The organism is Pseudomonas sp. NPDC086566, assembly GCF_050280885.1.
Taxonomy (GTDB): Bacteria; Pseudomonadota; Gammaproteobacteria; order Pseudomonadales; family Pseudomonadaceae; genus Aquipseudomonas; species Aquipseudomonas vlassakiae.
The window spans coordinates 1-57,671 of record NZ_JBNNWD010000010.1; the positions used below are offsets into that span (position 1 = coordinate 1).

Here is a 57,671-nt window from a genome sequence, read left to right on the forward strand (position 1 = left end):
AAACACTTGGCTCGCTGCGATCTCTCGTAGCGGGAGGCGAATAATACAGCGTTTAAAACCGCTGTCAACCTTCATCTCAACCGCTATCGATCATTCGATCGAAGCCCTTTCAGCACCTGCCGAATCGTCTAACTCATTGAAACTCAAGGAGTTTGTCGTTCCGATGTCGCTGGAAGTGGGGCGCATTATAAGGGGATTCGAAACCCCGTCAACCTTTTCTTTCAAAAAGATTTCAGAGCGCCCTTCCCTGCCTCCGGAAAATCCTCGGAAGCATCCTTGAAACCGTGGGAACCCGCATAAGCATCAGCACAGCGCCAATGCACGCATAGATAGCCCACTCCCTCAGGTCCGACCGAACGATCCACAGGAAATGCAGCAACCCCAGTCCAAGCACCCCATATACTAGCTTGTGCAGCTTCTTCCAACGCGCCCCTAGTCGCCGTTGGCTATACCGATTCGAGGTACCCGCCAGCACCAGCAAGCCGAGAAAACCGAGCGAGCCAACAATAATGTACGGCCGCTTGCGCAACTCGACTGCCAACTGCCCCCAATCCAACCCAAGGATAAAGAACAGATACGCCAGGATGTGCAGCACAATATAGGCAAACACCCACAACCCCAACTGACGGCGCACCACGATCCAACCCGGCCACCCCGTCAGTTTCTGCAACGGCGTCATCCCCAAGGTGATCAGCAAAAAAGTCAACGCCCCAAGCCCCAGACGATCCATGATGATCTTCCCGGGGTCCGGCCCCAACAGGCTCATTGCCGCCTCGTACAACCACAGCGCGGGAAATACGCACCCTACAATGAAGATAGCCAGGCGAAACCAGGGATAGCGCATCAATAGTTCTTCCGCAAATCGAGCCCGGCATACAGCGACGCCACCTCATCGGCGTAGCCATTGAACATCTGTGTCTCTCGCACGTTGGGGCTGAACAAACCGCTGGGCAAGCGTCGCTCGCGCGCCTGAGTCCAGCGCGGATGGTCAACGGTGGGATTCACATTGGCATAGAAGCCGTATTCATCGGGTGCCAGCCCCTGCCAGGTAGTCCCAGGCTGCTCGGCCACCAAGCTGATTCGCACGATCGACTTTATGCTTTTGAAGCCGTACTTCCAGGGCACCACAAGGCGTAACGGTGCACCGTTCTGGTTGGGCAGCTCCCGGCCATACATCCCCACGGCCAGAATCGCCAGCGGATGCATCGCTTCATCCAGGCGCAAGCCTTCTCTATAAGGCCAGTCGATCAAGGCAAAGCCTGAACGCTGCCCAGGCATATGCTGCGGGTCATTCAGCGTCTCGAAACGGACATAGCGCGCCTTCGAAGTCGGTTCGACCTGTTTGAGCACCTGCGCCAAGGGAAACCCCAGCCAGGGAATGACCATCGACCACGCTTCCACACAGCGCAGCCGGTAGATGCGTTCTTCAAGTTGATAGGGTTTTACGAAGTCTTCCAGCGCATAGCGGCCCGGCTTGCCCACCTCACCATCCACCACCACCGACCAGGGCTCGGTCTTCAGGCTGTCGCCATTGGCGGCCGGGTCACCCTTGTCCGGCCCGAACTCATAGAAGTTGTTGTAGTGGGTGGCGTCCTTGAACGGCGTGATCGCCTCATCCTTGACCGTCACTGCCTGCCAACGTGCGGCAGCGAGCTTTTCGGTAAACCAGCCAGGCGCGGCGCCAGGCGCCACATCGGCATAGCGCGACATATCAGCCGCGCTCACCCCGCCGGGTAACGCGCCCAGGGCCACGCCGGCCAGTGAGCCACCCAGCAGGGTACGACGGGAAAGGTAGATACCTTCAGGAGTGATCTCCGCTGCCTTGCAGTCGGAAGACCTGGGAAGCTTGATGAGCATGGTCGGCTCCACAGCACTGGATTACGGATGTACCAGTAAGACTATGGAGCCGGAGGGTTATTCCAGCATTAACGCATCATGAAACTTTGCGCCGACGACCGCGCAGCAGGAACTGGATCGGTCCCGATGCGGCATAAGCGAGGAAGATCAGCAACAGGATGCGCGGAGGGTCGCTGAACACCACGGCAAACACCAGCACCACCGCAAGGATTGCCACGAACGGCACGCGCCCCTTGAGGTCCAGCTCCTTGAAGCTGTTGTACTTGATGTTGCTGACCATCAGCATGCCTGCAGCGGCTACCAGCAATGCCACCAGGAACGACAGCTTGGAGCCCTGAATGCCGTAGTCGCTGAATGCCCAGACGGTACCGGCGACCACACCGGCAGCGGCCGGACTGGCCAGGCCGATGAAGTAGCGCTTGTCGGCAGTGCCAACCTGGGTATTGAAACGCGCCAGACGCAACGCCGCACCCGCGACATAGATGAAGGCGACCATCCAGCCGACCTTGCCCATGTCACCCAACGCCCAGCCGAAGGCCAGCAGGGCTGGGGCCACACCGAAGGCGACCATGTCCGATAGCGAGTCGTACTCGGCACCGAAGGCGCTCTGGGTATTGGTCATGCGCGCCACACGACCATCGAGGCCGTCGAGCACCATGGCCACGAAAATCGCAATGGCGGCAAAGGCGAAATACTTGCTCGCCTCGCGTGGATCGCCAGCGCTCTGGGCACTCATCGAGCTGATGATGGAATAGAAACCGGCAAACAGGTTGGCGGTGGTAAACAGGTTGGGCAGCAGATAGATGCCGCGATGGCGCACCTTGCGCCCTTCGGCGTCATGCCCTTCTTCAACGTGCTCATCGACAGGTAGCAGGCTTTCGGCGTCGGAGGGCTTGTTCGGCTCTTCGGGACGTTCGCTCATGGAGGGTACCTTGCAACAGGATGGAAAATGTTCGACACGGGCCCGCAAAACAGGTTCTGACGGCGAGCCACTGGTCTGCTTTATACCAGAAGCTGACTGCCAGAACGAAAAAACGCGGCCGAAGCCGCGTTTTTCATCTTTCGATAAGACTCAGTTCTTGGTCTTGTCGACGATTTTGTTAGCCGAAATCCAAGGCATCATCGAACGCAGCTGCTCGCCGATGATCTCGATGCCGTGAGCGGCGTTGTTGCGGCGCTTGGCGGTCATCGATGGGTAGTTGGTAGCACCTTCGGAGATGAACATCTTCGCGTACTCACCGTCCTGGATGCGCTTCAGAGCGTTACGCATGGCCTTGCGGGATTCTTCGTTGATGACTTCCGGACCGGTGACGTACTCACCGTACTCGGCGTTGTTGGAGATAGAGTAGTTCATGTTGGCGATGCCGCCTTCGTACATGAGGTCAACGATCAGCTTCAGCTCGTGCAAGCACTCGAAGTAGGCCATTTCTGGCGCATAGCCTGCTTCAACCAGGGTTTCGAAGCCGGCTTTGACCAGCTCGACGGTACCACCGCACAGAACAGCCTGCTCACCGAACAGGTCGGTTTCAGTCTCGTCCTTGAAGGTGGTTTCGATGATACCGGTACGGCCGCCGCCTACGCCCGAAGCGTACGACAGGGCGACGTTCTTGGCGTTGCCGGAGGCATCCTGGTAAATGGCGATCAGGTCAGGGATACCGCCGCCTTTGACGAACTCGGAACGCACGGTGTGGCCCGGTGCCTTTGGCGCGATCATGATCACGTCGAGGTCGGCACGTGGAACAACCTGGTTGTAGTGGATGGCGAAGCCGTGGGAGAAGGCCAGGGTAGCGCCCTTCTTGATGTTCGGCTCGATTTCCTGCTTGTACAGCTGGCCCTGGAACTCGTCCGGGGTCAGGATCATGACCAGGTCGGCAGCAGCGACGGCGGAGGCAACGTCGGTCACTTTCAGGCCATGGGCTTCAGCCTTGGCGACGGTGGCCGAACCTTTACGCAGACCGATGGTGACATCTACACCGGAGTCCTTCAGGTTGCACGCCTGAGCGTGGCCCTGGGAACCGTAACCGATGATGGCGACTTTCTTACCCTGGATGATGGAAAGGTCGCAGTCTTTATCGTAGAAAACTTTCATGAAAATACCCCTGGTTATATCTCGGCCCCTGCGGAGCCATCGCTAATTTTTGAATTTAGATGCTGAGCACTTTGTCGCCACGGGCGATGCCGGTAACGCCACTGCGCACGGTTTCGAGAATCGATGCGGTGCCGATCGCCTGGATGAAGCTGTCCAGCTTGTCGCTGGTGCCGCTCAGCTGCACGGTGTACACACTGGCGGTCACATCGACGATCTGGCCACGGAAAATGTCCGTGGTGCGCTTGATCTCGGCGCGCTGGGCACCAGTGGCCTTGACCTTGACCAGCATCAGTTCACGCTCGATGTGAGCGCTTTCCGACAGGTCGACAAGTTTTACCACTTCGACCAGCTTGTTCAGGTTCTTGGTGATCTGTTCGATCACTTCGTCATGGCCAACGGTGGTCAGCGTCAGACGCGACAGGGTCGGGTCTTCGGTCGGCGCCACGGTCAGGCTTTCAATGTTGTAGTTGCGCTGGGAGAACAGGCCGACCACACGGGACAGAGCACCGGGTTCGTTTTCCAGCAGCAGGGAAATGATGTGCCGCATATCAGGTACGCTCCGTCTTGCTCAGCCACATGTCACGCATCGAGCCATCCTTGATCTGCATCGGATAGACGTGCTCGCTACGGTCGACCGCGATGTCGATGAACACCAGGCGGTCCTTCATCGCAAACGCTTCTTCCAGCTTCGGCTTGAGGTCCTTCAGGCTGGTGATGCGGATACCCACATGGCCATAGGCCTCGGCCAGCTTGATGAAGTCCGGCAGCGACTCGACATACGAGTGCGAATGACGACCGTTGTAGGCCATGTCCTGCCATTGGCGGACCATGCCCAACACACCGTTGTTCAGGTTGACGATCTTCACCGGCAGGCCGTACTGCATGCAGGTGGACAGCTCCTGGATGTTCATCTGGATGCTGCCTTCGCCAGTCACGCAGGCAACGTCCTGATCCGGGAAGTTGAGCTTCACGCCCATCGCCGCCGGGAAGCCAAAGCCCATGGTGCCCAGGCCACCGGAGTTGATCCAGCGGTTCGGCTTGTTGAAGCGGTAGTACTGCGCCGCGAACATCTGGTGCTGGCCAACGTCCGAGGTGACGAAAGCATCGCCGTGGGTCACTTCGCACAGGGTCTCGATGACTTTTTGCGGTTTGATGACGTTGCCGTCGCCCTTGTCATAAGGGAACAGCTCGCCGTTGCCACGCCATTCTTCGATCTGCTTCCACCAGGCATCCAGCGCCACCTTGTCAGGCTGCTCGCCGATTTCCTTGAGGATGCCGAGCATTTCGCTGAGCACGCTGTCGACCGGACCAACGATCGGCACGTCGGCTTTGATCATCTTGGAGATCGACGCCGGGTCGATGTCGACATGGATGATCTTGGCATTCGGGCAGAACTTGGCCGGGCCATTGACCACGCGGTCGTCGAAACGCGCGCCGACAGCAAAGATCACGTCGGCATGGTGCATGGCCATGTTGGCAGTGAAGCTGCCGTGCATGCCGAGCATGCCGAGGAACTGACGATCGGTACCCGGGAAGCCACCCAACCCCATCAGGGTGTTGGTGACCGGCAGATTCAGTGACTTGGCGATTTCGGTCAGGGCTTCGGAGCCACCGCCGAGGATCACGCCGCCACCGGCATAGACGATCGGGCGCTTGGCAGCCAGGAGCATTTCGGCAGCCTTGCGGATCTGCCCGGAATGACCGCGCACGGCCGGGCTGTAAGAGCGCAGCTTGACCTTCTTCGGATAGACGTACTCGAACTTCTCGGCCGGGTTGGTCATATCTTTTGGAATGTCGACCACGACCGGGCCTGGGCGACCGGATTGCGCCAGGTAGAAGGCTTTCTTGAGTACTTCAGGGATCTCGGTCGGGTTCTTGATCATGAAGCTGTGCTTCACGATCGGCCGCGAGATACCGATCATGTCGGTTTCCTGGAAGGCATCGGTACCTACCATGGTGCTAGGCACCTGGCCGGACAGGATGACCATCGGAATCGAATCCATGTAGGCGGTGGCAATGCCGGTAATGGCATTGGTCGCGCCCGGACCGGAGGTCACCAGCACCACACCGGCCTTGCCGGTGGCGCGGGCGTAGCCGTCCGCCATATGGGTTGCCGCCTGCTCGTGACGAACCAGGATGTGTTCCACTTCCGGCTCTTTGAACAGCGCGTCATAAACATGAAGGAGAGCACCACCAGGGTACCCGTAGATGTGCTTAACGCCTTCGTCACGCAAGAAGCGGACGACCATTTCAGCGCCAGATAAAAGCTCCACGTTGTTCACCTCTAAAACGCCAGAATACCGCCCTCACTGGGCGGGTCTTAATAGGTTTACTGCCAAGCAGAGCATGAGCGAACGTTCAGCACTGACTGAGCAAGTATTGGGAGGACCCCAGAGTGTTGCGGGGTTTTCCCACCCAGCGCGAGGTAACGCGTTGCGGGGTGTTACAGGCGGCGCGGGTGTGCGCCTCATGATCTGCTTAGCGGGTCTGCTTCTGGCAGTCCCTCTACAGCGGAATCTGGATTCTTGTGATTTGGCGCCTACAAGTCAAGAAAAATTATTGCCAATTTTTCCCGAAGATGAATTCGTTCCACCACTAAAAACCGAGTCAGCAGCAGGAAAAATAACATTTTCATAAAAAAGGGCCACAATCTGCGGCCCTTGAAGGAAAAACTGAAGAAATCAGGCGGAAGGAGCGATCAATTGGTCGAATGCTGCCAACAGGCGGCGCAGCTCGCGACTTTCTTCCGGACGATCGGTGAACACGGTTTCCGCCATCACCAGGATGCTCGAGGCATTGGGCAGCGGGTGGCCGAGTTCGATGATGATCTTCATGCGCGGCAGGAAGATCCACTGCAACCACTGCTCGAAGCTGAGCGTATCGACCGCGAAAGGGACAGTGCTGGCCAGCGCGTCGTCGCTCGGCGGCTCATCATCCCACCAGCCTTGCACCTGAAGCTCACGCTCGATGAGCAGCAGGTGGTCGGCGATATCGAGAATGCGTTGCTCGATCATCACGAGTTGACCCGCGCTTTCTGCCGCGCCAAGGCGGCACCGGCGCTGTCACCCTGCTTTTCACGGGCCTGGGCGATGGTGTTCCACAACTCGGCCTGCAGGTCGGGGCGACCATTGGCGTAGGTCAATGCACGGCGGGCCAGTTGCTCGGCCTGTGGCGCGTCGCCTTGCGACAGGCGCACCTGGGCCAGGCGGAACAGCACCTGAGGCTCACGCGGGGCGATGCGCTGGGCGCGCTCCAGGCTCGAGGCAGCACCGTTGTAGTCACCGCTGCCCTGCTGCGACTGGGCAGTGGTCAGCAGCGCCAGGACCGGGCCATCGAGCTGTTCATCGGCCGAGAGACCACCGGAAGCGGCACTGCTGCGCGGGATGCCGGTCGGCGCGCTGGATGCGGCCGGCGTGCTGTTCATCGAGGCGATATCGAAGGGTTCGTCAGCGATCGGGTTAGGGTTTGTCGTGATCGGCGCCGAAGTCACCGGCCCTGGCGTGATAGGGCCAGTACTGATCGGCGCCGCGCTGCTGCCCGCCGGGAAGGTCTGGATGCCTGCGGCCCCCGCGCCTTGCGGAATCATCACGGTCACGCCGGAGTCCTCTGGCAGCGACTGTGCCTGCGCCGTGCCAGTGCTCATGCCCGCCGAACGGTGGGCCTGGACGCGCTCACTATTGGACACCCGGGTGCTCGAGTCCACTACCGGAATGTTGCCTCGCGGCACGCTGGAGCAACCCTGAAGCACTACCAGCGCCGTCACGGCAGGAAACAGCCACTTTTTCAATTCACACCTCATCAATGCTGCGTTGGGCTCAGTTCATCCAGCCCTTGACCCAGTCCATGACCGACTCTACGGGATTCTGCTCACCGCCGCAGGTCGCTCCGGCGGGCGGTTCACTGCCGCGAATATACGGCATCTGCACGGCGCCCGGACAGCTTCTGTCGGAACCATGGCCGCTGTACGGATCGATCCACGCCTGCACCACGTTGTCTGGCTGTGGCATGTCCAATGGCAGCGGGTCGGCCTTCTTCATGAAGCTGGTCCACACCTGCAGGGCGCCGGTGGCACCGGTAAATGGCGTCTTGCCGTTATCGTCACGGCCCATCCACACCACTGCCAGCAGGTCCTGGCTGAAACCGGAGAACCAGCTGTCGCGCGAATCGTTACTGGTGCCGGTCTTGCCCGCCAGGGTCAGCGAACTTGGCAGCACGTTGTAGACCGAGCGGCCAGTACCCTCACGCATCACCCGCTGCATGGCGTTCTGTACCAGGTAGATAGCACCTGGGTCGAAGGTCTGCTGGATCTGGAACGGGTAGCGCTTGAGCGGCTCGCCCTCCGCCGTGAGCACGCTGCGGATGCCGCGCATCGGCGTGTTGAAGCCACCGTTGGCGATGGTCTGGTACATCGTCGCGACTTGCATTGGCGACATGCCGCCAGCGCCCAGCAACATCGCCGGGAAGGCTGGCCAGTCGACATTGACGCCCAGGCGGCCAATGGTCTTGATCACATTCGGCACGCCGACTTCCAGGCCGAGCTTGGCGGTCGACAGGTTAAGCGAGTTGGCCAGGCCCTGGTACAGATAGATCGTACCGTGCGAGCGCCGGTCATAGTTTTGCGGGCGCCATACCTGGCCGTCGGCACCTTTGACCGAAAACGGTTCGTCCTGCACCCAGCTGGTCAGGGTGTACTTGCTTGGCTGCTCCAGCGCGGTCAGGTAGACCGCCGGCTTGACCAGCGAACCGATCGGCCGCACCGCGTCGATGGCACGGTTGAAGCCTGCAAAGCCGGACTGGCGGCTGCCGATCAGGGCCTGCACTTCACCGGTTTCCGGGTTGGTCACGACCATCGCCGACTCCACCTCATCGGCACCTTTGCGCCCCGCCAGGCGCTTGAAGGTTTCAGCCATGGAGGTTTCGGCCTTCATCTGCAAAATCGGGTCGAAACTGGTGAAGATGCGCAGGCCTTCCTCGGTCAGGTCTTCGTCACGGTAGTCCTGGCGCAGTTGGCGCTTGACCAGGTCGAGGAAGGCCGGGAACGAGCTGTCGGCAAGGCTGCCACGCTTGGTTACGCCCAACGGCATCTTCTTCGCCGCATCGACTTCCGCCTGGCTGGCCACGCCCTGCTCGGCCACCAGATCGAGGACCAGGTTACGCCGCGCCAGCGCACGGTCAGGGTAACGCCGCGGGTTGTAATAGGACGGCCCCTTGACCATGCCCACCAGCAAGGCAATCTGGTGCAGTTTCAGCTCCGACAGCGGCTGGCTGAAGAAGAATTGGCTGGCCAGGCCGAAGCCATGCACGGCGCGCTGGCCATCCTGGCCGACGAATACTTCGTTGAGATAGGCCTCGAGGATCTCGCGCTTGTCGTAATGCATCTCGAGCAGTACGGCCATCATCGCTTCAGTCAGCTTACGGGTGAGGCTACGCTCGCTGGTCAGGTAGAAGTTCTTCACCAGCTGCTGGGTCAGGGTACTGCCGCCCTGGCGCATCGAACCGGCCGAGGTGTTGACCCACATGGCCCGGGCGATGGACTTGGGCGACACGCCGAAGTGGCTGTAGAAGTCCCGGTCCTCGGTGGCTACCAAGGTTTCGAGCAGGTATGGCGGCACCTGATCGATCTTGATCAGGATGCGGTCTTCGAGGTTCTTCGGGTAGATACCGCCGATCATCAGCGGCTCCAGGCGTACCACGTCGAGTTTCTTGCCGTTGGCGCCGGCGAGGTCTGCCACATAGTCGCCGGAGAAGCGCACCCGCACGAACTGCGCAGGCTCCATGCCCTCGTAGAACTGGAAGCCACGGGTGTTGAGGTCGACGGTATTGCCGTTGACCGCCGCCGCGCCCGGGCCGTTGGCCGCGCTTTCACGCCGGTAGCCAAGGGCATCGAGCTCGGTGAGGAAGTCGTTCTTGCTCAGTTTCTGACCGCTGAACAGCTCCAGCGGCCGGGCATACACCTTGGCCGGGATGGTCCAGCGCTTGCCGGAGAACTTCTCCTGAACGATGGCATCAAGGTAAACCGCGAAGCCGGCAACGATCACCAGGCCGACCAGGCTGAGCTTCAAGGCCCAGCCCAGCCAGGCGCGCGAGCGGCCGGTCGGGCGTTTCTGAGGGGTACGGGGATTTCGGGTTCGAGTCATGGCGGCGGATTATACGCACTTTATAAAGGGTAGGCAGGCGCCCTCTGGCGGTAGGCAGGGACGGCACCATTGACCATAATGGCGCTTTCGAATTCCCTGTCCCCGGAAGGATTTCCCGTGAGCCAAGCCTTGATCAACGCGTTGCAGAACCCTGCCCTGTACCCTCACCCAGTGGACGGGTTCCAGCTCATCGAGACGCACATCTCCTGGGTCCTGCTCACCGGCGAGTACGCTTACAAGGTCAAGAAGCCGATGAACTTCGGCTTCCTCGACTTCACCAGCCTGGACCAACGCCAGCACTTCTGTAATGAAGAGTTGCGCCTGAACCAGCGCCTGACCGATGGCCTGTACCTTGAAGTCCTGCCAATCACCGGCAGTGCCGAAGCGCCGCAAATCGGTGGTGAAGGTCAAGCGATCGAATATGTATTGAAGATGCGACAGTTCCCCCAGGGCCAGATGCTCAACACCCTGCAGGCCAATGGCGAGCTGAATACCAGCCACATCGACCAGATGGCCCGGCAGATTGCCGAATTCCACCTGCAGGCACCGAGAGTGTCGCCGGAGCATCCGCTGGGCACCCCGGAAAGCGTGATGGCTCCGGTCGAGCAGAACTTCGAGCAGATCCGCCCGTTCCTCAGCGACAAGGCCGACCTGCAGCAACTCGATAACCTGCAGGCCTGGGCGCAAGACAGCTTCAAGCGCCTGCACGGCCTGCTTGAAGCACGCAAGGCCAATGGCTTCATCCGCGAATGCCACGGTGACATTCACCTGGGTAACGCCACCCTGATCGACGGCAAGGTGGTGATCTTCGACTGCATCGAGTTCAACGAGCCGTTCCGCCTGACCGACGTCTACGCCGACATCGGCTTCCTGGCCATGGACCTGGAAGACCGTGGCCTCAAGTGCCTGGCCCGCCGCTTCATCAGCCAGTACCTGGAGCTGACCGGCGACTATGCCGGCCTGGAACTGCTGAACTTCTACAAGGCTTACCGCGCGCTGGTACGGGCCAAGGTCGCCCTGTTCAGCCTGTCGGCCGATGCCGACGCCGTGCAGCGCGCCACGACCCTGCGCACCTACCGCAACTACGCCAACCTGGCAGAAAGCTACAGCGCCATCCCTTCTCGCCTGCTTGCTATCACCCATGGCGTGTCGGCTGTGGGCAAGAGCCACGTAGCCATGCGTCTGGTCGAGGCGCTGGGCGCGGTTCGCGTGCGTTCGGATGTGGAGCGCAAGCGCCTGTTCGGCGAACAGCAGGCGCAGAACGCCGGCCAACTCGCTACCGGGATCTATGACCAGGATGCCAGCGTGGCCACCTACCAGCGCCTGCACGCGCTGGCGGCAACGATCCTGCGTGCCGGTTTCCCGGTGGTGCTCGATGCCACCTACCTGAAGGCTGAACAGCGCCAGGCCGCAGCAGCAGTGGCCAACGAGACTGGCGTGCCGTTCCTGATCCTCGACTGCCATGCCCCGGAAGCGGTGATCGCCAGCTGGCTGGAACAGCGCCAGGCCGAGAACAGCGACCCGTCGGATGCCACGCTTGAAGTGGTCAAGGCTCAGCAGGCCAGCCGTGAGCCACTGGATGCCCAGGAGCTGGTAAACAGCACCCGCATCGATACCCAGGAAGCCAGCGGTATGGACCAGGTGATCGACCAGATTCGCCAGCGTCTGCCGGGCCTGTAAGTTCGCCGTTCTTCTGTAGCGGCCTCTTCGCGGGCGTGCCCGCGAAGGGGTCGGTAAAGGCCGCCACTGTCAGCTCGTCGTCCCCGATGGCAAAAGGCCGCGCATTTTCCAACCCCCGCTACACTCCTCTCTGACCTGCTCGCGATTTATCCCCTAGACCCGTTCAGCCATCGCAAGGAGGCTCGATGAACGATGAATTGCAGCACCTGAAGAATCTTGGCAAGACCTCTGCGCAGTGGTTGCATGCGGCTGGTATCCACAGCGCCTCGGACTTGCGCCGGCTTGGCGCGGTGGGCGCCTATCAGGCCGTTAAAACGCGAGGCTTCAGGGCGTCGAAGGTGCTGTTGTACGCCATTGAAGGTGCATTGCTGGACATGCACTGGAACGATTTGCCAGCCGAACGCAAGGAAGCGCTCAACCAGCAACTCGATGCGAAATGCCCTATCGGCAAAAAAATCTGAAAAAAACGTTAGAAGGGTGTTGACGCTGAAATGAGAATCGTTATGATTATCACAACTGGTCGCGAGACTGGTTGGATAAGCTAAGAGCCCCTGGTTCGGACTCTCAGATTATCTCCTCATCAGGCTAATCACGGTTATTGACCCGGCATTTTGCCGGGTCTTTTTTTGCCAGCAGGTTTGCCCCGACCAGATGGGTACTGGCTAGTGGCGCAACTGCGCGCAGTAGTCCTGCTCTGGCATCGCCGCCGTGTACCAGACATAGTCGGCCGTCCCGCTTTCGACCTGCTCGCCCACTTCGGCCAGCAGCACCACTTTGCTCTCGCCCGTGGCGCCCAGATCGGCGAGGTGCAGAGGCACCCCCAAGTCCTTGCGCGCATGGTACGAACCGGCCAACAGCAACGCCGGCTGCGGCGCCGCCAGCAGCCGTTCGGCCATATGCCGATCCCGCTGTTGTTGCACAGCCAGCATCGCTGGTAGCTGGCTTTCCGGTAGCAGGCCACAATGCCCCTGCCTGACCTGTTCGAGCAGTGCCGCCCGTACCCCAGGTGCAGTGGACCGGGTTCCCGACAGAACCGCAGGGTGTCGATAGGCCTGGCGCATCTCGCTGGGGGACAAGTTGGCCGCCAACAGCGGCACAGGGTGTTGCAAGGCCTCTCGCACAATAGGGCCGTACGATTGCCAGTCCCAGCCATCGTCCCAAGCCAGGGCCTTGGGCAGGTCCTGGGGCAGTTGCGCTCGCCCGGCAAGCGCATCGACGCCGGCCTGCTGCTCGGGTTGCAGCATTTCCAGCAACAGGCTGCCCTGCGCCCGGCGCACCTGCAGCGCGTGCATCAACCACAGCTCCAGGGCGTGATGATCCGGGTTGTCATGCTTCTCGCCGATCAACACCCGTGGCGCATCGGCCAGGCCCTCAACCAGCTGTTCGGGGCTGATCACCTGCCCACTGGCCAGATCGTGGATCTGCCCCAGCTCGGCGTTATCCCGCCCTTCGCTGCTCTGCCAGGCCGGCAACGGCGGCAGGTTGGCCTGACAGCCACCCAGTGCCAGGCACAGCAGCGTACCGCACAGCAAAGGATGACCCATGGGCAGTGCCTCCTAGCGGGTAATGATCAGCGGGTGGCCCCGTTCCGGGTGCGCCTGCACCAGCACGTCGATGCCGAACACGGCCTTGAGTGACGCAGGCGTCAGCACCTCCCGGGGGTTGGCCAGTGCATGGCAGCGGCCGCTTTCGAGGAGCAGGATACGATCACAGTAGCGCGCAGCCAGGTTGAGGTCATGCAGGATCACCAGCACTGCTGCACCACGGTCGGCAAAGCTGCGTACAGCTTCCAGCGTCGTATGCTGGTGCAGAGGATCGAGCATGGAGGTCGGTTCGTCGAGCAACAGCGTGGCCCCCTGTTCACCCGGCCAGAGCTGAGCCAGCACCCGTGCCAGGTGCACGCGTTGACGCTCCCCCCCGGACAGCGCCAGGTAACTGCGCTCAACCAGATGCCAGGCGTCTGCGGCACGCAACGCTGCCTCGACAATCTCCCGGTCACGCTGCCGACCACTGCGGTGGGGCAGCCGCCCCATGCCGACTACCTCCTCGACACGGAAAGCGAAGCCCAGTCTGGATACCTGGGGCAGCACCGCCAGTCGCTGTGCCCGATCCTGACCCGGCCATTGAGCCAGGGCTTTACCCTGCAGGGTCACCTGCCCGCGGCTTGGCGTGAGCTCGCCGCACAATGCCCCCAGCAGGCTGCTCTTACCCGCGCCATTAGGTCCCAGCACGCCCAGCACCTGCCCAGGCTCCAGCTGCAGATTGATGTCATGCAGCACTTCATTGCTGCCTCGGCGCAGATGCAGGTTTTGCACTTCGAGCATCAATTACGCCCTCGAACCAGCAAAAACAGGAAGAACGGGGCACCGATGAATGCGGTCACGATACCAATGGGCAATTCAGCCGGGGCCAACGCCAAGCGCGCCACCAGGTCGGCAAACAAGAGCAAGGTCCCACCGGCCAACAGCGAGGCTGGCAACAATACCCTATGGTCGGGGCCAGCCAGCAACCGCACCAGATGTGGCACCACCAGCCCAACGAAGCCGATCAGACCCGCTGCGGCAACTGCAGCGCCAACCCCTAAAGCAGTACAGAACACCAGCTCGCGCTTGAGCCGCTCCACTTCGATGCCCAGATGCCGCGCCTCCGATTCACCGAGCAATAATGCATTGAGTGCCTGAGCCCGGCGCGGCAGCCAGAGCGCCACCCCCGCAGTGATCAGCAACAAAGGCCAGAGCCGCTCGTAACTGGCGCCATTGAGGCTGCCCAGATTCCAGAAGGTCAGCGTGCGCAGCGTGGCGTCATCGGCCAGGTAGGTAAACAGCCCCACCGCCGAGCCGCCCAGCGCTGTCAGCGCAATGCCGGCCAGCAGCATCGTGGCAACGTTGGTCTGCCCCTCACGCCGTCCCAATCGGTACACCAGCGCCGTGACGCCCAGCCCGCCGATGAAAGCGCAGGCCGAAAGCAGGTACGGGGCAAACCCTTCCGGGACCCCACCTAACCAGCTGCCGCCGACAATCGCCACCGCCGCCCCCAGCGCCGCGCCACTGGCGACACCGACCAGGCCGGGGTCAGCCAACGGGTTGCGGAACAGGCCCTGCATGGCCACTCCGGAAAGTGCCAGCACAGCGCCCGCTGCCAACCCCAGCAGCGTACGGGGCATGCGAATCTGGCCAAGGATCATGTCTGCCTGTTCCAGGCCGTCAGCGGCAATTGGCAGCCCGAGCAAACGCAGGCCGGCGCGCAAGGTATCCCCTAACGGCAGGCTGACCGGCCCAAGGGCCAGCGACAGCCAGATGGCCAGCAGACACAATAATGTCAGGCAAACAAAAAGCGTTCGCGGCTGGATGCGTTGTTTCATTGGGCAGCGCTTGGCGGGTAGAACGCAGTCGCCAGTTCCTGCAAGGCGGTTGGCAGGCGCGGGCCAAGGCCACCCACCAGCAATGTCGGGTCGAGCGACACCAGGCGCTTGTCGCGCACAGCTCGGGAAGCGGCCAGCGCCGGATTTTCCTTGAGCAGCGCCTGCAACGCCTGCTCGCCGCTCAACGCACGATCAGAGAACACCACAACATCCGGGTCGAGCGCCGCCAGCGCCTCGTTGGAGAAGTTCTTGTAGCCTTGGTGCACGGCCAGGTTGCGCGCCCCCGCCTGGCGCAGCACCCAGTCACCCGCGGTGCCCTGCCCGGCAATCAGCGGCTTGGCGCCAGCATGCCCAACCAGCAGCAATACACCAGGTGCCTTGTGATTTTGCTGAGCCTGCCTGACCTGCAATTGCAGCGCTTCGAGTTGCTGGTGGTAGCTCGCCGCCAACTGTGCGGCTTTCTCCTCAGCGCCCAGCAAGGCCCCCAGATGCCTGAGGTTCTCGTCCACGGTAGCCAGATCAGCCTGGCTGGAGAACAACTCGACCCGTACCCCCGCTTTGCGCACCTGGGCCAGCACAGGCGGCGGCCCCATTTCTTCGGTGCCCACCAGCACATCCGGGCGCAGGCTGAGAATGCCCTCGGCCGACAACTGCCGCTGATAACCGACACTGGGCAAGGCCTTCAGCGATGCGGGGTGCTGGCTGGTGGTATCGACGCCCACCAGACGTGGCTCGCCACCCAGTTCACTGATCCACTCGCTCAACGCCCCGCCCGCGCTGACCCAGCGCTGCGGCATTTCGGCGGCCAAGGCCTGGGTGCAAGCAATGAAAACTACGCACAGGGCGAGCAAGCCAGCGGGACGGCGCATCATCGGATTCCTTCTGAAGGCGGGCCGTACGCCTTGTGGCGGGCGGCGGAACTGCGCACCATATACGGCTGACGCAGCAAATGCGGTAAATTTGATAATTATTCGCATTGAGGCGTCAAGCCATCACTTTGTTTCACGAGCCTTCCCTGCAATGCATTTTCTTTGTCCTTCCGAGGCCCTGGCCGAGGGCCACAGCCGCGCCTTCAGCGTAGACGGCATCGACCTGTTCGGCGTGCGCCGTCAAGGCCAGGTCTACCTGTACCGCAACCGCTGCCCTCACCGCGGCATCCCGCTGAACTGGGCACAACATGCCTTTCTCGACGACAGTGCCTGCCTGATCCACTGTGCCCATCATGGCGCGCTGTTTCTGATGGAGAGTGGTGAATGCGTGGCAGGCCCCTGCGAAGGCGAAATGCTGCAGGCCCTGGACTGCCATGAGGACAGCCAGGGCATATGGCTCAGGGGCTCAGCAGCACCGGCAGCGGGCGGTCGATGACGATTTGCTCGCTGTCCAGGCGAACGCCGTAGGCCAGCACCTCGACCCCGTCCGCCACTGCAGCGCGCAAGGCGTCGGCATAAGCGAAGTCGATCTCATGGGCAGGGCGCACCGCCTCGACGCCGGTAAGGTTCACGCAGTACAGCTGCACCGCACGAATGCCCTGGCGGGCCAGGGCCCCCAGCTCGCGCAGGTGCTTGGCGCCACGCTGGGTCACGGCATCCGGGAACGCCGCCACGGCGGTATCCGGGTAACCCAGGGTCACGCTCTTGACCTCGACATAGGCCGGCCCGTCGGCAAATTCCAGGCGAAAATCCACCCGGCTGCGTTCTTCGCCGTAAGCGACCTCACGTTTCAGCGCGGTAAACCCGGCCAGCTCGTGGATCATTCCGGCACGCAGCGCCTCCTCGACCAGCGCATTGGCGCGCCCGGTGTTGATGCAAGCCAGGCGGCCCTGGGGCGTTTCGCTGATTTCCCAGGTGCCTGGCAGTTTGCGCTTGGGGTCGTTGGAGCGGCTGAACCACACCTGCCCGCCTTCGCGCATGCAATTGAGCATGGAACCGGTGTTCGGGCAGTGGATGGTCAGTTGCTCGCCACTGGCCAATTCGATGTCGGCCAGGAAGCGCTTGTAGCGACGCAGCAGGCGCCCTTGTTCAAGTGGAGGAAAGAACACCATTCAGCCTTGCCAGCTCCGCAGCCCGCGGGCGATGCGCTCGACCGCCTGTTCCAGGCGTGGCAGGCCCTGGGTATAGGCAAACCGCACATGGTGGCCGGCCAAATGGCGACCGAAGTCCAGGCCAGGGGTGAAAGCCAGATGCTCGGTTTCGAGGAAGTGCTGACAGAACGCAAAGGCATCGCCACCGAACGCGCTGATATCGGCATACAGGTAGAACGCGCCCTGCGGCTCGACGGCAATGCGGAAGCCCAGTTCACGCAGGGCCGGCAACAGGTAGTCGCGGCGACGGGCGAATTCGGCGCGACGCGCTTCGAAAATCGCCAGTGTTTCCGGCTGGAAACAGGCCAACGCTGCATGCTGGGCCATGCTCGGTGCACTGATGTAGAGGTTCTGCGCCAGCTTCTCCAGATCGGCCACGGCATTGGGCGGGGCCACCAGCCAGCCGAGCCGCCAGCCGGTCATGCCGAAATACTTGGAAAAACTATTAAGGACAAACGCCGAATCATCCACTTCCAGCACGCTCGGCGCGTCCATGCCGTAGGTCAGGCCGTGGTAGATCTCGTCCACCACGAGATGACCATGGCGCTCACGGGTGGCCTTGGACAGGCTGGCCAGCTCGTCGCGGCCCAGCACGGTGCCCGTCGGGTTGGCTGGCGAGGCGACCAGGGCGCCGACGCTGTCCTTGTCCCAGTAACGCTCGACCAGGTCGGCGGTCAGCTGGTAGTTGACCTCTGGCCCGACTGGCACCAGCTGCGCGCCGCCTTCGACCAGGCGCAGGAAGTGCCGGTTGCACGGGTAACCCGGGTCAGCCAGCAGCCAGTGCTTGCCGGGGTCGACCAACAGGCTGCTGGCCAGCAGCAGCGCCCCGGAGCCGCCCGGCGTGACGAGAATCCGCTCGGGGTCGATCTGCAGACCATAACGTTGGCCATAGAAACCGGCGATGGCTTCGCGCAGCGCTGGCAGGCCACGGGCGGCGGTATAGCGGGTATGCCCGGCGGCCAACGCGGCCTGGCCGGCAGCGACGATCGGTGCGGCGGTGGTGAAGTCCGGCTCGCCGATTTCAAGGTGGATCACGTCATGGCCTGCTGCTTGCAGCTCGTTGGCCCGCGCCAGCAACGCCATGACGTGGAAGGGTTCGATGGCGCGGCTGCGCGCACTGTAGGGGTGGGCCATGACCTTCTCTCAATTGGGTCTAAACTGTGGATTCTACCTTTGCAACGCACCGAACGTGCGCCGCGCGCTGCGGTCAACACCTAGGATCGGGCGGGCTAGCGCAACCCCCGATCTATCTGGTAAGTTCGGCGGCTCGCAGTCGCAGGGCCGGCGGGTGCCGGAGATGGAGCAGCCTGCGCATTGGATCAGATGAGTGAGAGGCGGTCTATTCATGTCCACCGTAGAAAAGCAAAAAACCGGTCAGACCATGTACGGTGTCGCGCCCTATCAAGAGGGCACGGGCGAAGATTACATGGACGACCGCATGAGGGATCACTTCACCAAGCTGCTCAATGCTTGGAAAAGCGAGCTCATGCAGAGTGTCGACCGCACCGTAGACCACATGAAGGACGAAGCTGCGAACTTCCCCGACCCGGCCGACCGCGCCAGCCAGGAAGAAGAATTTGCCCTGGAGCTGCGTAACCGCGACCGCGAGCGCAAGCTGATCAAGAAGATCGACAAGACCTTGCAGAAGATCCAGGACGAAGAATACGGCTGGTGCGAATCGTGTGGCATCGAGATCGGCCTGCGCCGCCTGGAAGCCCGCCCTACCGCGGACCTGTGCTTCGACTGCAAGGAAATCGCGGAGAAAAAGGAAAAGACCGTCGGCAAAGGCTGACACTTCTCCCATCCGAACGGGGCGCATCATGCGCCCCGTTTCATTTATATGCCCGGCAATGCCATGAAAGACTCCCGTTACATCGGACGCTTCGCCCCCACCCCAAGCGGCTTCCTGCACTTCGGCTCGCTGGTCGCCGCTCTTGCCTCCTGGCTTGACGCCCGCGCGGCGGGTGGTCGCTGGCTGCTACGCATGGAAGACACCGACCCGCCCCGGGAAATGCCCGGGGCCCGCGACGCGATCCTGCAGACCCTCGAACGCTATGGCCTGGAATGGGATGGCCAAGTGGTTTATCAAAGCCAGCGTCACGAAGCCTATGCCGCCGTGGTCGACCGCCTGTTCAGCATGGGCCTGGCCTACGCCTGCACCTGCTCGCGCAAGCAGCTGGAGGGGCACAACGGCATTTACCCCGGCTATTGCCGCAACGCGGGGCATGCCCGTGAAGGCGCGGCGATCCGACTGCGGGTCCCCGAACTGATCTACCGCTTCAGCGACCGGGTGCAAGGCGAATTCCAGCAGCACCTTGGCCGCGAGGTGGGCGACTTCATCATCCAGCGACGCGATGGGCTCTATGCCTACCAATTGGCGGTGGTGCTGGACGATGCCTGGCAAGGCATCACCGATATCGTGCGCGGGGCCGACCTGCTCGACAACACGCCGCGCCAACTGTACCTGCAGGAGTTGCTGGGGTTTTCGCAACCGCGCTATCTGCACATTCCACTGATCGTGCAGCCTGACGGGCACAAGCTGGGCAAGTCCTATCGTTCGCCGCCGCTGCAGGCGGAGCAGGCGACACCTCTGCTGCTGCGCGCGTTGCGGGCGCTGGGACAGGACACCGATGCCGAACTGCTGCTGGCAACACCCGCCGAAGTGCTGGCGGTAGCACGCGAGCAGTGGCGACCAGAAGCCATTGCCCGGCAGTTGACGGTGCCAGAGGCTGATTTGCACTGAAGCAGGCATGGCCTCTTCGCGGGTTCACCCGCGAAAAGGACAGCACAGGCAGATACCGCTCAAATTCAAAAGCGTAATAAATTCAAACTCTTGGCGAACCCTATGGATTACCGCTAGCATCGCCACAGTCAATTGCGCCAATAATAACTCCAAGCCCGCAGCGCCCAACCATCGAGGCCAGCATGTACATCTATCGTTTGGTCCTGCTTCTGGTCGTGGGGATCTACCTGTTCTCCCCGGCCATCATGGACTGGTGGATCGAACCGACCGGTGCCTGGTACCGCCCCTACCTGCTCTGGCTGATCCTGATCGTCGTCACCTTCATCCTGCAGAGCCAACGAGATGCCGATGAGCTTTAGCCTGACCCAGATGATCCTGATCAGCGCCGCGTACCTTCTGGTGCTGTTCGGCGTGGCCTGGATCAGCGAGCGCGGGCTGATCCCGCGCTCCATCATTCGCCACCCGCTGACCTACATCCTGTCGCTGGGCGTCTACGCCAGTGCCTGGGCCTTCTATGGTTCGGTGGGCCTGGCCTATCAATATGGCTACGGCTTCCTCGCCTGTTACCTGGGGGTGTCCGGTGCGTTCCTGCTGGCCCCGGTGCTGCTCTACCCGATCCTCAAGATCACCCGCACCTACCAGTTGTCGTCATTGGCCGACCTGCTGGCGTTCCGTTTTCGCAGCACCTGGGCCGGCGCGCTGACCACCCTCATCATGCTGATCGGCGTGCTGCCCTTGCTTGCCCTGCAGATCCAGGCCGTGGCCGACTCGATCAGCATCCTCACCGGGGAACCGGTCAAGGCCCGGGTAGCCTTTGCCTTCTGTGCGCTGATCATCCTGTTCACCATCTTCTTCGGCTCGCGCCATATCGCCACCCGTGAGAAACACGAAGGCCTGGTGTTCGCCATCGCCTTCGAATCGGTGATCAAACTGCTGGCCCTGGGCGGCATCGGCCTGTATGCGCTGTATGGTGTGTTCGGCGGGCCGCACCAACTGGAAGTGTGGCTGCTGCAGAACCAGACTGCACTGGCAGCATTGCACACCCCCTTGCAGGAAGGCCCATGGCGCACCCTGCTGCTGGTGTTCTTCGCCTCGGCCATCGTCATGCCGCACATGTACCACATGGCCTTCACCGAAAACCTCAACCCACGCTCGCTGGTCAGCGCCAGCTGGGGCCTGCCGCTGTTCCTGCTGCTGATGAGCCTGGCCGTGCCGCTGGTGCTGTGGGCCGGCCTGCGCCTGGGCGCCAGCACCAACCCCGAGTACTTCACCCTGGGCCTAGGGATCGCCGCCAACAACCAGGCGCTGGCTCTGCTGGCCTACGTTGGCGGGCTAGCGTCCGCCAGCGGGCTGATCATCGTCACCACGCTGGCGTTGTCGGGCATGGCCCTCAACCACCTGGTACTGCCGCTTTACCAGCCGCCGGCCGAAGGCAATATCTACCGCTGGCTGAAGTGGACCCGTCGGGCGCTGATCGTCGCCATCATCACTGCCGGCTTCGTCTTCTACCTCACCCAGAACAACCACCAGAGCCTGGCCAACCTGGGCATCGTAGCCTTCGTCGCTACCCTGCAGTTCCTGCCAGGGGTGCTGTCGGTGCTGTACTGGCCGACCGCCAACCGCCGCGGCTTCATCGCCGGGCTGCTCGCCGGGACCGTGGTGTGGCTGGTGACCATGCTGCTGCCGCTGCTGGGTAACCTGCAGGGCTTCTATATCCCGCTGCTGGACATGATCTATGTGCTCGACGACACCAGCTGGCACATGGCGGCCATTGCCTCGCTGGCGGCCAATGTCCTGCTGTTCACGCTGATTTCGTTGTTCACCCATGCCAGCACTGAGGAAGTCAGCGCCGCCGAAGCCTGCGCCGTGGACAACGTGCGCCGGCCGCAGCGCCGCGAGCTGCACGCCGCATCGCCGCAGGAATTCGCCACCCAACTGGCCAAACCACTCGGCGCCAAGGCGGCGCAGAAGGAAGTCGAACAGGCCCTGCGCGACCTCTACCTGCCGTTCGACGAACGCCGCCCCTATGCCTTGCGCCGCCTGCGTGACCGCATCGAGGCCAACCTCTCGGGCCTGATGGGGCCAAGCGTCGCGCAGGACATGGTCGAGACCTTCCTGCCGTACAAATCCGGTAACGAAAACTACGTCACCGAGGACATCCACTTCATCGAGAGCCGCCTGGAAGACTACCACTCGCGGCTTACCGGCCTTGCCGCCGAACTGGACGCCTTGCGCCGCTACCACCGCCAGACCCTGCAAGAGCTGCCCATGGGCGTCTGCTCGCTGGCCAAGGACCAGGAAATCCTGATGTGGAACAAGGCCATGGAAGAGCTGACCGGCATCGCCGCCAAGCATGTGGTCGGTTCGCGCCTGGTGACCATCAGCGAACCCTGGCGCGGCCTGCTGCAGGGCTTCATCAACGTGCCCGACGAACATTTGCACAAGCAGCGCCTCGCTCTGGACGGTCAACCGCGCTGGCTGAACCTGCACAAGGCGGCCATCGACGAGCCCCTGGCGCCCGGCAACAGCGGCCTGGTGCTGCTGGTCGAGGACCTCACCGAAACCCAGGCCCTGGAAGACAAACTGGTGCATTCCGAGCGCCTGGCCAGCATCGGCCGCCTGGCCGCTGGCGTGGCCCATGAAATCGGCAACCCGATTACCGGCATCGCCTGCCTGGCGCAGAACCTGCGCGAGGAGCGTGAAGGCGATGGGGAAATCATCGAGCTGTCCAGCCAGATCCTCGAGCAGACCAAGCGCGTGTCGCGCATCGTCCAGTCGCTGATGAGCTTCGCCCACGCCGGCGGCAGCCATCAGAACAGTGAAGAGCCGGTATGCCTGGCCGAGGTGGCACAAGACGCCATCGGTCTGCTGGCGTTGAACCGGCGCAACTTCGAAGTACAGTTCTTCAATCTCTGCGACCCGGACCATTGGGCCGAGGGCGATCCGCAGCGCCTCGCCCAGGTGCTGATCAACCTGCTGTCCAATGCCCGCGACGCCTCGCCGCCTGGCAGCGCCGTGCGGGTGCGCAGCGAAGTCAGCGAGCACACCGTCGACCTTATCGTCGAGGACGAAGGCAGCGGGATCCCGAAGAACATCATGGACCGCCTGTTCGAACCGTTCTTCACCACCAAGGACCCGGGCGAAGGAACCGGACTGGGGCTCGCTCTGGTCTATTCCATCGTGGAAGAGCATTATGGGCAAATCACCATCGACAGCCCGGCCGATATCGAACGGCAACGTGGCACCCGGATCCGCGTGACCCTGCCCCGGCATGTCGTAGCGACGTCCCCTGAAATTCGAGACCGTCGAGAGAATTGAATCAATGCCGCACATTCTGATCGTCGAAGACGAAACCATCATCCGCTCGGCCCTGCGTCGGCTGCTCGAACGCAATCAGTACCAGGTCAGCGAAGCCGGCTCGGTGCAGGAAGCCCAGGAACGCTTCAGCATTGCCACCTTCGACCTGATCGTCAGCGACCTGCGCCTGCCGGGCGCCCCGGGCACCGAGCTGATCAAGCTTGGCCAGGGCACCCCGGTGCTGATCATGACCAGCTACGCCAGCCTGCGCTCGGCGGTGGACTCGATGAAGATGGGCGCGGTGGACTACATCGCCAAACCCTTCGACCACGATGAAATGCTTCAGGCAGTGGCGCGCATCCTGCGCGACCGCCAGAACGCGCCGGCAGCCGCGCCGGCCCCGGCCGCCGAGCCACGGGCCAACGGCAAGGCCGCGCCAGCCGACAAAGGTGCCGCCGCCAATGGCGAGATCGGCATCATCGGTTCGTGCCCGCCCATGCAGGACATGTACAGCAAGATCCGCAAGGTGGCACCCACCGACTCCAATGTGCTGATCCAGGGTGAGTCGGGCACCGGCAAAGAGCTGGTCGCCCGCGCCCTGCATAACCTGTCACGGCGCGCCAAGGCGCCGATGATTTCGGTGAACTGCGCGGCCATTCCGGAGACCCTCATCGAATCGGAACTGTTCGGCCATGAAAAAGGGGCATTCACTGGCGCCAGTGCCGGCCGTGCCGGCCTGGTAGAAGCCGCCGACGGTGGCACATTGTTCCTCGACGAAATCGGTGAGCTGCCGCTCGAAGCGCAGGCACGCCTTCTGCGCGTGCTGCAGGAAGGCGAGATTCGCCGGGTCGGTTCGGTACAGTCGCAAAAAGTCGACGTTCGCCTGATCGCCGCGACCCACCGCGACCTGAAGAACCTGGCCAAGGCCGGGCAGTTCCGCGAAGACCTTTATTACCGCCTGCACGTGATCGCCTTGAAGTTGCCGGCCCTGCGCGAGCGCGGCAGTGACGTCAACGAGATCGCCAATGCCTTCCTCGCCCGCCAGAGTGCGCGCATCGGGCGTGACGACCTGCACTTCTCGACCGAGGCCGAGCAAGCCATTCGTCACTACAGCTGGCCGGGCAACGTGCGCGAACTGGAAAACGCCGTGGAGCGTGCGGTAATCCTTAGCGAGAGTGCGGAAATTTCCGCCGACATGCTGGGCATCGACATCGAGCTGAGCGACCTCGAGGAGGATGACATCCTCGACAATGCCCTGGTCGCGGCCAGCGCCAGCAGTGCCAGCCATGAGCCGACCGAGGACCTGTCGCTGGAGGATTACTTCCAGCACTTCGTGCTCGAGCACCAGGACCACATGACCGAGACCGAGCTGGCACGCAAGCTCGGGGTCAGCCGCAAGTGCCTGTGGGAACGGCGCCAGCGCCTGGGTATCCCGCGGCGCAAGAGCAACGCGACCAGCGATAACTGACCCAGATCCTCATCGGCCTTGCCGTCCCCTTCGCGGGCAAGCCCGCGAAGGGGACGGCAAAGCCAAAGCCCCTCTAGCCGGTAACACCCCCGTTCCCGCACGAATCTGTTACCCAACCTTTCCGGCGTAACAGTTCCCGAGGCGTACGGTAACGAAAACCCTGCATTTTTGACCTGCCGAAATCTGCCGAATCCGCTCAACCCCTTGATTTTACTGGGTTTTCAAAAGTTGGCACGGCACCTGCTATATGTCTGGTACAAGAACAATAACAAGCACAGCAACTCAGAATAAGAACAAGACGAAACGGCTCACGCACAATAAAAACAAGACGGCGGAGGCGCAGCTAACTGATTCTTTTGGAGAGGATGCGTGTTTGGGGCTTGCCCCACGACCAGGCAGAGAACAACAAAAACTGCACTCAAAAGCAGCGCCTGAACTGGTTGGATCGAAGGATCAACGTGACATCAGCGACCAAAGCAATCCGTTTGCTCTTTACCCCTGGATTGGGGGTCGTCCACAAGCTTCGAGATTTGTGGACAGGGCACTCAACAAAAACAAGAAGCCCAGTAAAAAAACAATAAGAGCACGCAACGACTTCTTGGGGAGCTTAGGCTCCCCTTGTCGTTCTCCCCCTTCGGCAGGGTCTCCTGCTACCGCCTACACCATTCCCCGAGTAAATGCTAGAATCCCCGCCCATCATGCGGCCATTCTCCTATTCTTGGCCGAACATTCCTTCAAACAGTGCATCCCATGCTGAAGAAGCTGTTCCAGTCGTTCCGCCCTCCCGTACCGGGCCAGCACCACCGGCGCACCACGCCTGAGGTGATCAACAAGAGCCAACACTCGTTGCAGCGCCACCAGTTCAGCCGCCACGCGGTGAACATCGTCGAGCGCCTGCAGAGTGCGGGCTACCAGGCATATCTGGTTGGTGGCTGCGTCCGCGACCTGATGCTGGGCATCACGCCCAAGGACTTCGACGTCGCCACCAGCGCCACGCCCGAGCAGGTCCGTGCCGAGTTCCGCAACGCGCGCATCATTGGTCGGCGCTTCAAGCTGGTCCACGTGCATTTCGGCCGTGAGATCATCGAAGTCGCCACCTTCCGTGCGCCCCACTCCGAAGACGACCAGGGTGACAGCCACCGTTCGTCCCACAACGCCAGCGGTCGCATCCTGCGTGACAACGTGTACGGCACCTTGGAAGAAGACGCGCAGCGCCGCGATTTCACCATCAACGCCCTGTACTACGATCCGGTCAGTGAGCGCATTCTCGACTACGCCAATGGCGTGCATGACATCCGCAACCGTCTGTTGCGTCTGATCGGCGACCCGACCCACCGCTACCAGGAAGACCCGGTGCGCATGCTGCGCGCAGTGCGCTTTGCCGCCAAGCTGGACTTCGGTATCGAGAAGCACACCTTCCAGCCGATCCGCAAACTGGCCCCGCTGCTGCGCGAGATTCCGCCCGCACGCCTGTTCGAGGAATGCCTCAAGCTGTTCCTCTCCGGCCAAGGGGCCATCGCCTTCGAGATGCTGGTCGACCTGGAGCTGTTCGAACCACTGTTCCCGGCCAGTGCCCATGCACTGGAAGAGCGTCCGACCTACACCCATACCCTGATCAGCCAGGCGCTGAACAACACCGATCTGCGCGTCAAGCAGGGCAAGCCGGTCACCCCGGCCTTCCTGTTCGCCGCCCTGCTCTGGCCAGCCCTGCCAAGCCGTGTACTGCACCTGCAGAGCCAAGGCGTGCCGCCGATTCCGGCCATGAACGGCGCAGCCCACGACCTGATCGCCGAGCAGTGTGCACGCATCGCCATTCCGAAACGCTTCACCCTCCCCATCCGCGAGATCTGGGACATGCAGGAACGCCTGCCGCGCCGCAGTGGCAAGCGCGCCGACCTGCTGCTCGACAACCCACGCTTCCGTGCCGGTTACGACTTCCTGCTGCTGCGCGAAAGCGCCGGCGAGGAAACCGACGATCTGGGGCAGTGGTGGACCGATTACCAGGATGCCAATGACAGCGAGCGCCGCGAGATGATCCGTGAGCTTGGCAGCCGTGACGAAGGCGCTGCTGCCGGCCCGCGCAAACGCAAGCGCAGTGGCGGCAAGCGCAAGCGCAGCGGTGGTGACGAGGCGTTCGAGTGACCACGCGCGCCTTCATCGGCCTCGGCAGCAATCTGGACGCCCCCGCAGAACAACTGCGCAGCGCCCTGCAGGCGCTCGACCAGATTGCCGACAGCCGCCTGGCGGGCGCTTCGGCGCTGTACACCAGCGACTCGCTGTTGCCCGGCCAACCGCGTTACACCAACGCGGTAGCCGCCCTCGACACCACCCTGGCACCGCTGGAACTGCTCGACGCCCTGCAAACCATCGAGAACGACCAGGGCCGCGTGCGCAAGGAACGCTGGGGCCCGCGCACCCTCGACCTGGATATCCTGCTGTTCGGCGACCAGGTCATCGATCTGCCACGCCTGCAGGTGCCGCACTACCACATGCATGCGCGCCCCTTCGTGCTGTACCCCTTGGCCGAGCTGGTGGCAGACGACTTCTGCCTGGCCGATGGCCGCGCCCTCGCCGAACTGCTCGAAGCCTGCCCGTTCGTCGGCCTGGAACGCCTGTAAACCGGGCGTTTGAGATAGTCACCCAGGCACGGTAACGCCAGTAACACCCTGTTAGTAACAATGCGGTAACAGGGTGATTGACTTCCCCCACCTCGCTCACGACTATAGGCGTCCCGTGTGGCACCAAAGTGCCGCATACCCGTATTTAGGCCCGGACGGACCTGTGCCCGAACATCACGCGCGATGATGTGCCGCTCCGGAAGATGACTACACGCGTTGTATGCAGTCGTTTTTCACAGCGCCTGAACGAGGATTTTCCTACATGCCTGAAGTAACCCTGACCACCCTGCACGGCCTCAAGGCCAAGGGTGAAAAGATCACCATGCTGACCTGCTACGATGCAACCTTCGCCAAGGCCTGCAGCCAGGCTGGCGTCGATGTGTTGCTGGTGGGCGACTCCCTGGGCATGGTCCTGCAGGGCCATGACAGCACGCTGCCCGTCACCACCGCAGAGATGGCCTACCACACCGCCTGCGTCAAACGCGGCAATGATGGCGCGCTGATCCTCGCCGACCTGCCGTTCATGGCCCACGCCACTCCCGAGCAGGCCTTTGCCAACTGCGCCACGCTGATGCAGGCCGGCGCCCACATGATCAAGCTCGAGGGCGCCGCCTGGCTGGCCGAAACCATCCGCCTGCTGGCCGAACGCGGCGTGCCAGTGTGCGCGCACATGGGCCTGACGCCGCAGACCGTCAACGTCCTGGGCGGTTACAAGGTCCAAGGCCGTCAGGAAGCGCAAGCCCGGCAGATGCGCGCCGACGCCATTGCGCTGGAGCAAGCCGGCGCGGCGATGCTGCTGCTCGAATGCGTACCGAGCGAACTGGCCGCAGAAATCACCCAGGCAGTGAGCATTCCGGTGATCGGCATCGGTGCCGGTAGCGCCACCGATGGCCAGGTATTGGTCCTGCACGACATGCTCGGCCTGTCGCTCAGTGGCCGGGTGCCGAAGTTCGTGAAGAACTTCATGGAAGGACAGCCTGACATCCAGAGCGCCCTCACCGCCTACGTCAAGGCCGTCAAGGACGTTGCCTTCCCCGCTGCCGAACACGGATTCAGCGCATGAACACAGTCAAGACCGTCCGCGAACTGCGTGCCGCCGTCGCCCGTGCACGCGGCGAAGGCAAGCGCATCGGCTTCGTGCCGACCATGGGCAACCTGCACAGCGGCCATGCCGCGCTGGTGACCAAGGCCGCCCAGCGTGCCGATTTCGTGGTCGCCAGCATCTTCGTCAACCCCTTGCAGTTCGGTGCCAACGAAGACCTCGACAAATACCCGCGCACCCTCGCCGCCGATCAGGAGCGCCTGCTGCAGGCTGGTTGCAACCTGCTGTTCGCGCCCACCGTGGAAGAGATGTACCCGGACGGCATGAACGCGCAAACCCGAGTCAGCGTGCCCAACCTGTCCGAAGGCCTTTGCGGTGCCAGCCGCCCAGGGCATTTCGAAGGCGTGGCGACCGTGGTCAGCAAGCTGTTCAATATGGTCCAGCCTGACCTGGCCGTGTTTGGCGAAAAGGACTATCAGCAACTGGCGGTTATCCGCGCCATGGTGCGCGACCTGAACATGCCGATCCAGATCATCGGTGAGCCGACCGTGCGCGCCGAAGATGGCCTGGCGCTGTCTTCACGCAACGGTTACCTGACGCCTGAGCAACGCGCCACGGCCCCGGTGGTGTATCGCACACTGCAGCAGATCGGCGATGCGCTTGGCCGCGGCCAGGTGGATTTCGCGGCGTTGATCGAGCAAGGCAAGGCGCAGCTGAGCGCTGCCGGCCTGCGCCCGGATTATCTGGAAGTGCGCCATGCGCTGAACCTGCGCCCGGCAGCGTTCGGTGACCGGGACCTGGTGATTCTGGTTGCTGCTTACTTGGGTAACACCCGGTTGATCGACAATCTGTATCTGCATCTGGACGAGAAGACCGCGTAACCTTCCGGGGCTGCCTCGCAGCCCCAAATTCCCTGTGGTACCCATTCCCTGCGCACGGCCTTTGCCTATAATGTGGCCAGTCTGAACCCGGCAATGACTGCCCTGTCCAAGGCACATCTCGCACCAAGGAATTCCGCGCAATGGCGTATTACCGTACACCCCACGATGTTACGGCCCTGCCTGCCTGGCAGGCCCTGCAAACACACCGCGACGCCATGCAAGGCTTCAGCATGCGCGAAGCCTTTGCCGCCGACGCCAAGCGCTTCGACCAGTTCTCCCTGAGCAGCTGCGGGCTGTTCCTCGACTATTCGAAAAACCTGATCACCGACGAAACCCGTAGTCTTCTGGTAGCCCTGGCCGAACAAGTTGGCCTGCAGGACGCGATCAAGTCGATGTTCAGCGGCGAGATCATCAACGCCTCGGAAGGGCGTCCGGTGCTGCACACTGCGCTGCGCCGCCCGGTCGGCGACAAGCTCAACGTCAACGGTGTCAACGTGATGCCGGAAGTACACAAGGTACTCAACCAGATTACCGAGCTGGTCGGGCGAATCCATGACGGCCTGTGGCGCGGCTACAGCGAAAAGCCGATCACCGATGTGGTCAACATCGGCATCGGTGGCTCGTTCCTGGGCCCCGAGCTGGTCTCTGAAGCCTTGCTGCCTTACGCCCAGCGCGGCGTGCGTTGCCATTACCTGGCCAATATCGACGGCAGCGAGTTCCACGAACTGTCGGCCAACCTGCGCGCCGAAACTACGCTGTTCATCGTCTCGTCGAAGTCGTTCAACACCCTCGAGACCCTGAAGAATGCGACGGCGGCGCGCACCTGGTACCTTGCTCAAGGCGGCTCGGAAGCCGAGCTGTACCGCCACTTCATCGCGGTTTCCAGCAACAAGGCCGCTGCCGTGGCCTTCGGCATGCGTGAAGAGAACATCTTCCCGATGTGGGACTGGGTAGGCGGGCGCTACTCGCTGTGGTCGGCCATCGGCCTGCCGATCGCGTTGGCCATCGGGACCGCCAACTTCAAGGAATTGCTGTCGGGTGCCTACACCATGGACCAGCACTTCCAGACCGCGCCGTTCGACAAGAACATGCCGGTGTTGCTGGCCTTGCTGGGCGTCTGGTATGGCAACTTCTGGGGCGCCAGCAGCCACGCGATCCTGCCGTACGACCATTACCTGCGTAACATCACCAAGCACCTGCAGCAGCTGGACATGGAGTCCAACGGCAAGAGCGTGCTGCAGGATGGCACCCCGGTGAAGACCGATACCGGTCCGGTGATCTGGGGCGGCGTCGGCTGCAACGGCCAGCATGCCTACCACCAGTTGCTGCACCAGGGCACCCAGCTGATCCCGGCTGACTTCATCGTGCCAGTGGTCAGCTTCAACCCGGTGGCGGACCACCATCAGTGGCTGTACGCCAACTGCCTGTCGCAGAGCCAGGCGCTGATGCTCGGCAAGACCCGCGAAGAAGCCGAAGCCGAACTGCGCCAGAAGGGCCTGAACGATGCGGACATCGAAAAGCTCGCGCCGCACAAGGTGATTCCGGGCAATCGTCCGAGCAACACCCTGGTGGTCGAACGCATCAGCCCGCGCCGCCTGGGCGCACTGGTGGCGATGTACGAGCACAAGGTGTTCGTGCAAAGCGTGGTCTGGGGCATCAACGCCTTTGACCAGTGGGGCGTTGAGTTGGGCAAGGAGCTGGGCAAAGGTGTTTACCAACGTCTTGTGGGCAGCCTCGAAGACAGCGCCGAAGATGGCTCCACCCAAGGCCTGATCAACTACTTCCGCGGCCGTCACCGCGGCTGATCCGACGCCTGTCCCGGCCTCTTCGCGGCGGTTCGACGCCTCGATAAACCCGCTCCCACAGGGACTGCACAATCCTTGAATTTTGTGCCACTCCTGTGGGAGCGGGTTCACCCGCGAATGGTCCGGAACAGGTTGAACACCACTCCCAGCTACACTGTCCATCGAATAGCCGTTGCCGTCCCTCCGACAAGAGCAGGACCACCCGCCATGTTCGATATCAAGCAGTTTCCCCAGGCCCTGGCCGTCAGCCAGTCCGCCAGCCTCTCCCCCGACGACTACCGCCGCCTCTACCGCCAGTCGGTAGATGACCCCGACACCTTCTGGGCCGAACAGGCCAAACGCCTGGACTGGATCAAGCCCTGGTCGAGCGTGCAGCAATGCGACCTGAAGACCGGCAAGGCCCGCTGGTTCGACGGTGCCCAGCTCAACGTCAGCTTCAACTGCATCGATCGTCACCTGGCCCAGCGCGGCGAGCAAACCGCTTTGCTGTGGGAGGGTGACGACCCCAAGGACTCCAAGGCCATCAGCTACCGCGAGCTGCACCGCCAAGTCTGCCGCCTGGCCAATGCGCTGAAGGCAAGAGGCGTACACAAAGGCGACCGGGTGTGCATCTACATGCCGATGATTCCAGAGGCCGCCTATGCAATGCTCGCTTGCACACGCATCGGTGCCATCCACTCGGTGGTGTTCGGCGGCTTCTCGCCGGATGCCCTGCGCGACCGCATTCTCGATGCCGACTGCCGCACCGTGATTACCGCCGACGAAGGCGTACGCGGCGGCAAACGCATCCCGCTCAAGCACAACGTCGACAAGGCCCTGAGCAGCTGCCCTGCGGTCAGCAGCGTGTTCGTGGTACGTCGTACCGGTGGCGATGTCGCCTGGAGCGATGGCCGCGACCTCTGGTATCACGAAGTGACCGAAAAGGCCGGCGACGACTGCCCGCCCGAACCGATGGACGCCGAAGCCCCCTTGTTCATCCTGTACACCTCCGGCAGTACCGGCAAACCCAAGGGGGTGCTGCATACCACCGCTGGCTACCTGCTGCAGGCGACGATGACCTTCAAGGTGGTGTTCGATTACCGCGACGGCGAGGTGTTCTGGTGCACGGCCGACGTCGGCTGGGTCACCGGTCACAGTTACATTGTCTATGGACCGCTGGCCAACGGCGCGATTTCGCTGATGTTCGAAGGCGTCCCCAACTACCCGGACACCTCGCGCTTCTGGCAGGTGGTGGACAAACATCAGGTGAACATCTTCTACACCGCGCCCACTGCGCTGCGAGCGTTGATGCGCGAAGGTTCGGCGCCACTGCAGGGTACTTCGCGCAAAAGCCTGCGCCTGCTCGGCAGCGTAGGCGAGCCGATCAACCCGGAAGCCTGGGAGTGGTATTTCGAAGAGGTCGGACAAAAGCGTTGCCCCATCGTCGACACCTGGTGGCAGACCGAGACCGGCGGCATCATGCTCACGCCGCTGCCGGGGGCACAACGGCTCAAGCCCGGCTGCGCCACCCAGCCGATGTTCGGCGTGCAACCTGCGTTGCTGGATGAAAAAGGCAAACTGATCGAAGGCCCCGGCGCCGGGCTGCTGGTGATCAAGGCCAGCTGGCCAGGGCAGATACGCAGCGTCTACGGCGACCACCAGCGCATGGTCGACACTTACTTCAAACCCATGCCCGGCTACTATTTCACCGGCGACGGCGCCCGCCGCGATGCCGACGGTGACTACTGGATAACCGGCCGCATCGATGATGTCATCAACGTCTCCGGCCACCGCATCGGCACCGCCGAGGTGGAAAGCGCGCTGGTGCTGCACGACAGCGTCGCGGAGGCTGCCGTGGTCGGCTACCCGCACGACCTCAAGGGCCAGGGCGTGTATGCCTTCGTTACGCCCATGAATGGCATCACCCCGGACGACACGCTCAAGGCCGAGTTGCTGGCGTTGGTCAGCAAGGAGATCGGCAGTTTCGCCAAGCCGGAGCTGATTCAGTGGGCCCCGGCCTTGCCCAAGACCCGCTCGGGCAAGATCATGCGGCGTATACTGCGCAAGATCGCCTGCAACGAACTGGACAACCTCGGCGACACCTCGACCCTGGCCGACCCGAGCGTAGTACAGGGCCTGATCGACAAACGCCTCAATCAATAGCGGGCGGCCACGTTCCCTGGCCGTCCTGACGCACAGGACGCCATGGAAGCCCTACGCCGACGCATCGAAACCCAGGTCATGAGCCTCACCGGGCTGGCCCTCGGCCAGCTCGACCTCGAATCCCCCAAGGGTGACCCCGGCCTGTTCGGCCCCCACAGTATCAGCTGGCGGGTACATGGCGACTTTCCGAGCATGCTGGTTGGCGGGATCAGCGCCCTGATGCTGCAACTGTTGCACCCGCTGGCCCTGGCCGGGGTGTGGGACCACTCCAATTTTCGCGAAGACCTGCTCGGTCGCCTGCGGCGCACCAGCCAGTTCATCTCCGGCACCACCTTCGGCTCGACCCGTGATGCCGAGTGGCTGATCGACAAGGTGCGCACCATCCACTTGCAAGTGACCGGTACTGCACCGGACGGCCGTCCCTATGCTGCCAGTGACCCAGACCTGCTGACCTGGGTGCATGTGGCGGAAGTGAGCAGCTTCCTTGCAGCCCACCTGCGCTACCGTGATGCGCAACTGTCACGCGCCGATCAGGACGCTTACTACGCCGAGATCGCCCTGATTGCCGAACGCCTCGGTGCCCGTGGGGTGCCACGCTCCTGCCAGCAGGTCGAGGACTATCTGCAGCAGATGCGCGCACAATTGCAATGCAGCGCACGTAGCCTGGAAGTGGTCGGGATCCTGCTCGAGGCCCCGGCCCCGAGCCGCCTTGCCGAGCCAGTCGGCAAGCTGATGTTGCAGGCCGGCATCGACCTGCTGCCGGACTGGGCCCAGGCCATGCTCGGCCTACAGCAAGGGCCACTGCAACGGCGCATGATCCGCCTTGGCCTGCAGCGCACAGCACCGATCCTGCGCTGGGCCATGCGTGACGGTTCGGCGCACCGGGCCAAGCGACGCATGGGTATCGAGTAACGTGGAAATGGTCGCCTCAGCGGAACCGATTTAACGTGCCATACTCCAAGCACTCCTGCTTAGACAGACGAAGCGACACATGTACAAAGGATTGACTCGCGCCCTCGGCGCCCTGTTGGCTCTCGTGGCCCTCTACAGCCTGCTCGGCTTCCTCATCCTCCCTGGTGTCGCCTTGCGGATCGCCAACCAGCAGCTGGCGCAATACGCCACCGTACCAGCGCATCTGCAACGCATCGAACTCAACCCCTTCAGCCTCGAGCTGACCTTGTGGGGCCTGCAACTTGGCGAGCCCGGCAAAGAGCAGGTCGGCTTCGATCGGCTGTACGCGAACCTGGCGCTCGATAGCCTGTGGAAACGCGCGCTGCACCTGCAGGCGATCGAGCTCGACAAGCCCCGCAACGAGGTGCTGTTCGCCAAGGACGGCACGCTCAACCTGACCCAACTGTTCAAGTTGCCAGCCAGCGAACCCAAACCGGACGCGCCTTCCGGCGATCCCTTCCCGCTGCGTATCGACAGCATCAAGATCAGCGGCGGCTACCTACATTTTGAGGACGTGCGCCCGAGCGAACCGATCGAGTTCCTCTACGACGACATGAACCTGGAACTGAAGAATCTCAGTACCCTGCCCGACGACAACGCCGACATGACCTTGGTGGCGCTCGGCCCCAATGGGGGCCGCGTTGACTGGAACGGCACCCTCAGCCTGGCGCCGATCGCCTCGCAAGGCACGCTGAAAGTCACCGACGGCAAAATGAAGCTGTTCTGGCCCTATGTCCGCGATGCCCTGCCCCTTGTGCTCGAAGAAGGCGTGGTCAACCTCGACACCCATTACAGGCTCAACCTGTCCAAGGAAACCGAGCTGTTGCTGGAAAACACCTCGGTCAAGGTCGCGCCGTTCGCCATCAAGGCTCCCGATGGCCGGCCATTGGTGCGCCTGGCCAACCTGGAGGTGAGCGAGACGTCCATTGACCTGGCCAGGCAACTGGTTACCGTCGGCAAGGTCCGCAGCGAAAACCTGGAAACCTGGGCAGCCCTGGAAAAGGACGGTCAGCTCGACTGGCAGAAGCTGTTCGCCAGCCAGCCGGCCAAGCCCACCCCGAAAGAAAAAGCCGAGCCGGCGACTGCCGAGCCCAGCGCGGATGAAAAAGCCGCGAAAGCGCCGAACAAGCCCTGGCAGGTACTGCTCAAGGACGTGCAACTGCGCAACTATCAGGCTCACCTCGCCGACCGCAGCCAGAAGGAGCCGGTGGCGCTGGACGTCGGCCCGCTGAACCTCGATATGCAAGGTTTCGACAGCCTCAACCAGTCGCCTTTCACCCTCAAGCTCGACACCGGCATTGGCAAGCAAGGCAAGCTGCAGGCGTCAGGTGAAGTGAATCTGGCGCCAGTCACGGCCAAGCTCGATGTCAGCACCCGAGACATCGACCTGCGCGTCGCCCAGGCCTACATCAGCCCGTTCATTCGCCTCGAGCTGCGCAGTGGCATGCTCGCCAGCGACCTCAAGGTCAACCTCACGAGCACCGAGCCATTGGCCTTCAGCGTTGCTGGCAAGGCTCAGGTCAACCAACTGCACACCCTGGACACCATCAAGGGCCGTGACTTCGTCAAATGGCAGCAAGTGAACGTCGATGGCCTGTCGTACGTGCACGGTGATGCCCTGTCGATCGACAAGGTGACCCTGCTGCAGCCGTACGCACGCTTCATCATCAACGAAGACCGCACTACCAGCGTCGACGACCTGCTGATCCCACAACCGGCCGGCGCGCCGGCCCGCAGCCCGGCCAAGCCAGCCAGTGCCAGTGCCGGCAAGCCACTGGGCATCCGCATCGGCCAGATCGACATCAACGATGGCTCGGCCAACTTCGCCGACCTGACCCTCACCCCGAACTTTGCCACCGCCATCCAGCAGCTCAATGGCCAGATCGGCACCATCGACAACCGCAAGCCGACCCCGGCCAAGGTCGACGTCAAAGGCAAGGTCGACCGTTACGCCCCGGTCACCATCAAGGGCGCACTCAACCCGTTCAATCCGCTGGCCAGCCTGGATATCGCCACCAGCTTCAAGCGCGTCGAACTGACCACCTTGACGCCCTATTCCGGCAAGTTCGCCGGCTTCCGCATCCGCAAAGGTCGGCTGAACCTTGACCTGCACTACTTGATCACCAACGGCCAGCTCAAGGCTGAGAACAAAGTGGTGGTCGAGCAGCTGCAACTGGGTGAGAAGGTCGACAGCCCGGATGCCGTAGACCTGCCGATCCGCCTGGCGATCGCACTGCTGAAAGACACCGAAGGGCGGATCTCCATCGAACTGCCCGTTTCCGGTGACCTGAACAACCCGCAGTTCAGCGTCATGCCGATCGTCTGGCAAACCCTGCGCAACCTGGTGCTGCGTGCGGCGCAGGCGCCGTTCAAGTTCATCGGTGGGCTGATTGCCGGTGGCGGCTCGGAAGACCTCGGTACCGTGGCGTTCGCCCCAGGCTCCAGTGAGCTCAGTGGCGATGCGCAGTCGGCACTGGACAAGCTCGCGTCCGCCCTCAAGGAGCGCCCAGAGCTTCGCCTGGAGATCGAAGGCACCAGCGCCCAGAGCAGTGACGGCCCATTGATTGCTCAGCAACGCCTGGAACGTGAATACCAGGCGAACTGGTACAAAATCCTGCAACGCCGTGGCGACAAGGTACCGGCCAATGCCTCGATGCTGCAGGTCGATGACCGCGACAAGCCGGCGATGCTCGAAGGCATCTACCGGACCCGACTGAAGCAGCAACCTCCCGCCGAATGGAAGCAGTTGAGCCGAGACGAGCGCACCGCCAAGCTGCGCGAGGCGGTGATCAAGTCGTGGGCCGAAAGCCCTGCGTTGCTGCGCACTCTTGGCCAGGAACGGGCCAGCAGTATCAAGGACTACCTGGTCGACAAAGGCAAGCTCGAGGATGACCGGGTCTACTTCATCGATACCAATCTGGGGCAGGCTGAGAGCGATGGGCGGGTGATAACGCCGATGCACCTGGATGCTGAGTAATCAGCTGACCCGAACGCGGCCAGCTATCACACCAGCCGCTGCCCCGACACCGATGGGTGATACAGCGGCTGCACCTTGTTCCCCGCCGGGTCCAGCAGGTGGAAGCTGCGCGCGCCGTCACCATGGTTAAACGGCTTGTCGAGCAATGTCACACCACGCGCCTTGAAGTAGTGGTACCAAGCCTCCAGTTCCTCGACGCTGTCGACGATAAAACCGTAATGGTCGAGTGTCTGGAGCCCATTGGCCGCCCCAGCCCCACGCCCCAAGGACAGATTATCGTTACCGCACGTCAGATAAACCAGGTCTTCGTTAGCCCGGTTCAGCACCTCCATGCCCATCACATCGACATAGAAACGTTCACACTCCTCCAGGTTGGGCACCAGCAAGGCGATATGGCGCAGACCATTCAAGCGACCAGGACGGGCAGGTAATTCGGACATTGGCGCGACTCCATTTTTGTATACAATTCACTTATGAATTTAAAACAAAAGGAACGCCCTGTGTATAGCCTGTTCATCAAGACCCGCGTCAAACCCGGCAGCGCCGAAGCATTTCTCACCGCCATCAAGGTCAATGCCGCTGCCTCTGTCGCTACCGAGCCCGGTTGCCTGGTGTTCGATGTCTCCCAGGACCGCATGGATCCGGACGTGATCTACCTATATGAGATCTACCGTGACGATGATGCCTACGAGGCGCATACCCAGACCGCCCACTTTCGCGATAGCCGCCCACTGGTCGAGCCGCTGATCGTAGAGCAGGAGTGCTTTGAAAGTGATGTGGTCGCCCGTTACCCGGTGTACTGAGGCCAACATGAAAAAGCCCCGGCAGTGGCCGGGGCTTCGATAGAGGTGGCCAAATCCTTTTGGCCGACGGGACATTCCTTATTCGGCTTTCAAGCCATCAGCCATCACGCTTTTCACGCCTTTGATATTTTTGGTGATGCGAACAGCTTCAGCCTTTTGCGATTCAGTCACCTTCACGTCAGAAGAAAGCGAAACAACACCGTGGCTGGTTTCCACTTTGATATCGCTACCCGGTACGCCTTTCTCGGTCATCAGGTCAGCTTTGACCTTGGTGGTGATCCAGGTGTCAGAGCCTTCCTGCTTGGCGTTGTCCACGGTATTGGCAGCCAACATGACCGGAGCCTGAGTTGGCTCGGCAGCGAAGGCACCGTTGGCCATGGTCAGGGTCAGGGCGGTAGTCGTAGCGGCAGCAATGGCGAACTTCTTCATTTGGGTCACTCCTGTTTGTCGAAAGGTCTGCGCCGTATGTCCTGGCGGCAGGTAACAGGGTAGTTGCATGCGCTGTGCCAGCTTTTCCGCTTCGCTTGTTTCCTTATAAATCAATAACTTAGCCAACAAGACCGCAAGCGGGGTTCGTGCATTTTGCAATCAGTGCGAAAAACCTGCATGCAAGATGCAAGTCCGCAAAAGGTTCCCCTTCCCCATAAAAAAAGGGCCCCGGAGGGGCCCTTTTTCCTGTCGCATGTCAGTCGCTTAGACACCCGAAGCCTTGGCAGCGGCAACGTCTTTGATCGACAGCTTGATACGGCCGCGGTTGTCCACGTCCAGTACCAGCACTTCGACTTCCTGACCTTCTTTCAGTACGTCGGTCACCTTCTCTACGCGAGCGTCGCTCAGCATCGAGATGTGAACCAGGCCGTCCTTGCCAGGCAGGATGTTGACGAAGGCACCGAAGTCGACGATGCGCTCGACCTTGCCGACGTAGATCTTGCCGATCTCGGCCTCGGCGGTGATGCCCAGGATGCGCTGCTTGGCTGCGTCTGCCGCGTCCTTGGTTTCGCCGAAGATCTTGATAGAGCCGTCGTCTTCGATGTCGATCGAAGCCTTGGTTTCTTCGCAGATGGCGCGAATGGTAGCGCCGCCTTTACCGATGACATCACGGATCTTGTCGGTGTCGATCTTCATCGCGATCATGGTCGGGGCATTTGCCGACAGCTCGGTTCGCGACTCGCCAATGATCTGGTTCATCTGGCCAAGGATGTTCAGGCGCGCTTCCAGGGCCTGGCCCAGGGCGATTTCCATGATCTCTTCGGTGATGCCGTTGATCTTGATGTCCATCTGCAGCGCGGTAACACCTTTGGCGGTACCCGCAACTTTGAAGTCCATGTCGCCGAGGTGGTCTTCGTCACCCAGAATATCGGTCAGGACTGCGAATTTCTCGCCTTCCTTGACCAGGCCCATGGCGATACCGGCAACGGGTGCCTTCATCGGTACACCAGCGTCCATCAAGGCCAGGGAAGCACCGCACACCGAAGCCATGGAGCTGGAACCGTTGGATTCGGTGATTTCCGAAACCACGCGGATGGTGTACGGGAACACGTCGGCGGATGGCAGCATGGCCTGAACCGAACGACGGGCCAGACGGCCGTGGCCGATTTCGCGGCGACCGGCGCCACCCATGCGACCACACTCGCCCACCGAGAACGGCGGGAAGTTGTAGTGCAGCATGAACGGGTCTTTCTTCTCGCCTTCGAGGGTGTCCAGCAGCTGGGCATCACGCGCAGTACCCAGGGTCGCTACGACCAGGGCCTGGGTTTCGCCACGGGTGAACAGGGCCGAGCCGTGGGTCTTCGGCAGCACACCGACTTCGATGTTCAGCGGACGCACGGTCTTGGTGTCACGGCCATCGATACGCGGCTTGCCATTGACGATGTTTTCGCGAACGGTGCGGTATTCGATTTCGCCGAAGATTTCTTTGACTTCACCAGCCGAAGGTTGGCCTTCTTCACCGGAGAACTTGGCAACGGCCTGATCGCGCAGCTCGCCCAGGCGCGCATAGCGGTCGGCCTTGACGGTGATGGTGTAGCCCTGGGAAATGGCTTCGCCGAACTCTGCACGGATGGCGTTGAACAGTTCGGTATTGGCAACAGCAGGTTTCCAGTCCCAGGTCGGCTTGCCCGCTTCGGCGGCCAGCTCTTTGACAGCCTGGATGACAGCCTGGAACTCGTCGTGGGCGAACAGCACGGCGCCCAGCATCTGGTCTTCGGTCAGCTCTTGAGCTTCCGACTCAACCATCAGAACGGCGTCGGAGGTACCGGCAACGACCATGTCCAGGCTCGAAGCGGCCAGCTGCTCGTAGGTCGGGTTCAGCAGGTAGCCGGTGCTTTCGTGGAAGGCAACACGGGCAGCGCCAATCGGGCCTTCGAACGGAATGCCGGAGATGGCCAGGGCCGCCGAGGTACCGATCATCGCAGCGATGTCCGGATCGGTCTTCTTGCTGGTGGAAACCACGGTGCAGACAACCTGCACTTCGTTCATGAACCCTTCTGGGAACAGCGGGCGGATCGGACGGTCGATCAGGCGCGAGGTCAGCGTCTCTTTCTCGGAAGGACGGCCTTCACGCTTGAAGAAGCCACCCGGGATCTTGCCGGCGGCGTAGGTCTTTTCCTGGTAGTGGACCGACAGCGGGAAGAAACCCTTGCCTGGGTCGGCCTGCTTGGCACCGACCACGGTCACCAGCACGGTGACGTCGTTGTCGACGGTAACCAGCACGGCGCCGGTTGCCTGACGGGCGATACGGCCCGTTTCGAGAGTAACGGTCGATTGACCGAACTGGAATTTCTTGATTACCGGGTTCACGGTTTCCTACCTTTTTCAGTGGCTCTGGGGGAACTGGTTTCTTGCGAATTCTTGGGCAGAACGGGGAATCGGCCCCATTGACCGTCCAGATACAACACGAGGTTGGGAGCCTGGCTGCTGCGCGGTAAACCGCTCAGCAAAACCAGGCTGCCAACCTCGGAGATACGCCTGGCGTGCCCGACGGCGATGCTGCAAAGCAGCATAGCCGAAGCTTGCGACACGCCATGCACACCACTGACCAGGCCGCTATTAGCGACGCAGGCCCAGGCGACCGATCAGGGCGCTGTAACGAGTGGTGTCTTTGCCCTTCAGGTAGTCCAGCAGCTTACGACGCTGGTTGACCATACGGATCAGACCACGACGGGAGTGGTGGTCTTTGTCGTTGGCCTTGAAGTGGCCTTGCAGTTTGTTGATGTTGGCGGTCAGCAGAGCAACCTGCACTTCCGGGCTACCGGTATCGCCGGCGGCTTGCTGGTATTCGGCAACGATTTGAGCTTTTTCTTCAACGCTGAGGGCCATGAGGCTTCTCCAAATTAAACGGATCCCGCAAACGGGTTCCAATAGGCCAGGGATAAAACCCTGTATTAATAAAATGAGCTGTGACCGTGCCTATTGACAGCCACCCTCGATCCACCGGTTTCAGCCAAAGCCTCGGCCTGTGGTTTCGGTCATTCCGACCGAATCAATCGACGCGGCGCAATGCGCCCGTCCTCGCTCACTTCACCGATACCGATGAAGCGGCCATTGTGATCATGTACGCGGACCATGCCGCACTGCGGTGCATCCGGCGCACGCACTGCCTGGCCGTGCAGCCAGTAAAACGCGCTGTGCTCGGACAGGCACACCAGCGGCCAGTCCTGCAGCCCGCTGTCGGACGGCATAAGGAAGCGATCGAGCGCTTCGTTGCCACCTTCGGCATGGGCCTGCTCGAGTTCCTCGAGGGTCACCGTCTGGGCCAGGGCGAAAGGCCCGGCCTGGGTCCGGCGCAACTCGGCGACATAGGCGCCACAGCCCAGGGCCTCGCCGATATCCTCCACCAGGGTGCGGATATAGGTGCCTTTGCTGCAGCCAACCGACAACCGTGCACGGGTGCCTTCGCACTCGAGCAACTCCAAGCGGCCAATAGTAACAGAACGCGCCTCGCGCTCCACTACCTCTCCTGCACGTGCCAGTTTATACAGCGGCTGGCCGTCACGCTTGAGCGCCGAGTACATCGGCGGTACCTGAAGGATTTCACCGCGAAAACGCGGGATCACCGCTTCGATATCGGCGCGACCAACGGTCACATCGCGGGTCTGCAGCACTTCACCTTCAGCGTCCGCGGTGCTGGTAGTCTGGCCCAGCTGCATGACCGTTTCGTAGCCCTTGTCTGAATCGAGCAGGTACTGCGAAAACTTGGTCGCCTCACCGAAGCACAGTGGCAGTACGCCGGTGGCCAGCGGGTCGAGGCTGCCGGTGTGGCCGGCCTTCTCGGCATTGAGCAACCAACGGACCTTCTGCAGCGCGGCGTTGGAGGTAAAGCCCAGCGGCTTGTCGAGCAGGATGATGCCGCTGACGTTGCGGCGGATACGTTTGACCTGGGCCACCGCTTACTCCTTGGCGTCCGGCTCGTCGGCATCCTTGTGCAGGCGGTCTTCGGCCACTGCACGCTCGATCAGCGCCGACAGGTGGACACCGCGGCTGACACTTTCATCGAAGTGGAAGTGCAGCTGCGGCACGCTGCGCAGCTGCATCGAGCGGCCCAGGTGCAGGCGCAGGAAGCTTGCGGCGCTGTTCAGGGCCTTGAGCGACTGCTGAACGGCGTCTGGCGCTTCTTCGCCCATGACGGTGATGAAGACCTTGGCATGGCCTAGGTCGCGGCTGACATCCACAGCGGTGATGGTCACCAGACCGACGCGTGGGTCCTTGACTTCACGGCGGATCAGCTCGGCCAGCTCACGCTGCATCTGATCACCGATACGTTGGGTACGGCTGTATTCTTTGGCCATTCTTGCTACCTGTAACTTAAAGCGGCAAACGCCCGGTGAGGCTGAAGCCTGACCGGGCGCTACCTACTGAGGCGCTGCCCGCCGCCCTGCGGCGGGGGATGGCGCCCTGCTCACCCTTAAAGGGTACGAGCAACCTGGACTTTCTCGAAGACTTCGATCTTGTCGCCGACCTTGACGTCGTTGTAGCTCTTGACGCCAATACCGCACTCCATGCCCGAACGCACTTCGGAAGCGTCGTCCTTGAAGCGACGCAGCGATTCCAGTTCACCTTCGAAGATCACAACGTCTTCGCGCAGTACGCGGATCGGACGGTTGCGGTACACGGTACCTTCGATGACCATACAGCCAGCGATGGCGCCGAACTTCGGCGAACGGAACACGTCACGGACTTCAGCAACGCCCAGGATGTTCTCGCGAACATCGCTGCCGAGCATGCCGGTCAGGGCTTTCTTGACGTCTTCGATGATGTCGTAGATCACGTTGTAGTAACGCATATCCAGACCTTCCTGCTCGACGATCTTGCGCGCGCCGGCATCGGCACGCACGTTGAAGCCGAACAGTACTGCATTCGAAGCCAGCGCCAGGTTGGCGTCGCTCTCGGTGATACCACCGACGCCGCCACCAATCACGCGCACCTGAACTTCGTCGTTGCCCAGACCACCCAGCGAGCCCTGCAGTGCTTCCAGGGAGCCCCGCACGTCGGTCTTGAGGACGATGTTGAGGGTCTTCTTCTCTTCCTGACCCATGGTCTCGAAGATGTTTTCCAGCTTGCCGGCGTGAGCACGGGCCAGCTTGACCTCGCGGTATTTGCCTTGACGGAACAGGGCAACTTCACGGGCCTTCTTCTCGTCGGCAACCACGGACAGCTCGTCACCGGCTTCCGGAGTACCGTCCAGGCCGAGGATCTCGACCGGGATCGACGGGCCGGCTTCCTTCACAGGCTTGCCGTTCTCGTCGAGCATGGCACGTACGCGGCCATAGTTGGAGCCGCACAGGACCATGTCGCCCTGACGCAGGGTACCGTCCTGAACCAGGATGGTCGCCACCGGGCCACGGCCCTTGTCCAGGCGCGATTCGACCACGACGCCACGACCTGGAGCGGTCGGGGTGGCGGTCAGCTCGAGGATCTCGGCCTGCAGCAGGACGGCTTCGAGCAGTTCGTCGACACCGGTACCCATCTTCGCCGAAACCTTGACGAACGGCGTGTCACCACCCCAGTCCTCGGAGGTGACGCCTTCGACGGCCAGTTCGTTGCGGATGCGATCGAGGTCGGCACCCGGCTTGTCGATCTTGTTCACTGCAACCACCAGCGGAACGCCAGCAGCCTTGGCATGCTGAACGGCTTCGCGGGTTTGCGGCATCACGCCGTCGTCCGCCGCCACCACCAGGATGACGATGTCGGTGGCCTTGGCACCACGGGCACGCATCGCGGTGAACGCAGCGTGGCCCGGGGTATCGAGGAAGGTGACCATGCCGCGGTCGGTTTCCACGTGGTAGGCACCGATGTGCTGGGTAATGCCACCGGCTTCGCCAGCAGCAACCTTGGCACGACGGATGTAGTCGAGCAGCGAGGTCTTACCGTGGTCGACGTGACCCATGACGGTAACGACCGGTGCACGCGATTCGGTCTGGCCTTCGAACTTCAGCGATTCGGCCAGGGAATCTTCCAGGGCCGTATCGCTGATCAGGGTGACCTTGTGACCCAGTTCTTCTGCGATGAGCTGAGCGGTTTCCTGGTCGAGCACCTGGTTGATGGTAACCGGGGTACCCAGCTTGAACATGAACTTGACCACTTCGGCGCCCTTGACGGACATCTGGTTGGCCAGCTCGGAGACGGTGATGGTCTCGCCGATGGTCACGTCACGAATGACGGGGCCGGTCGGGTTCTGGAAGCCGTGCTGGTTACGCTTCTTCAGCTTGCTCTTGCCACCACGACCACGACGAGCGCCATCGCTCTCTTCATCGGTGGTGCGCGGTGCGGCACGAGGAGTCGGAGCCTTTTCCTTCTCCTTGACCTTGACCTTGATCGACACGCGCGGCGCTTCGCCACGACGCTCGCCACCGCGACGGTCTTCGTCACGGGTGCGGCCTTCGTTGCGACGCGCTTCGTCCTTCTTGCGCTCGGCAGCACGGGCGGCGGCGTCTTCGGACGCCGGAGCGTCGGCGACTACCGGGGCCGGGGCCGGGGCTGGTTCGGCCTTTGCAACCGGGGCCGGGGCTGGCGCTGCAGCAGCGGCATCGGCCGCCTGACGGCGAGCCTGCTCTTCGTTGCGTTGGCGAACTTCGGCCTCGACCTTTTCGCGAGCGGCATTTTCAGCCGCGCGGCGATCATCCAGCTCACGCTTCTGCTCGGCCTGGATTTCTTCCGGGCTGCGCTGAACGAAAACTTTCTTCTTGCGTACTTCTACGCTGATGCTCTTGCTACCGGCGACACGCAGGGTGCTGGTGGTCTTGCGCTGCAAGGTAATCTTGCGCGGCTCTTCCGCCTTGCTCTTGTGACTGCTCTTCAAATGGGTCAGCAGAGTCTGCTTCTCATTGTCGGTCACTACCTGACCGGCGTCGGTGTGCGGCAGACCTGCCTCACGCATCTGCTGCAGCAGGCGCTCTACCGGTGCCTCGACCTCTTGGGCCAGTTCTTTCACCGTGACTTGCGTCATGCACTTCTCTCCTCAGGCCGCGCCTAATTACTCGAACCAGTGGGCTCGGGCGGCCATGATCAACTTGCCGGCACGCTCTTCGTCGATGCCGTCGATGTCGAGCAGGTCGTCAATCGACTGCTCGGCCAGGTCTTCGCGGTTAACCACGCCGCGCACCGCCAGTTCCGCTGCCAGGTCCTTGTCCATGCCCTCGAGGGAGAGCAAGTCGTCGGACGGATGGGCGTCTGCCAGTTTTTCTTCGGTAGCGATGGCCTTGGTCAACAAACGGTCCTTGGCACGAGCGCGCAGCTCATTGACGATCTCTTCGTCAAAGCCATCGATGTTGAGCATTTCTTCCAACGGTACGTAGGCAATTTCTTCGAGGCTGGTGAAGCCTTCGTCGACCAGCACTTGGGCCAGCTCCTCGTCGACTTCCAGCTCTTCGATGAAATTACGCAGGATGTCGCCGGTTTCAGCCTGTTGCTTGGCCTGGATGTCCTTCTCGGTCATCACGTTCAGGGTCCAGCCAGTCAGCTGACTGGCCAGGCGAACGTTCTGACCACCACGGCCAATGGCCTGTGCCAGGTTGTCTTCGGCAACGGCGATGTCCATTGCATGGGCATCTTCATCAACGATGATCGCCGCGACTTCAGCCGGCGACATGGCGTTGATGACAAATTGCGCCGGGTTCTCGTCCCACAGGACGATATCCACGCGCTCACCACCCAGCTCGCCGGATACGGCCTGGACGCGCGAACCGCGCATGCCGATACAGGCACCTTGCGGGTCGATGCGCTTGTCCTTGGAGCGGACGGCGATCTTGGCACGCGACCCCGGATCACGGGATGCAGCCATGACTTCGATGAGGCCTTCGGCGATTTCCGGCACTTCGATGCGGAACAGCTCGATCAGCATCTGCGGCGCGGTGCGCGACAGGATCAGCTGAGGACCACGGTTCTCGGTGCGGATTTCCTTGAGCAGCGCACGCAGGCGCACGCCAACACGGAAGGTCTCACGTGGAATGATGTCTTCGCGGGCCAGCAGGGCCTCGGCGTTGTTACCCAGATCGACGATGACGTTGTCACGGGTGACTTTCTTGACGGTGCCGGAGATGATCTCGTTGACCCGCTCGCGGTAGGCGTCAACCACCTGGGCGCGCTCGGCTTCACGAACCTTCTGCACGATGACCTGCTTGGCGGTCTGCGCGGCGATACGGCCGAATTCGATGGACTCGATCTTTTCTTCGATCACGTCACCGACTTTCGCTTCCGGGTGAGTGTCCTTGATTTTGTCCAGCCAGGTTTCGATCGCCGGATCGTCCAGGTCGTTTTCGTCGACCACGGTCCAGCGACGGAACGTCTCATAGCTACCGGTGTGGCGGTTGATTTCCACACGCAGATCGACTTCGTCCTCAAAACGTTTTTTGGTTGCAGTAGCCAGGGCCACTTCCAGCGCTTCGAAAATGACGCCGGGCGGTACACCTTTTTCGTTGGATACCGATTCAACAACCAGCAGTACTTCTTTGCTCATCGTACGCCTCGCCTTGCGCAAGCCATTAGGCCCGGATAGTCCGCCGGGCCCGGCACGTCTCAGTCAAAACTGGGAATAATATTGGCCTTGTCGATCGAGTCGATCGGCAGCAGGAACTCCTGGTTGTCCACCTGGACCACCACGTCCTGATCCTCCACACCGCGGAGAAGGCCCTGGAAGTTACGACGACCCTCAAAGGGTGAACGCAGCTTGATCTTCACTTGTTCGCCGGCATGCGAGGCAAACTGTTCCAGAGTGAACAGCGGGCGATCCATGCCTGGAGAGGAGACCTCAAGGGTATATTCGCTGCTGATCGGATCTTCCACATCGAGGATCGCGCTGGCCTGACGGCTGACCGCTTCGCAGTCGTCCACCAGGATGCCGTCTTCCTTGTCGATATAGATGCGCAGTACCGAATGCTTACCCTGGGATACGAATTCGATCCCCCAGCACTGATAGCCCAGACCCTCGACCACCGGGGCCAACAAGGCCTGCAACTGTTCTAGCTTGCTCGACACCTGAACCCCCTCGTGCATGCTGTGCAAATAAAAAATGGGCGAAGCGCCCATCCCTGAAAGCGCCGTAGGACAACGACGCCGTAAATTTCGTTCGGCTAGCAAAAAGCCCCTGAAAAGGGGCTCCGCTGAAGCTGGTTGCGGGGGCTGGATTTGAACCAACGACCTTCGGGTTATGAGCCCGACGAGCTACCAAGCTGCTCCACCCCGCGACAAAGCTGGGGCGAAAGTATAAGACTTAACCTGCTTATGGGTCAAACCCAAACCTTCACCTGCAAGAAAGCCCGCTAAAGCGGGCTCTCAAGCTTCAATTGGTACCGAGAAGGGGACTCGAACCCCTACACCCTATGGGCACAACCACCTCAAGGTTGCGTGTCTACCAATTCCACCACCTCGGCAATACTACTACTTGAAACCCGTTACTTCTGCTCTTCGGCCGGAGGAGGTACATCACCTTTGGTGATGTCGCTCTTCTGTTCCTGGAGCACCGGTACATCATCATTAACTGCCGGTTTCTGCGGCTCTTTCACTTCTAGCACCGCTGGATCTGGAAGACCTGCTTGGCTAAGCTGGTGAGCTTGTTGCTTCGCGAAGTATCCTAACCCAAGTGCTGTCAAAAAGAAAGTGGCAGCGAGTATAGCAGTCAATTTACTCAGGAAGGTAGCAGAACCTTGGCTTCCGAACACAGTGTTTGAGGCACCTGCGCCGAAAGATGCACCTGCTTCCGCACCCTTACCCTGTTGCAGCAGAACCAGCACTACAAGCGACAGCGCTGCCAACAGATGAAAAACAACGATAACTGTTTCCAGCATTTGTTCAGTTTCCTGCGGCGCGACAAATTGCACCGAATTCGTCTGCGTTCAGGGACGCTCCACCAATGAGCCCCCCATCGATATCCGGCATGCCGAACAGTTCGGCCGCATTGGCCGCCTTCACGCTGCCGCCGTAGAGAAGCTGCACGCTTGCGGCAACTTCGGCGTCTTCGACCGCCAACTGGGCGCGGATGGCTGCATGCACATCCTGAGCCTGTTGAGGCGAAGCCGTCAAACCTGTGCCAATAGCCCAAACCGGCTCATAGGCAATTACAGCGTTGGCAAAAGCCTTAACACCGAACGCGTCGATGATACTGCTTAGTTGACGCCCGACAACTTCGAGTGTCTTGCCTGCCTCGCGCTCTTCTAGAGTTTCCCCTACACAGAGCACCGGCATTAAACCACTAAGTTGAGCGGCTGCAAACTTCTCTTTCAGTACTTCTTCACTTTCACCAATGACCTGGCGACGCTCCGAGTGACCAATCAGGACAAACTTGCAACCCACTTCAACCAACTGACTCGGTGCAACTTCACCGGTCAGCGCGCCCTGTTCGGGCTTTACCGCAGAATTCTGTGCTCCGACAGCGATCCCGCTACCCTGCAGGCCATCGACCACTTGGTTGATGAACAGTGTCGGCGGGAACACCGCGACTTCAACACCGCTTGGCACGGACATATTGCCCAGGCCCAGGATCAGCTCAGCGACGCTGGCGCGGGTACCGTGCATCTTCCAGTTACCAGCTACCATGGGGCGACGCATGCTTTACCTCGTCGGTCAAAGTGGGCGCAGATCTTACCCAACCCGATCTGCGCTGGCAAGCCTCTTTCAGGCACAAACTTCTGCGACCAGCTTGGCCAGGGCTTCGGCATGACCACGCACCTGGTTTTCGTCGTCGCCTTCGACCATTACCCGCACCAAAGGCTCGGTGCCGGATTTGCGCAGCAGCACACGCCCACGCCCCGCCATGGCCTCGGTGACCTTGGCGCTGGCTTCCTTGACCGCCGGATGCTCCAGCGGGTCGACCTTGCTCGCCCCGAAACGCACGTTGATCAGGACCTGCGGGCATTTGCGCAGGGCTTGACGCGCCTGCGCCAGGGTTTCGCCACGGCGTTTGAGCGCCATCAGCACCTGCAGGGCAGCAATGATCGCGTCACCGGTGGTGGTGTGGTTACAGCACACCACATGCCCGGAGTTTTCGCCCCCGAGCAACCAATCGCGCTCGAGCAGTTCTGCCATTACGTAGCGATCGCCGACCTTGGCCCGCACGAACGGAATGTCCAGATCCTTGAGGGCAAGCTCAAGGCCCAGGTTGCTCATCAGTGTGCCGACCACGCCGCCTTGCAGCTTGCCACGCTCCTGCAAGTCACGAGCGATGATGAACAGCAACTCGTCGCCGTCGACGATGGCGCCGGTGTGGTCGACCATCAGCACCCGGTCGCCATCGCCGTCGAAGGCAATGCCCAGGTCGGCATGCCCTACCAGTACGGCAGCCTGCAGCGACTCAATGTGGGTCGAGCCGCAGCCCTCGTTGATGTTGAGGCCGTCCGGCTGCGCATGCAGCACGGTCACGTCGGCACCCAATTCACGGAACACGCTCGGGGCAACCTTGTAGGTGGCACCGTGAGCGCAGTCGACCACCAGCTTGAGGCCTTCGAAGCTGGTGCTGCTCGGCACGCTGCTCTTGCAGAATTCGATATAGCGGCCGGCCGCGTCGTTGATACGGGAAACCTTGCCCAGCTTGCTCGATTCGACCACGGTCATTGGCTGATCGAGCAACTCTTCGATCATCAGTTCGACTTCGTCGGGCAGCTTGGTACCCTGCCCGGAGAAGAACTTGATGCCGTTGTCGTCATGCGGGTTGTGCGAGGCACTGATGACAATGCCCGCTTCAGCATGGAAAGTGCGGGTCAGGTAAGCGATGGCCGGCGTTGGCATAGGCCCCAGCAGCATGACGTCAGCACCGGCTGCAGACAAGCCAGCCTCGAGCGCGGATTCGAACATGTAACCGGAAATACGCGTGTCCTTGCCCACCAGCACACGGCAATTGCCCTGCTTGCGGAAGGCCATGCCAGCTGCCCAGCCCAGCTTCAGCATGAAGTCCGGCGTGATCGGGTATTCGCCGACGCGGCCACGAATACCGTCGGTACCAAAATATTTTCTGCTCATAGGGACTCCAATCTTTTTATTCGGCGTTCTGTACGGCGGCAATCATGCGCACCACGTCGATGGTCTCGGCCACGTCATGGACGCGCAGGATACTGGCCCCCTTGGTCATGGCCAGAGCCGCCAGCGCGAGGCTGCCATACAGTCGCTCACCGACCGGACGGTTCAGCGTCAGGCCGATCATGCTCTTGCGCGACACGCCCACCAGCAGCGGGCGCCCCAGGCGGTAGAGCGCTTCCATGTGTTTGAACAAGCTGAGGTTGTGCGCGAGTGTCTTGGCGAAACCGAAGCCTGGGTCAAGAATGATGCGTTCAGCGGGGATGCCCACCGCTGCGCAAGCGGCCATCCGCTGTTCAAGATAGCGCGTTACGTCGGCAGTCACATCTTCGTAATGCGGATCGTCCTGCATGTTCCCGGGTTCACCACGCATGTGCATCAGGCAAACCGGCAAGCCGGTGTCCGCCGCCGCATCCAGAGCACCATCGCGCTCCAGGGCACGCACGTCGTTGATCAGGCCAGCACCCAACCGTGCCGACTCGCGAATGACCGCAGGCGTTGAGGTATCGACCGATATGACCACGTCGAAGCGATTGTTGATGGCCTCGACCATCGGCGCCACGCGCTCGATCTCTTCGGTGACCGAAACCGCACGCGCTCCGGGACGGGTCGACTCGCCACCGATATCGATCAGCGTCGCCCCTGCCGCGATCATCGCCTCGGCATGGCGCAACGCCTCGTCGCGCTGATTGAAGCGCCCGCCATCGGAGAAGGAGTCAGGCGTGATATTGAGAATACCCATGACATGGGTACGGGAAAGATCAAGAACCCGGTTGCCGCAAGGCAACCGGGTCGGGTACAGCAATGAGCTCATAGATGCCCTTAGTGTTGAGCTGCGGGGCCGCCGATCGGCGATTCCGGGCGATCATTCTGGGCAGTCGGCGCGCCCGAATCCTTGTCATCATCCCAATCACGGGGCTCACGCGGAGTACGGCCCGCCATGATGTCGTCGATCTGATCGGCATCAATGGTCTCGTACTTCATCAAGGCTTCGGTCATCGCCTCCAGCTTGTCGCGGTTATCGATAAGCAGCTGCTTGGCAGTGGCATAGCACTGGTCGATGATGCTGCGCACTTCGGAGTCGATCAGCTTCGCCGTCTCGCCAGAAACGCTGGCGTGCTGGCTGGCGGCACTGCGACCGAGGAACACCTCGCCCTCCTCTTCGGCATACATCAGCGGACCGAGTTTTTCCGACAGGCCCCACTTGGTGACCATGTTGCGAGCGATCTGGCTGGCTCGCATGATGTCGTTGGACGCACCCGTGGTAACGCCATCGAAGCCCAAGGTCATCTCCTCGGCGATCCGGCCGCCGTACAGCGAGCAGATCTGGCTGATCAGCGCACGCTTGGACAGACTGTAGCGGTCCTCTTCCGGCAGGAACATGGTGACACCCAGAGCACGACCACGGGGGATGATCGAAACCTTGTAGACCGGATCGTGCTCAGGCACCAGGCGACCGACAATAGCGTGACCAGCCTCGTGATAGGCGGTGTTCCTCTTCTCCTTCTCGGACATGACCATGGTCTTGCGCTCGGCGCCCATCATGATCTTGTCCTTGGCCAGTTCGAACTCTTTCATTTCGACCAGGCGCTTGTTGGAGCGGGCGGCGAACAGCGATGCCTCGTTGACCAGGTTGGCCAGGTCGGCACCGGAGAAGCCCGGGGTACCACGGGCAATGACGGCCGGATTGACGTTTTCGCCGATCGGCACCTTGCGCATGTGCACCTTGAGAATTTGCTCACGGCCACGGATATCCGGCAGGCCGACCACGACCTGACGGTCGAAACGACCAGGACGCAGCAGCGCAGGGTCGAGCACGTCCGGGCGGTTGGTGGCGGCAATGACGATGATGCCATCGTTCATTTCGAAGCCGTCCATTTCAACCAGCAGCTGGTTGAGGGTCTGCTCCCGCTCGTCGTGACCACCGCCCATGCCGGCGCCACGGTGGCGACCAACAGCGTCGATCTCATCGATGAAGATGATGCACGGCGCATGCTTCTTGGCCTGTTCGAACATGTCACGCACCCGGCTTGCACCTACACCGACGAACATCTCGACGAAGTCGGAACCGGAGATGGTGAAGAACGGTACCTTGGCCTCACCGGCAATGGCCTTGGCCAGCAGGGTCTTACCGGTACCAGGCGGGCCGACCATCAGCACGCCGCGCGGGATACGACCACCCAGGCGCTGGAACTTGCCCGGGTCGCGCAGGAATTCGACCAGTTCGCCGACCTCTTCCTTGGCCTCGTCGCAACCGGCGACGTCAGCAAGGGTAGTCTTGACCTGGTCTTCGGAAAGCAGGCGCGCCTTGCTCTTGCCGAAGCTCATTGGCCCGCCCTTGCCGCCTGCACCACCTTGCATCTGGCGCATGAAGAACATGAACACGGCGATGATCACCAGGATCGGAAAGCTTGCCACCAAGAGCTGAGTCCAGATGCTCTGCTGCTCCGGCTGCTTGCCTTCGATGACCACATGGTTGTCGACCAGGTCGCCGATCAGGCCATTGTCGGTAATGGCCGGGCGCACGGTCTTGAAGTTGTCACCGTCGGCGCGCTTGCCAGTAATGATGTAGCCATCGACGGTCACACGCTCGACCTTGCCATCCTTGACCTGCTGGATGAAGTCGGAATAGTTGAGGGTCTGCGGCTCGTTAGGGCTGGAGAAGTTGTTCATCACCGTCACCAGGACAGCTGCGATGATCAACCACAGGATCAGATTCTTTGCCATGTCGTTCAATTCGCTACCCTCTGAGGCCGGCGCACGACGCAGCCGTGCCTCGCATGATATTCATCGCCCTAACTTACTACATTACCTACGCATCCGCAGGCACCGTCTGTAACCCTTTGTGAAACCTAGACTACACGAAGTTCGGACAATCCAGACGGGGCAGCCGATTGGAATTAACTATCAGCCACCCCGCAATACGCCTCATGCCCCTTTGAAACCCCTGCCCAGCAAGTACTGTTCGCGGGAGCGGTCGCGCGAGGACGACGGCTTGCGCATCTGCACCTTGTCGAATTTGCTGCGCACGTCCTTGAGGTACATGTCGAAGCCTTCGCCCTGGAAAATCTTGATCAGGAAGTCCCCGCCCGGCTTGAGCACGCGGGTCGCCAGGTCCAGGGCCAGCTCACAGAGAAACATGGCTCGCGGCATATCCACCGCGGGCGTACCACTCATATTGGGGGCCATGTCGGAAATCACAAGGTCTACGTGCGAATCACCGACCGCCTGAAGGATCTGCTGCAGTACTTCATCCTGGGTGAAGTCTCCCTGGATGAAGGTCACGTCGGGGATCGAGTCCATCTCCAGGATGTCAGAGGCGATCAGGCGCCCCTGGCCACCAATCAGACGACTGGTCACCTGCGACCAGCCTCCGGGGGCCGCGCCGAGGTCGATCACGCTCATGCCGGGACGGATCAGGCGGTCTTTCTCCTGAATCTCCAGCAATTTGTAGCTCGCACGCGAGCGGTAGCCATCCTTCTGCGCCTGCTTCACAAAGGGATCGTTAAAATGCTCTCGCAGCCAGTTTGCGCTGCTTTTGGAACGTTGTACCACGGGGCACCTCGATGATATGCGTCGTGATTGACTGGGCGGAGCCGGTGGCCCTCGGGTAAAATGCCGGTCAATTTTACAGAATCAGACGGAAAGGGTCAGATTATGCCGCTCAATAACGAGCAGAAGAAGCAATACAAGTCCATTGGTCATGACCTGAAGCCGGTCCTGATCGTAGCTGGCAACGGCTTGAACGAAGGCGTGATCGCCGAACTGGAGCGCGCGCTGGTCGATCACGAACTGATCAAGGTCGAAATCCGCTCGGAAGATCGCGAAGAACGCGCCGTCGTCATTGTCGAACTGTGCAAGGCCGGCCGCGCCGAACTGGTTCAGACCATCGGCAAGAAGGCACTGATCTATCGCAAGAATCCGCAGCCGAACAAGCAGCTGTCCAACATCCACCGTTACAAGTGACGGTGGCTCCGATCAGTGGCGCGCCTGGCGCGCCCTGACCGGGACCGGTTGGGCCACCAGCACGATGCCGGAGAAGCCCAACACGAGAAAACAGAACATCTGCCAGCGCTCGCCGACCGAGATGCCGTAGCGCAAGGTGTAATATCCCACGCAGGCTGCGAAGCCCAACAACAGCATCTGACCGCGAAACTGCCGCCACCAGGCCACCAGGCCGTCCACCCTCGCCAGTACCGCCAGCTGGGTCAACAAGCCAAGCAACGCTACACCGATCAACCAGCGGTCGATCTGCCCGGCGACGTCCTGCACCAGCAAGGGTGCAAGGCCACTGACCTTCAGCGCCGGCACCAACCCCACATGGAACACCCACAAGCCGCCAACCCAGAAAACCTGGGCCAGTTGCCAGAGGATCCCCTCGAGGGATGGCGCCCGCAGGCGCCGGTCAGATGTGTTTGACTTCGACAATCTCGTACTCGACCGTACCGCTTGGCGTCTTCACCACCACGGTGTCACCTTCTTCCTTGCCAATGATGGCACGGGCGATCGGTGCGCTGCTCGAAAGTTTGCCTTGTTTCACGTCGGCTTCATCTTCGCCGACGATCTGGTAAGTCACCTCGTCATCGGTCTCGGTGTTGGCCAGCACCACGGTGGTGCCGAAAATCACTTTGCCGGTGTGGGCGATGGTGGTGACATCGATCACCACCGAGTTCTGCAGACGGCCTTCGATATCGCGGATGCGCGCTTCGACCATGCCCTGCTCTTCACGGGCAGCATGGTATTCAGCGTTTTCCTTGAGGTCACCCAGCTCACGCGCTTCGCCAATGGCCTGGCTCAGGCGTGGGCGCTCGGTCTTGCTCAGGAAGGCCAGCTCCTCTTCCAGGGCGCGGGCGCCCTGGACGGTCATCGGGTACTTGGTAATGCTCATGCTTTGAGTCCTGCATGCAAATCCTGCAGGCGACGAACAGTCTTCTCGGGACCGAATTTCAGCGCCTCGCAGATGGCTTCACCAGCCGCAATGGTAGTGGTGCAGTAGATCTTGTGCTGCAGCGCATTGCGACGAATCGAGTAGGAATCGGCGATCGACTGGCGGCCTTCGGTGGTATTGATGATCAACGACACTTCGTCGTTCTTGATCATGTCGACCACGTGCGGACGACCTTCGGTCACCTTGTTCACACGGCGCACTTTCAGGCCTGCCGCTTCGATGACCTTGGCGGTGCCTGCAGTTGCAACCACTTCGAAGCCCAGGGCGATCAGATCGCGGGCAACGCCAGCTACTTGCGGCTTATCGTCGTCACGCACACTGATGAACGCAGTACCGCCGGTCGGCAGCACTTCGCTGGCCCCCATCTGAGCCTTGGCGAACGCTTCACCGAAGCTGTCACCGACACCCATGACTTCACCGGTCGATTTCATCTCAGGGCCGAGGATCGGGTCAACCCCTGGGAACTTGGCGAACGGGAAGACGGCTTCCTTGACGCTGTAGAAGTTCGGGATGATTTCCTGGGTGAAGCCCAGCTCTTTCAGGGTTTTGCCAGCCATTACGCGAGCAGCGATCATGGCCAGGGAGGTGCCGATGCACTTGGACACGAACGGTACGGTACGCGAGGCGCGCGGGTTGACTTCGATCACGTAGATCTTGTCGCCCTGCAGGGCCAGCTGCACGTTCATCAAGCCGACGACGCCCAGTTCCAGGGCCATTTTCTTGACCTGTACGCGGACTTCGTCCTGCACTTCCTTGCTCAGCGAGTAAGGCGGCAGCGAGCACGCCGAGTCACCGGAGTGAACGCCGGCCTGCTCGATGTGCTGCATGATCGCGCCGATCACCACGTCGGTGCCGTCGCAAACTGCATCCACATCCATCTCGATGGCGCAGTTGAGGAAGTGGTCGAGCAATACCGGGCTGTCGTTGGAAACCTGTACGGCTTCACGCAGGTAGCGCTTGAGTTCGTCCAGTTCGTAGACGATCTCCATGGCGCGACCACCCAGCACATAGGATGGGCGCACTACCAGCGGGTAACCGATGCCACCCGCAGCGCTGATGGCTTCCTCTTCGCTGCGCACGGTGGCGTTTGGCGGCTGCAGCAGGCTCAGGCGCTGAACCATCTGCTGGAAGCGTTCGCGGTCTTCGGCACGGTCAATGGCGTCCGGGCTGGTACCGATGATCGGTACGCCGGCTTCTTCCAGGGCGCGAGCCAGTTTCAGCGGGGTCTGGCCGCCGTAGTGAACGATGACGCCCTTCGGCTTCTCGACGCGGCAGACTTCCAGCACGTCTTCCAGGGTCAGCGGCTCGAAGTACAGGCGGTCGGAGGTGTCGTAGTCGGTGGAGACGGTTTCCGGGTTGCAGTTGACCATGATGGTCTCGTAACCGTCTTCACGCAGCGCCAGTGCAGCGTGCACGCAGCAGTAGTCGAACTCGATACCTTGGCCGATACGGTTCGGGCCGCCACCCAGGATCATGATCTTGTCGCGGGTCGACGGGTTGGCCTCGCACTCTTCCTCGTAGGTCGAGTACAGATAGGCGGTGTCGGTGGCGAACTCGGCGGCGCAGGTGTCGACGCGCTTGTACACCGGGAACACTTCCAGCTTGTGGCGGTGGCGACGCAGGTTCTTGTCGGTGATGCCCAGCAGCTTGGCCAGGCGCTGGTCCGAGAAGCCCTTGCGCTTGAGGCGCAGCATGTAGTCCTTGTCGATCGACGACAGCGCCAGGGTCTTGACCTTCTCTTCTTCCTTGATCAGGTCTTCCATCTGCACCAGGAACCACATGTCGATGCCGGTCAGTGCGAAGATCTCTTCACAGGTCATGCCCGAACGCATGGCGTCGGCGACGTACCAGATACGCTCGGCACCCGGCACGGTCAGTTCGCGCTTGAGGATGCTGGCAGCTTCCGGGCTTGCCAGGTCGACTTTCGGGTCGAGGCCGCAGGCGCCGACTTCCAGACCGCGCAGGGCTTTCTGCAGGGATTCCTGGAAGGTGCGGCCGATGGCCATGACTTCACCCACGGATTTCATCTGGGTGGTCAGGCGGGCGTCGGCTTTCGGGAATTTCTCGAAGGCGAAGCGTGGCAGCTTGGTCACGACGTAGTCGATCGACGGCTCGAAGGACGCCGGGGTGCGGCCGCCGGTGATGTCGTTCTGCAGTTCGTCGAGGGTGTAACCGATGGCCAGCTTGGCAGCGATCTTGGCGATCGGGAAGCCGGTGGCCTTGGAAGCCAGGGCGGACGAACGCGAAACACGCGGGTTCATCTCGATCACGACCATGCGGCCAGTGTTCGG

At 61.6% G+C, this 57,671-nt stretch carries 51 protein-coding genes and 2 tRNA genes (1 of these 53 running past the window's edge); 18 read left to right on the forward strand and 35 right to left on the reverse strand.

Annotated features, from left to right (window positions below; translation table 11 throughout):
• Positions 1 to 232: 232 nt before the first annotated feature.
• The 9 genes from msrQ to mrcB form a co-directional block, all read right to left on the reverse strand.
• Positions 233 to 844: a protein-methionine-sulfoxide reductase heme-binding subunit MsrQ gene (gene msrQ / locus ACQKPS_RS21765; RefSeq protein WP_427605609.1), complete on the reverse strand. Its 612-nt coding sequence runs from the start codon at positions 842 to 844 to the stop codon at positions 233 to 235.
• The gene (msrP, locus tag ACQKPS_RS21770) at positions 844 to 1,857 is read right to left on the reverse strand and encodes a protein-methionine-sulfoxide reductase catalytic subunit MsrP (protein WP_427605610.1); all 1,014 of its coding nucleotides are present in this window, start codon (positions 1,855 to 1,857) and stop codon (positions 844 to 846) included. The genes msrQ and msrP overlap by 1 nt, the downstream gene beginning before the upstream one ends.
• A 76-nt stretch (positions 1,858 to 1,933) precedes the next feature.
• Positions 1,934 to 2,779: a CDP-diacylglycerol--serine O-phosphatidyltransferase gene (gene pssA, locus ACQKPS_RS21775; RefSeq protein WP_254481467.1), complete on the reverse strand. Its 846-nt coding sequence runs from the start codon at positions 2,777 to 2,779 to the stop codon at positions 1,934 to 1,936.
• A 150-nt stretch (positions 2,780 to 2,929) separates the two neighbouring features.
• Positions 2,930 to 3,946, reverse strand: coding sequence for a ketol-acid reductoisomerase (ilvC, locus tag ACQKPS_RS21780; protein WP_054885606.1), 1,017 nt, complete (start codon positions 3,944 to 3,946; stop codon positions 2,930 to 2,932).
• Positions 3,947 to 4,001: 55 nt separating this feature from the next.
• Positions 4,002 to 4,493 carry an acetolactate synthase small subunit gene (ilvN, locus tag ACQKPS_RS21785; RefSeq protein WP_003250040.1) on the reverse strand — a complete coding sequence of 164 codons (492 nt, stop codon included), beginning with the start codon at positions 4,491 to 4,493 and terminating at the stop codon, positions 4,002 to 4,004.
• 1 nt (position 4,494) lies between these two features.
• Complete coding sequence (locus tag ACQKPS_RS21790) at positions 4,495 to 6,219, reverse strand: acetolactate synthase 3 large subunit (RefSeq protein WP_427605611.1); 1,725 nt, start codon at positions 6,217 to 6,219, stop codon at positions 4,495 to 4,497.
• Positions 6,220 to 6,627: 408 nt separating this feature from the next.
• Complete coding sequence (locus ACQKPS_RS21795) at positions 6,628 to 6,960, reverse strand: YqcC family protein (RefSeq protein WP_176509673.1); 333 nt, start codon at positions 6,958 to 6,960, stop codon at positions 6,628 to 6,630.
• A complete protein-coding gene (locus tag ACQKPS_RS21800; protein ID WP_427605612.1) occupies positions 6,960 to 7,745 on the reverse strand; it encodes a tetratricopeptide repeat protein in 786 nt (261 codons plus the stop codon). The genes ACQKPS_RS21795 and ACQKPS_RS21800 overlap by 1 nt, the downstream gene beginning before the upstream one ends.
• A 16-nt stretch (positions 7,746 to 7,761) precedes the next feature.
• Positions 7,762 to 10,083 (reverse strand): penicillin-binding protein 1B, encoded by a 2,322-nt coding sequence (gene mrcB, locus ACQKPS_RS21805; protein ID WP_054885609.1) that lies wholly within the window; start codon positions 10,081 to 10,083, stop codon positions 7,762 to 7,764.
• Between the two features lie 117 nt (positions 10,084 to 10,200).
• Here mrcB and ACQKPS_RS21810 point away from each other — a divergent pair, with 117 nt between their 5' ends.
• Together ACQKPS_RS21810 and ACQKPS_RS21815 are read left to right on the forward strand one after the other, a co-directional pair.
• Entirely contained in the window at positions 10,201 to 11,763 is a 1,563-nt protein-coding gene (locus ACQKPS_RS21810; RefSeq protein ID WP_427605613.1) for an AAA family ATPase, read from the forward strand.
• Between the two features lie 185 nt (positions 11,764 to 11,948).
• Entirely contained in the window at positions 11,949 to 12,224 is a 276-nt protein-coding gene (locus ACQKPS_RS21815; RefSeq protein ID WP_283725352.1) for a TfoX/Sxy family protein, read from the forward strand.
• A gap of 201 nt (positions 12,225 to 12,425) precedes the next feature.
• Here the strand turns inward: ACQKPS_RS21815 and ACQKPS_RS21820 are convergent, their stop codons facing one another.
• The 4 genes from ACQKPS_RS21820 to ACQKPS_RS21835 are packed head-to-tail and all read right to left on the reverse strand — an operon-like array spanning position 12,426 to position 15,996.
• Entirely contained in the window at positions 12,426 to 13,307 is an 882-nt protein-coding gene (locus ACQKPS_RS21820; RefSeq protein WP_427605614.1) for a ChaN family lipoprotein, read from the reverse strand.
• A 12-nt stretch (positions 13,308 to 13,319) separates the two neighbouring features.
• On the reverse strand, positions 13,320 to 14,087 hold the full coding sequence (locus ACQKPS_RS21825; RefSeq protein ID WP_427605615.1) for a heme ABC transporter ATP-binding protein: 768 nt from the start codon (positions 14,085 to 14,087) through the stop codon (positions 13,320 to 13,322).
• A complete protein-coding gene (locus ACQKPS_RS21830; protein ID WP_427605673.1) occupies positions 14,087 to 15,070 on the reverse strand; it encodes a FecCD family ABC transporter permease in 984 nt (327 codons plus the stop codon). Before ACQKPS_RS21830 ends, ACQKPS_RS21825 begins: the two co-directional genes overlap by 1 nt.
• A gap of 50 nt (positions 15,071 to 15,120) precedes the next feature.
• Positions 15,121 to 15,996, reverse strand: a complete 876-nt coding sequence (locus ACQKPS_RS21835) for a heme/hemin ABC transporter substrate-binding protein (RefSeq protein ID WP_427605616.1) — start codon at positions 15,994 to 15,996, stop codon at positions 15,121 to 15,123.
• A 148-nt stretch (positions 15,997 to 16,144) separates the two neighbouring features.
• Here ACQKPS_RS21835 and ACQKPS_RS21840 point away from each other — a divergent pair, with 148 nt between their 5' ends.
• A complete protein-coding gene (locus ACQKPS_RS21840; RefSeq protein ID WP_427605617.1) occupies positions 16,145 to 16,489 on the forward strand; it encodes a Rieske (2Fe-2S) protein in 345 nt (114 codons plus the stop codon).
• On the opposite strand, the gene sfsA is transcribed toward ACQKPS_RS21840, so the two are convergent.
• Both sfsA and ACQKPS_RS21850 read right to left on the reverse strand, forming a co-directional pair.
• Positions 16,452 to 17,165 (reverse strand): DNA/RNA nuclease SfsA, encoded by a 714-nt coding sequence (gene sfsA, locus ACQKPS_RS21845; RefSeq protein ID WP_283725358.1) that lies wholly within the window; start codon positions 17,163 to 17,165, stop codon positions 16,452 to 16,454. The two genes, ACQKPS_RS21840 and sfsA, sit on opposite strands and share 38 nt — an antisense overlap.
• Complete coding sequence (locus ACQKPS_RS21850; RefSeq protein WP_254481478.1) at positions 17,166 to 18,338, reverse strand: pyridoxal phosphate-dependent aminotransferase; 1,173 nt, start codon at positions 18,336 to 18,338, stop codon at positions 17,166 to 17,168.
• 211 nt (positions 18,339 to 18,549) lie between these two features.
• Here ACQKPS_RS21850 and dksA point away from each other — a divergent pair, with 211 nt between their 5' ends.
• The 13 genes from dksA to ACQKPS_RS21915 all read left to right on the forward strand — a co-directional run bounded on the left by dksA (position 18,550) and on the right by ACQKPS_RS21915 (position 37,128).
• A complete protein-coding gene (dksA, locus tag ACQKPS_RS21855; protein ID WP_054885619.1) occupies positions 18,550 to 18,996 on the forward strand; it encodes an RNA polymerase-binding protein DksA in 447 nt (148 codons plus the stop codon).
• A gap of 63 nt (positions 18,997 to 19,059) precedes the next feature.
• Positions 19,060 to 19,947 (forward strand): tRNA glutamyl-Q(34) synthetase GluQRS, encoded by an 888-nt coding sequence (gene gluQRS, locus ACQKPS_RS21860; protein WP_254481479.1) that lies wholly within the window; start codon positions 19,060 to 19,062, stop codon positions 19,945 to 19,947.
• Between the two features lie 182 nt (positions 19,948 to 20,129).
• On the forward strand, positions 20,130 to 20,306 hold the full coding sequence (locus tag ACQKPS_RS21865; protein WP_003250005.1) for a hypothetical protein: 177 nt from the start codon (positions 20,130 to 20,132) through the stop codon (positions 20,304 to 20,306).
• Positions 20,290 to 23,265 (forward strand): sensor histidine kinase, encoded by a 2,976-nt coding sequence (locus ACQKPS_RS21870; RefSeq protein ID WP_254481480.1) that lies wholly within the window; start codon positions 20,290 to 20,292, stop codon positions 23,263 to 23,265. Before ACQKPS_RS21865 ends, ACQKPS_RS21870 begins: the two co-directional genes overlap by 17 nt.
• A 4-nt stretch (positions 23,266 to 23,269) precedes the next feature.
• Positions 23,270 to 24,712, forward strand: a complete 1,443-nt coding sequence (locus ACQKPS_RS21875) for a sigma-54-dependent transcriptional regulator (protein WP_254481481.1) — start codon at positions 23,270 to 23,272, stop codon at positions 24,710 to 24,712.
• 750 nt (positions 24,713 to 25,462) lie between these two features.
• Entirely contained in the window at positions 25,463 to 26,854 is a 1,392-nt protein-coding gene (locus ACQKPS_RS21880) for a polynucleotide adenylyltransferase PcnB (RefSeq protein ID WP_054885622.1), read from the forward strand.
• A complete protein-coding gene (gene folK / locus ACQKPS_RS21885) occupies positions 26,851 to 27,330 on the forward strand; it encodes a 2-amino-4-hydroxy-6-hydroxymethyldihydropteridine diphosphokinase (protein ID WP_254481482.1) in 480 nt (159 codons plus the stop codon). The genes ACQKPS_RS21880 and folK overlap by 4 nt, the downstream gene beginning before the upstream one ends.
• 262 nt (positions 27,331 to 27,592) lie before the next feature.
• A complete protein-coding gene (panB, locus tag ACQKPS_RS21890; RefSeq protein ID WP_283725361.1) occupies positions 27,593 to 28,393 on the forward strand; it encodes a 3-methyl-2-oxobutanoate hydroxymethyltransferase in 801 nt (266 codons plus the stop codon).
• Complete coding sequence (gene panC / locus ACQKPS_RS21895; protein ID WP_283725362.1) at positions 28,390 to 29,253, forward strand: pantoate--beta-alanine ligase; 864 nt, start codon at positions 28,390 to 28,392, stop codon at positions 29,251 to 29,253. Before panB ends, panC begins: the two co-directional genes overlap by 4 nt.
• 140 nt (positions 29,254 to 29,393) lie before the next feature.
• Positions 29,394 to 31,058, forward strand: coding sequence for a glucose-6-phosphate isomerase (gene pgi / locus ACQKPS_RS21900; protein ID WP_254481485.1), 1,665 nt, complete (start codon positions 29,394 to 29,396; stop codon positions 31,056 to 31,058).
• 207 nt (positions 31,059 to 31,265) lie between these two features.
• Positions 31,266 to 33,200, forward strand: a complete 1,935-nt coding sequence (gene acs / locus ACQKPS_RS21905) for an acetate--CoA ligase (RefSeq protein ID WP_427605618.1) — start codon at positions 31,266 to 31,268, stop codon at positions 33,198 to 33,200.
• Between the two features lie 42 nt (positions 33,201 to 33,242).
• Positions 33,243 to 34,112: an oxygenase MpaB family protein gene (locus ACQKPS_RS21910; protein WP_427605619.1), complete on the forward strand. Its 870-nt coding sequence runs from the start codon at positions 33,243 to 33,245 to the stop codon at positions 34,110 to 34,112.
• A gap of 79 nt (positions 34,113 to 34,191) precedes the next feature.
• Complete coding sequence (locus tag ACQKPS_RS21915) at positions 34,192 to 37,128, forward strand: DUF748 domain-containing protein (protein ID WP_427605620.1); 2,937 nt, start codon at positions 34,192 to 34,194, stop codon at positions 37,126 to 37,128.
• Between the two features lie 26 nt (positions 37,129 to 37,154).
• Here the strand turns inward: ACQKPS_RS21915 and ACQKPS_RS21920 are convergent, their stop codons facing one another.
• Positions 37,155 to 37,568: a VOC family protein gene (locus tag ACQKPS_RS21920; RefSeq protein WP_176509695.1), complete on the reverse strand. Its 414-nt coding sequence runs from the start codon at positions 37,566 to 37,568 to the stop codon at positions 37,155 to 37,157.
• A 60-nt stretch (positions 37,569 to 37,628) separates the two neighbouring features.
• On the opposite strand from ACQKPS_RS21920, the gene ACQKPS_RS21925 reads away from it, so the two are divergent.
• Positions 37,629 to 37,931, forward strand: a complete 303-nt coding sequence (locus ACQKPS_RS21925; RefSeq protein WP_427605621.1) for a putative quinol monooxygenase — start codon at positions 37,629 to 37,631, stop codon at positions 37,929 to 37,931.
• 78 nt (positions 37,932 to 38,009) lie between these two features.
• Here the strand turns inward: ACQKPS_RS21925 and ACQKPS_RS21930 are convergent, their stop codons facing one another.
• From ACQKPS_RS21930 to rlmE, 16 genes are all read right to left on the reverse strand, one after another.
• On the reverse strand, positions 38,010 to 38,360 hold the full coding sequence (locus ACQKPS_RS21930; protein WP_427605622.1) for a BON domain-containing protein: 351 nt from the start codon (positions 38,358 to 38,360) through the stop codon (positions 38,010 to 38,012).
• A gap of 264 nt (positions 38,361 to 38,624) precedes the next feature.
• Positions 38,625 to 40,730, reverse strand: coding sequence for a polyribonucleotide nucleotidyltransferase (gene pnp / locus ACQKPS_RS21935; protein ID WP_254481491.1), 2,106 nt, complete (start codon positions 40,728 to 40,730; stop codon positions 38,625 to 38,627).
• Between the two features lie 249 nt (positions 40,731 to 40,979).
• Positions 40,980 to 41,249 (reverse strand): 30S ribosomal protein S15, encoded by a 270-nt coding sequence (gene rpsO, locus ACQKPS_RS21940; protein WP_003249971.1) that lies wholly within the window; start codon positions 41,247 to 41,249, stop codon positions 40,980 to 40,982.
• A 149-nt stretch (positions 41,250 to 41,398) separates the two neighbouring features.
• A complete protein-coding gene (truB, locus tag ACQKPS_RS21945) occupies positions 41,399 to 42,316 on the reverse strand; it encodes a tRNA pseudouridine(55) synthase TruB (RefSeq protein ID WP_427605623.1) in 918 nt (305 codons plus the stop codon).
• 3 nt (positions 42,317 to 42,319) lie between these two features.
• A complete protein-coding gene (rbfA, locus tag ACQKPS_RS21950) occupies positions 42,320 to 42,718 on the reverse strand; it encodes a 30S ribosome-binding factor RbfA (protein ID WP_033696035.1) in 399 nt (132 codons plus the stop codon).
• 116 nt (positions 42,719 to 42,834) lie between these two features.
• A complete protein-coding gene (gene infB, locus ACQKPS_RS21955; RefSeq protein ID WP_254481493.1) occupies positions 42,835 to 45,375 on the reverse strand; it encodes a translation initiation factor IF-2 in 2,541 nt (846 codons plus the stop codon).
• Between the two features lie 27 nt (positions 45,376 to 45,402).
• Positions 45,403 to 46,884 (reverse strand): transcription termination factor NusA, encoded by a 1,482-nt coding sequence (nusA, locus tag ACQKPS_RS21960; protein WP_054885636.1) that lies wholly within the window; start codon positions 46,882 to 46,884, stop codon positions 45,403 to 45,405.
• 59 nt (positions 46,885 to 46,943) lie between these two features.
• Positions 46,944 to 47,402, reverse strand: a complete 459-nt coding sequence (rimP, locus tag ACQKPS_RS21965) for a ribosome maturation factor RimP (RefSeq protein WP_054885662.1) — start codon at positions 47,400 to 47,402, stop codon at positions 46,944 to 46,946.
• A gap of 132 nt (positions 47,403 to 47,534) precedes the next feature.
• Positions 47,535 to 47,611, reverse strand: a tRNA-Met gene (locus ACQKPS_RS21970).
• Positions 47,612 to 47,711: 100 nt separating this feature from the next.
• A tRNA-Leu gene (locus ACQKPS_RS21975) sits at positions 47,712 to 47,797 on the reverse strand.
• Positions 47,798 to 47,818: 21 nt separating this feature from the next.
• Positions 47,819 to 48,211 (reverse strand): preprotein translocase subunit SecG, encoded by a 393-nt coding sequence (secG, locus tag ACQKPS_RS21980; protein WP_427605624.1) that lies wholly within the window; start codon positions 48,209 to 48,211, stop codon positions 47,819 to 47,821.
• Positions 48,212 to 48,215: 4 nt separating this feature from the next.
• Entirely contained in the window at positions 48,216 to 48,971 is a 756-nt protein-coding gene (gene tpiA / locus ACQKPS_RS21985; RefSeq protein WP_283725368.1) for a triose-phosphate isomerase, read from the reverse strand.
• 66 nt (positions 48,972 to 49,037) lie between these two features.
• Entirely contained in the window at positions 49,038 to 50,378 is a 1,341-nt protein-coding gene (gene glmM, locus ACQKPS_RS21990; protein WP_054885639.1) for a phosphoglucosamine mutase, read from the reverse strand.
• Between the two features lie 16 nt (positions 50,379 to 50,394).
• Positions 50,395 to 51,246: a dihydropteroate synthase gene (folP, locus tag ACQKPS_RS21995; RefSeq protein WP_254481497.1), complete on the reverse strand. Its 852-nt coding sequence runs from the start codon at positions 51,244 to 51,246 to the stop codon at positions 50,395 to 50,397.
• A gap of 8 nt (positions 51,247 to 51,254) precedes the next feature.
• Entirely contained in the window at positions 51,255 to 53,159 is a 1,905-nt protein-coding gene (gene ftsH / locus ACQKPS_RS22000; protein ID WP_254481498.1) for an ATP-dependent zinc metalloprotease FtsH, read from the reverse strand.
• Positions 53,160 to 53,360: 201 nt separating this feature from the next.
• Positions 53,361 to 53,987: a 23S rRNA (uridine(2552)-2'-O)-methyltransferase RlmE gene (gene rlmE / locus ACQKPS_RS22005; protein ID WP_054885642.1), complete on the reverse strand. Its 627-nt coding sequence runs from the start codon at positions 53,985 to 53,987 to the stop codon at positions 53,361 to 53,363.
• 102 nt (positions 53,988 to 54,089) lie between these two features.
• Here rlmE and yhbY point away from each other — a divergent pair, with 102 nt between their 5' ends.
• Positions 54,090 to 54,398, forward strand: coding sequence for a ribosome assembly RNA-binding protein YhbY (yhbY, locus tag ACQKPS_RS22010; RefSeq protein ID WP_427605625.1), 309 nt, complete (start codon positions 54,090 to 54,092; stop codon positions 54,396 to 54,398).
• A 12-nt stretch (positions 54,399 to 54,410) separates the two neighbouring features.
• On the opposite strand, the gene ACQKPS_RS22015 is transcribed toward yhbY, so the two are convergent.
• The 3 genes in view from ACQKPS_RS22015 to carB are tightly spaced (each overlapping or abutting the next) and all read right to left on the reverse strand, a layout consistent with a single transcriptional unit that may run on beyond the window.
• Complete coding sequence (locus ACQKPS_RS22015) at positions 54,411 to 54,860, reverse strand: MFS transporter (RefSeq protein ID WP_254481499.1); 450 nt, start codon at positions 54,858 to 54,860, stop codon at positions 54,411 to 54,413.
• Complete coding sequence (greA, locus tag ACQKPS_RS22020) at positions 54,838 to 55,320, reverse strand: transcription elongation factor GreA (RefSeq protein WP_254481500.1); 483 nt, start codon at positions 55,318 to 55,320, stop codon at positions 54,838 to 54,840. Before greA ends, ACQKPS_RS22015 begins: the two co-directional genes overlap by 23 nt.
• Positions 55,317 to 57,671 carry the 3' portion of a carbamoyl-phosphate synthase large subunit gene (carB, locus tag ACQKPS_RS22025; protein WP_254481501.1) on the reverse strand. Its footprint extends 867 nt past the window's final position, so the window shows 2,355 of its 3,222 coding nt (coding positions 868–3,222); the start codon falls outside the window, past its right edge; its stop codon occupies positions 55,317 to 55,319. Before carB ends, greA begins: the two co-directional genes overlap by 4 nt.

Bases quoted from the DNA above. Each gene is read 5' to 3' on its own strand.
- msrQ (WP_427605609.1), bottom strand. From the start codon at position 844: ATGCGCTATCCCTGGTTTCGCCTGGCTATCTTCATTGTAGGGTGCGTA.
- msrP (WP_427605610.1), bottom strand. From the start codon at position 1,857: ATGCTCATCAAGCTTCCCAGGTCTTCCGACTGCAAGGCAGCGGAGATC.
- pssA (WP_254481467.1), bottom strand. From the start codon at position 2,779: ATGAGCGAACGTCCCGAAGAGCCGAACAAGCCCTCCGACGCCGAAAGC.
- ilvC (WP_054885606.1), bottom strand. From the start codon at position 3,946: ATGAAAGTTTTCTACGATAAAGACTGCGACCTTTCCATCATCCAGGGT.
- ilvN (WP_003250040.1), bottom strand. From the start codon at position 4,493: ATGCGGCACATCATTTCCCTGCTGCTGGAAAACGAACCCGGTGCTCTG.
- ACQKPS_RS21795 (WP_176509673.1), bottom strand. From the start codon at position 6,960: ATGATCGAGCAACGCATTCTCGATATCGCCGACCACCTGCTGCTCATC.
- ACQKPS_RS21800 (WP_427605612.1), bottom strand. From the start codon at position 7,745: ATGAGGTGTGAATTGAAAAAGTGGCTGTTTCCTGCCGTGACGGCGCTG.
- mrcB (WP_054885609.1), bottom strand. From the start codon at position 10,083: ATGACTCGAACCCGAAATCCCCGTACCCCTCAGAAACGCCCGACCGGC.
- ACQKPS_RS21815 (WP_283725352.1), top strand. From the start codon at position 11,949: ATGAACGATGAATTGCAGCACCTGAAGAATCTTGGCAAGACCTCTGCG.
- ACQKPS_RS21820 (WP_427605614.1), bottom strand. From the start codon at position 13,307: ATGGGTCATCCTTTGCTGTGCGGTACGCTGCTGTGCCTGGCACTGGGT.
- ACQKPS_RS21825 (WP_427605615.1), bottom strand. From the start codon at position 14,087: ATGCTCGAAGTGCAAAACCTGCATCTGCGCCGAGGCAGCAATGAAGTG.
- ACQKPS_RS21835 (WP_427605616.1), bottom strand. From the start codon at position 15,996: ATGATGCGCCGTCCCGCTGGCTTGCTCGCCCTGTGCGTAGTTTTCATT.
- ACQKPS_RS21840 (WP_427605617.1), top strand. From the start codon at position 16,145: ATGCATTTTCTTTGTCCTTCCGAGGCCCTGGCCGAGGGCCACAGCCGC.
- sfsA (WP_283725358.1), bottom strand. From the start codon at position 17,165: ATGGTGTTCTTTCCTCCACTTGAACAAGGGCGCCTGCTGCGTCGCTAC.
- ACQKPS_RS21850 (WP_254481478.1), bottom strand. From the start codon at position 18,338: ATGGCCCACCCCTACAGTGCGCGCAGCCGCGCCATCGAACCCTTCCAC.
- dksA (WP_054885619.1), top strand. From the start codon at position 18,550: ATGTCCACCGTAGAAAAGCAAAAAACCGGTCAGACCATGTACGGTGTC.
- gluQRS (WP_254481479.1), top strand. From the start codon at position 19,060: ATGAAAGACTCCCGTTACATCGGACGCTTCGCCCCCACCCCAAGCGGC.
- ACQKPS_RS21865 (WP_003250005.1), top strand. From the start codon at position 20,130: ATGTACATCTATCGTTTGGTCCTGCTTCTGGTCGTGGGGATCTACCTG.
- ACQKPS_RS21870 (WP_254481480.1), top strand. From the start codon at position 20,290: ATGCCGATGAGCTTTAGCCTGACCCAGATGATCCTGATCAGCGCCGCG.
- ACQKPS_RS21875 (WP_254481481.1), top strand. From the start codon at position 23,270: ATGCCGCACATTCTGATCGTCGAAGACGAAACCATCATCCGCTCGGCC.
- ACQKPS_RS21880 (WP_054885622.1), top strand. From the start codon at position 25,463: ATGCTGAAGAAGCTGTTCCAGTCGTTCCGCCCTCCCGTACCGGGCCAG.
- panB (WP_283725361.1), top strand. From the start codon at position 27,593: ATGCCTGAAGTAACCCTGACCACCCTGCACGGCCTCAAGGCCAAGGGT.
- panC (WP_283725362.1), top strand. From the start codon at position 28,390: ATGAACACAGTCAAGACCGTCCGCGAACTGCGTGCCGCCGTCGCCCGT.
- pgi (WP_254481485.1), top strand. From the start codon at position 29,394: ATGGCGTATTACCGTACACCCCACGATGTTACGGCCCTGCCTGCCTGG.
- acs (WP_427605618.1), top strand. From the start codon at position 31,266: ATGTTCGATATCAAGCAGTTTCCCCAGGCCCTGGCCGTCAGCCAGTCC.
- ACQKPS_RS21910 (WP_427605619.1), top strand. From the start codon at position 33,243: ATGGAAGCCCTACGCCGACGCATCGAAACCCAGGTCATGAGCCTCACC.
- ACQKPS_RS21915 (WP_427605620.1), top strand. From the start codon at position 34,192: ATGTACAAAGGATTGACTCGCGCCCTCGGCGCCCTGTTGGCTCTCGTG.
- ACQKPS_RS21920 (WP_176509695.1), bottom strand. From the start codon at position 37,568: ATGTCCGAATTACCTGCCCGTCCTGGTCGCTTGAATGGTCTGCGCCAT.
- ACQKPS_RS21930 (WP_427605622.1), bottom strand. From the start codon at position 38,360: ATGAAGAAGTTCGCCATTGCTGCCGCTACGACTACCGCCCTGACCCTG.
- rpsO (WP_003249971.1), bottom strand. From the start codon at position 41,249: ATGGCCCTCAGCGTTGAAGAAAAAGCTCAAATCGTTGCCGAATACCAG.
- rbfA (WP_033696035.1), bottom strand. From the start codon at position 42,718: ATGGCCAAAGAATACAGCCGTACCCAACGTATCGGTGATCAGATGCAG.
- infB (WP_254481493.1), bottom strand. From the start codon at position 45,375: ATGACGCAAGTCACGGTGAAAGAACTGGCCCAAGAGGTCGAGGCACCG.
- nusA (WP_054885636.1), bottom strand. From the start codon at position 46,884: ATGAGCAAAGAAGTACTGCTGGTTGTTGAATCGGTATCCAACGAAAAA.
- secG (WP_427605624.1), bottom strand. From the start codon at position 48,211: ATGCTGGAAACAGTTATCGTTGTTTTTCATCTGTTGGCAGCGCTGTCG.
- tpiA (WP_283725368.1), bottom strand. From the start codon at position 48,971: ATGCGTCGCCCCATGGTAGCTGGTAACTGGAAGATGCACGGTACCCGC.
- glmM (WP_054885639.1), bottom strand. From the start codon at position 50,378: ATGAGCAGAAAATATTTTGGTACCGACGGTATTCGTGGCCGCGTCGGC.
- folP (WP_254481497.1), bottom strand. From the start codon at position 51,246: ATGAGCTCATTGCTGTACCCGACCCGGTTGCCTTGCGGCAACCGGGTT.
- ftsH (WP_254481498.1), bottom strand. From the start codon at position 53,159: ATGGCAAAGAATCTGATCCTGTGGTTGATCATCGCAGCTGTCCTGGTG.
- yhbY (WP_427605625.1), top strand. From the start codon at position 54,090: ATGCCGCTCAATAACGAGCAGAAGAAGCAATACAAGTCCATTGGTCAT.
- greA (WP_254481500.1), bottom strand. From the start codon at position 55,320: ATGAGCATTACCAAGTACCCGATGACCGTCCAGGGCGCCCGCGCCCTG.